Source organism: Paenibacillus antibioticophila (genome assembly GCF_000455265.1).
In the GTDB taxonomy this organism is placed as follows: domain Bacteria; phylum Bacillota; class Bacilli; order Paenibacillales; family Paenibacillaceae; genus Fontibacillus; species Fontibacillus antibioticophila.
Window position 1 is genome coordinate 130,446 of sequence record NZ_HG005139.1, and the last position, 57,671, is coordinate 188,116.

52 protein-coding genes (2 of these 52 cut by a window edge) are annotated in these 57,671 nt (G+C 46.3%); 39 read left to right on the forward strand and 13 right to left on the reverse strand.

Annotated features, from left to right (window positions below):
• Positions 1-726: the 5' portion of a LysR family transcriptional regulator gene (locus TX85_RS00580; RefSeq protein ID WP_044477214.1), read on the reverse strand. The gene continues 177 nt to the left of window position 1, outside the view; the window shows 726 of its 903 coding nt (coding positions 1-726); it begins with the start codon at positions 724-726; the stop codon falls past the left edge of the window.
• 188 nt (positions 727-914) lie between these two features.
• Between TX85_RS00580 and TX85_RS00585 the strand changes: the two genes are divergently transcribed.
• The 4 genes from TX85_RS00585 to TX85_RS00600 are packed head-to-tail and all read left to right on the forward strand — an operon-like array spanning position 915 to position 5,495.
• Positions 915-2,033, forward strand: coding sequence for an extracellular solute-binding protein (locus TX85_RS00585; RefSeq protein ID WP_044477215.1), 1,119 nt, complete (start codon positions 915-917; stop codon positions 2,031-2,033).
• Between the two features lie 11 nt (positions 2,034-2,044).
• Positions 2,045-3,766, forward strand: a complete 1,722-nt coding sequence (locus TX85_RS00590; protein WP_044477216.1) for an ABC transporter permease — start codon at positions 2,045-2,047, stop codon at positions 3,764-3,766.
• Between the two features lie 18 nt (positions 3,767-3,784).
• On the forward strand, positions 3,785-4,870 hold the full coding sequence (locus TX85_RS00595) for an ABC transporter ATP-binding protein (RefSeq protein WP_044479696.1): 1,086 nt from the start codon (positions 3,785-3,787) through the stop codon (positions 4,868-4,870).
• The gene (locus TX85_RS00600; RefSeq protein WP_044479697.1) at positions 4,863-5,495 is read left to right on the forward strand and encodes a metallophosphoesterase family protein; all 633 of its coding nucleotides are present in this window, start codon (positions 4,863-4,865) and stop codon (positions 5,493-5,495) included. The genes TX85_RS00595 and TX85_RS00600 overlap by 8 nt, the downstream gene beginning before the upstream one ends.
• Positions 5,496-5,679: 184 nt before the next feature.
• Here TX85_RS00600 and TX85_RS00605 read toward each other — a convergent pair whose 3' ends face one another.
• Complete coding sequence (locus TX85_RS00605) at positions 5,680-6,627, reverse strand: ketopantoate reductase family protein (RefSeq protein ID WP_044477217.1); 948 nt, start codon at positions 6,625-6,627, stop codon at positions 5,680-5,682.
• A gap of 149 nt (positions 6,628-6,776) precedes the next feature.
• Here TX85_RS00605 and TX85_RS00610 point away from each other — a divergent pair, with 149 nt between their 5' ends.
• Both TX85_RS00610 and TX85_RS00615 read left to right on the forward strand, forming a co-directional pair.
• The gene (locus TX85_RS00610; RefSeq protein WP_044477218.1) at positions 6,777-7,343 is read left to right on the forward strand and encodes a TetR/AcrR family transcriptional regulator; all 567 of its coding nucleotides are present in this window, start codon (positions 6,777-6,779) and stop codon (positions 7,341-7,343) included.
• Between the two features lie 230 nt (positions 7,344-7,573).
• Positions 7,574-8,200 carry a type 1 glutamine amidotransferase family protein gene (locus tag TX85_RS00615; protein WP_044477219.1) on the forward strand — a complete coding sequence of 209 codons (627 nt, stop codon included), beginning with the start codon at positions 7,574-7,576 and terminating at the stop codon, positions 8,198-8,200.
• 113 nt (positions 8,201-8,313) lie between these two features.
• Here TX85_RS00615 and TX85_RS00620 read toward each other — a convergent pair whose 3' ends face one another.
• Both TX85_RS00620 and TX85_RS00625 read right to left on the reverse strand, forming a co-directional pair.
• Positions 8,314-8,853 carry a hypothetical protein gene (locus TX85_RS00620; RefSeq protein ID WP_044477220.1) on the reverse strand — a complete coding sequence of 180 codons (540 nt, stop codon included), beginning with the start codon at positions 8,851-8,853 and terminating at the stop codon, positions 8,314-8,316.
• Positions 8,854-8,905: 52 nt separating this feature from the next.
• Positions 8,906-9,376, reverse strand: a complete 471-nt coding sequence (locus TX85_RS00625; protein WP_044477221.1) for a helix-turn-helix domain-containing protein — start codon at positions 9,374-9,376, stop codon at positions 8,906-8,908.
• Between the two features lie 323 nt (positions 9,377-9,699).
• On the opposite strand from TX85_RS00625, the gene TX85_RS00630 reads away from it, so the two are divergent.
• Genes TX85_RS00630 through TX85_RS00640 form a run of 3 tightly spaced genes read left to right on the forward strand, consistent with a single transcriptional unit; the run spans position 9,700 to position 12,219 of the window.
• Complete coding sequence (locus TX85_RS00630) at positions 9,700-10,716, forward strand: ABC transporter substrate-binding protein (protein WP_044477222.1); 1,017 nt, start codon at positions 9,700-9,702, stop codon at positions 10,714-10,716.
• Complete coding sequence (locus tag TX85_RS00635; protein WP_049894741.1) at positions 10,697-11,473, forward strand: ABC transporter ATP-binding protein; 777 nt, start codon at positions 10,697-10,699, stop codon at positions 11,471-11,473. The genes TX85_RS00630 and TX85_RS00635 overlap by 20 nt, the downstream gene beginning before the upstream one ends.
• Before the next feature lie 23 nt (positions 11,474-11,496).
• A complete protein-coding gene (locus TX85_RS00640; protein WP_233500571.1) occupies positions 11,497-12,219 on the forward strand; it encodes an ABC transporter permease in 723 nt (240 codons plus the stop codon).
• A gap of 110 nt (positions 12,220-12,329) precedes the next feature.
• Here TX85_RS00640 and TX85_RS00645 read toward each other — a convergent pair whose 3' ends face one another.
• Positions 12,330-12,686 carry a putative zinc-binding protein gene (locus tag TX85_RS00645; protein ID WP_044477224.1) on the reverse strand — a complete coding sequence of 119 codons (357 nt, stop codon included), beginning with the start codon at positions 12,684-12,686 and terminating at the stop codon, positions 12,330-12,332.
• A gap of 228 nt (positions 12,687-12,914) precedes the next feature.
• Between TX85_RS00645 and TX85_RS00650 the strand changes: the two genes are divergently transcribed.
• The 9 genes from TX85_RS00650 to TX85_RS00690 all read left to right on the forward strand — a co-directional run bounded on the left by TX85_RS00650 (position 12,915) and on the right by TX85_RS00690 (position 20,657).
• Positions 12,915-13,895 (forward strand): tRNA dihydrouridine synthase, encoded by a 981-nt coding sequence (locus TX85_RS00650; RefSeq protein ID WP_044477225.1) that lies wholly within the window; start codon positions 12,915-12,917, stop codon positions 13,893-13,895.
• Between the two features lie 9 nt (positions 13,896-13,904).
• Positions 13,905-14,474 (forward strand): SF0329 family protein, encoded by a 570-nt coding sequence (locus TX85_RS00655; RefSeq protein WP_044477226.1) that lies wholly within the window; start codon positions 13,905-13,907, stop codon positions 14,472-14,474.
• Positions 14,475-14,590: 116 nt separating this feature from the next.
• Positions 14,591-14,845 carry a bacterioferritin-associated ferredoxin gene (locus TX85_RS00660; protein ID WP_044477227.1) on the forward strand — a complete coding sequence of 85 codons (255 nt, stop codon included), beginning with the start codon at positions 14,591-14,593 and terminating at the stop codon, positions 14,843-14,845.
• On the forward strand, positions 14,811-15,071 hold the full coding sequence (locus TX85_RS00665) for a type II toxin-antitoxin system RelE family toxin (protein WP_044477228.1): 261 nt from the start codon (positions 14,811-14,813) through the stop codon (positions 15,069-15,071). Before TX85_RS00660 ends, TX85_RS00665 begins: the two co-directional genes overlap by 35 nt.
• Before the next feature lie 227 nt (positions 15,072-15,298).
• The gene (locus tag TX85_RS00670) at positions 15,299-16,390 is read left to right on the forward strand and encodes a nucleotidyltransferase domain-containing protein (protein ID WP_044477229.1); all 1,092 of its coding nucleotides are present in this window, start codon (positions 15,299-15,301) and stop codon (positions 16,388-16,390) included.
• 407 nt (positions 16,391-16,797) lie between these two features.
• A complete protein-coding gene (locus TX85_RS00675) occupies positions 16,798-17,808 on the forward strand; it encodes a siderophore ABC transporter substrate-binding protein (RefSeq protein ID WP_044479699.1) in 1,011 nt (336 codons plus the stop codon).
• Between the two features lie 19 nt (positions 17,809-17,827).
• Positions 17,828-18,847 (forward strand): ABC transporter permease, encoded by a 1,020-nt coding sequence (locus TX85_RS00680; RefSeq protein WP_044477230.1) that lies wholly within the window; start codon positions 17,828-17,830, stop codon positions 18,845-18,847.
• Complete coding sequence (locus tag TX85_RS00685) at positions 18,844-19,908, forward strand: iron chelate uptake ABC transporter family permease subunit (RefSeq protein WP_044477231.1); 1,065 nt, start codon at positions 18,844-18,846, stop codon at positions 19,906-19,908. Before TX85_RS00680 ends, TX85_RS00685 begins: the two co-directional genes overlap by 4 nt.
• Positions 19,905-20,657 carry an iron ABC transporter ATP-binding protein gene (locus tag TX85_RS00690; RefSeq protein ID WP_044477232.1) on the forward strand — a complete coding sequence of 251 codons (753 nt, stop codon included), beginning with the start codon at positions 19,905-19,907 and terminating at the stop codon, positions 20,655-20,657. The genes TX85_RS00685 and TX85_RS00690 overlap by 4 nt, the downstream gene beginning before the upstream one ends.
• Positions 20,658-20,675: 18 nt before the next feature.
• On the opposite strand, the gene TX85_RS00695 is transcribed toward TX85_RS00690, so the two are convergent.
• The 5 genes from TX85_RS00695 to TX85_RS00715 form a co-directional block, all read right to left on the reverse strand.
• Entirely contained in the window at positions 20,676-22,172 is a 1,497-nt protein-coding gene (locus TX85_RS00695; protein WP_044477233.1) for a response regulator, read from the reverse strand.
• Between the two features lie 14 nt (positions 22,173-22,186).
• Positions 22,187-23,899: a cache domain-containing sensor histidine kinase gene (locus tag TX85_RS00700; RefSeq protein WP_044479700.1), complete on the reverse strand. Its 1,713-nt coding sequence runs from the start codon at positions 23,897-23,899 to the stop codon at positions 22,187-22,189.
• Positions 23,900-23,970: 71 nt separating this feature from the next.
• Complete coding sequence (locus TX85_RS00705; RefSeq protein WP_044477234.1) at positions 23,971-24,801, reverse strand: carbohydrate ABC transporter permease; 831 nt, start codon at positions 24,799-24,801, stop codon at positions 23,971-23,973.
• On the reverse strand, positions 24,798-25,694 hold the full coding sequence (locus tag TX85_RS00710; protein WP_044479701.1) for a carbohydrate ABC transporter permease: 897 nt from the start codon (positions 25,692-25,694) through the stop codon (positions 24,798-24,800). The genes TX85_RS00705 and TX85_RS00710 overlap by 4 nt, the downstream gene beginning before the upstream one ends.
• A 102-nt stretch (positions 25,695-25,796) precedes the next feature.
• Positions 25,797-27,122 (reverse strand): ABC transporter substrate-binding protein, encoded by a 1,326-nt coding sequence (locus TX85_RS00715; protein WP_044477235.1) that lies wholly within the window; start codon positions 27,120-27,122, stop codon positions 25,797-25,799.
• A 550-nt stretch (positions 27,123-27,672) separates the two neighbouring features.
• Between TX85_RS00715 and TX85_RS00720 the strand changes: the two genes are divergently transcribed.
• Positions 27,673-28,683 (forward strand): carbohydrate-binding protein, encoded by a 1,011-nt coding sequence (locus TX85_RS00720; protein ID WP_044477236.1) that lies wholly within the window; start codon positions 27,673-27,675, stop codon positions 28,681-28,683.
• Between the two features lie 83 nt (positions 28,684-28,766).
• Here the strand turns inward: TX85_RS00720 and TX85_RS00725 are convergent, their stop codons facing one another.
• Both TX85_RS00725 and TX85_RS00730 read right to left on the reverse strand, forming a co-directional pair.
• Positions 28,767-29,738, reverse strand: coding sequence for an HD-GYP domain-containing protein (locus TX85_RS00725; protein WP_233500572.1), 972 nt, complete (start codon positions 29,736-29,738; stop codon positions 28,767-28,769).
• Positions 29,739-29,785: 47 nt separating this feature from the next.
• Positions 29,786-31,651, reverse strand: coding sequence for a DUF342 domain-containing protein (locus TX85_RS00730; RefSeq protein WP_044477238.1), 1,866 nt, complete (start codon positions 31,649-31,651; stop codon positions 29,786-29,788).
• Positions 31,652-31,866: 215 nt separating this feature from the next.
• On the opposite strand from TX85_RS00730, the gene TX85_RS00735 reads away from it, so the two are divergent.
• Positions 31,867-32,109 carry a helix-turn-helix domain-containing protein gene (locus TX85_RS00735; RefSeq protein ID WP_044477239.1) on the forward strand — a complete coding sequence of 81 codons (243 nt, stop codon included), beginning with the start codon at positions 31,867-31,869 and terminating at the stop codon, positions 32,107-32,109.
• A 120-nt stretch (positions 32,110-32,229) separates the two neighbouring features.
• On the opposite strand, the gene TX85_RS00740 is transcribed toward TX85_RS00735, so the two are convergent.
• The gene (locus TX85_RS00740; protein WP_044477240.1) at positions 32,230-32,502 is read right to left on the reverse strand and encodes a hypothetical protein; all 273 of its coding nucleotides are present in this window, start codon (positions 32,500-32,502) and stop codon (positions 32,230-32,232) included.
• A gap of 247 nt (positions 32,503-32,749) precedes the next feature.
• Between TX85_RS00740 and TX85_RS00745 the strand changes: the two genes are divergently transcribed.
• The 19 genes from TX85_RS00745 to TX85_RS00840 form a co-directional block, all read left to right on the forward strand.
• Complete coding sequence (locus TX85_RS00745) at positions 32,750-33,118, forward strand: BlaI/MecI/CopY family transcriptional regulator (RefSeq protein ID WP_044477241.1); 369 nt, start codon at positions 32,750-32,752, stop codon at positions 33,116-33,118.
• Entirely contained in the window at positions 33,115-34,455 is a 1,341-nt protein-coding gene (locus TX85_RS00750) for a M56 family metallopeptidase (RefSeq protein ID WP_081671605.1), read from the forward strand. The genes TX85_RS00745 and TX85_RS00750 overlap by 4 nt, the downstream gene beginning before the upstream one ends.
• 128 nt (positions 34,456-34,583) lie before the next feature.
• Positions 34,584-35,747, forward strand: coding sequence for a DUF4317 domain-containing protein (locus TX85_RS00755; RefSeq protein WP_044477242.1), 1,164 nt, complete (start codon positions 34,584-34,586; stop codon positions 35,745-35,747).
• Between the two features lie 211 nt (positions 35,748-35,958).
• Positions 35,959-39,603, forward strand: coding sequence for a beta-xylosidase family glycoside hydrolase (locus TX85_RS00760; protein ID WP_049894742.1), 3,645 nt, complete (start codon positions 35,959-35,961; stop codon positions 39,601-39,603).
• Positions 39,596-42,199 (forward strand): S-layer homology domain-containing protein, encoded by a 2,604-nt coding sequence (locus TX85_RS00765; RefSeq protein ID WP_044477243.1) that lies wholly within the window; start codon positions 39,596-39,598, stop codon positions 42,197-42,199. The genes TX85_RS00760 and TX85_RS00765 overlap by 8 nt, the downstream gene beginning before the upstream one ends.
• Before the next feature lie 143 nt (positions 42,200-42,342).
• Positions 42,343-42,993: a Vat family streptogramin A O-acetyltransferase gene (locus TX85_RS00770; protein WP_044477244.1), complete on the forward strand. Its 651-nt coding sequence runs from the start codon at positions 42,343-42,345 to the stop codon at positions 42,991-42,993.
• A 298-nt stretch (positions 42,994-43,291) separates the two neighbouring features.
• Positions 43,292-44,056: a sulfite exporter TauE/SafE family protein gene (locus tag TX85_RS00780; RefSeq protein ID WP_044479704.1), complete on the forward strand. Its 765-nt coding sequence runs from the start codon at positions 43,292-43,294 to the stop codon at positions 44,054-44,056.
• Positions 44,057-44,108: 52 nt separating this feature from the next.
• A complete protein-coding gene (locus tag TX85_RS00785; protein ID WP_044477247.1) occupies positions 44,109-45,071 on the forward strand; it encodes a helix-turn-helix transcriptional regulator in 963 nt (320 codons plus the stop codon).
• An 82-nt stretch (positions 45,072-45,153) separates the two neighbouring features.
• Positions 45,154-45,681, forward strand: coding sequence for a VOC family protein (locus tag TX85_RS00790; protein ID WP_044477248.1), 528 nt, complete (start codon positions 45,154-45,156; stop codon positions 45,679-45,681).
• A gap of 93 nt (positions 45,682-45,774) precedes the next feature.
• The gene (locus TX85_RS00795) at positions 45,775-46,770 is read left to right on the forward strand and encodes a LacI family DNA-binding transcriptional regulator (RefSeq protein ID WP_044477249.1); all 996 of its coding nucleotides are present in this window, start codon (positions 45,775-45,777) and stop codon (positions 46,768-46,770) included.
• A gap of 312 nt (positions 46,771-47,082) precedes the next feature.
• A complete protein-coding gene (locus TX85_RS00800; RefSeq protein ID WP_233500573.1) occupies positions 47,083-48,450 on the forward strand; it encodes a glycosyl hydrolase family 8 in 1,368 nt (455 codons plus the stop codon).
• Positions 48,451-48,891: 441 nt separating this feature from the next.
• A complete protein-coding gene (locus tag TX85_RS00805) occupies positions 48,892-49,902 on the forward strand; it encodes a LacI family DNA-binding transcriptional regulator (protein WP_044477250.1) in 1,011 nt (336 codons plus the stop codon).
• Between the two features lie 271 nt (positions 49,903-50,173).
• On the forward strand, positions 50,174-51,472 hold the full coding sequence (locus tag TX85_RS00810; protein WP_044477251.1) for an ABC transporter substrate-binding protein: 1,299 nt from the start codon (positions 50,174-50,176) through the stop codon (positions 51,470-51,472).
• Positions 51,473-51,504: 32 nt separating this feature from the next.
• Positions 51,505-52,446, forward strand: a complete 942-nt coding sequence (locus TX85_RS00815) for a carbohydrate ABC transporter permease (RefSeq protein ID WP_233500574.1) — start codon at positions 51,505-51,507, stop codon at positions 52,444-52,446.
• Positions 52,447-52,467: 21 nt separating this feature from the next.
• Positions 52,468-53,307, forward strand: a complete 840-nt coding sequence (locus TX85_RS00820) for a carbohydrate ABC transporter permease (protein WP_233500575.1) — start codon at positions 52,468-52,470, stop codon at positions 53,305-53,307.
• A gap of 21 nt (positions 53,308-53,328) precedes the next feature.
• Positions 53,329-54,408: a Gfo/Idh/MocA family protein gene (locus TX85_RS00825; protein ID WP_199558814.1), complete on the forward strand. Its 1,080-nt coding sequence runs from the start codon at positions 53,329-53,331 to the stop codon at positions 54,406-54,408.
• A gap of 20 nt (positions 54,409-54,428) precedes the next feature.
• Positions 54,429-55,388: a carbohydrate kinase family protein gene (locus tag TX85_RS00830; RefSeq protein WP_044477254.1), complete on the forward strand. Its 960-nt coding sequence runs from the start codon at positions 54,429-54,431 to the stop codon at positions 55,386-55,388.
• An 11-nt stretch (positions 55,389-55,399) separates the two neighbouring features.
• Complete coding sequence (gene gtfA, locus TX85_RS00835) at positions 55,400-56,869, forward strand: sucrose phosphorylase (protein ID WP_044477255.1); 1,470 nt, start codon at positions 55,400-55,402, stop codon at positions 56,867-56,869.
• A gap of 19 nt (positions 56,870-56,888) precedes the next feature.
• Positions 56,889-57,671, forward strand: partial view of an aldo/keto reductase gene (locus tag TX85_RS00840; protein ID WP_044477256.1) — the 5' portion only. Its footprint extends 195 nt past the window's final position; the window shows 783 of its 978 coding nt (coding positions 1-783); it begins with the start codon at positions 56,889-56,891; its stop codon lies beyond the right edge, outside the window.

Here is a 57,671-nt window from a genome sequence, read left to right on the forward strand (position 1 = left end):
AACCATGCCGACACCAATTCCATGCATAACGGCTGATTTAAGCGCTGCGGAACTGGATACCTCCATGGTTATATTTAGTGAAATACCCTGTTGATCCGCCCAGCTGTCAATGAGCCTGCGGCTGATTGAGCCTTCTTCATGGGAGATGAAAGGGTAAGAAGCTATATCCTCGGGCGACAGCTCCCTTATTTCAGCAAGCGGATGCCCAGGATAACAAATAAGGACCAGATCATCCCTCTTCAGTGGCAGCACAATGAGATCAGGATCTTCAATGGAGGTCTGCGAGATGATACCCAGATCAAGCTCGTATTTTTTAATTTTCTTCAGGATAAAAGGGGCTGGTCTGACGTCGAGAAGAACGGATAGACCAGGGTGGCTTTGTTTAAGCCGCTCCAGTAGTGGTGGGAGCATATATGTAGCAGGTGTATGCGTACTTCCTATCGCCAGCTTCCCCGCGTGAACTCCCTGATACACTGCCATTACTGACTCGGCTTCCGCAGATAACGCACTGATCTGAGCGGCATAATGATAGAAGGCTCTCCCTGCTTCCGTCAATTTAATCACGTGGTACGACTTTGTATGGAACAGGGATACCCCGACTTCTTCTTGTAGTTTATTCAAATGGAAGGTCACCGTTGGTTGTGTAATGTTTAGCTTTTGCGCCACCAAATACAGCTTTTGCAGCTCAACGGCCAGCACAAAGGCTTTCAACTGCTGTAAGTTCATAAGATCCCCCTATAGGTGAATGTTCGAAATAAAAGATAGATATTATCAATCTTAATTTATATTTTATAGATTTTATTTAACTTTATATTAACGTGGGGTTAATTTTTGGATGATACGAGCGGGATAGACTGGAGTAGTAATCAAAAGACCAAAAGGGATTAAATTTAATACACAAATTGGAGGGTGACATGAAAACAAACCGAAAGAACAAAAGTCTTCTAATGACGGTGCTCGTATCCGTCGTTCTTCTGCTCTCGGCTTGCGGGGGTAACTCCGGTGATTTGAATGGAAACGATAAGAACGCGGGTCAGTCAACAGCTAATCATTCTCCACAAGAGACAACTTCAACAGAGCCATCCACAGCGGCTTCTGAAGACACGGGCAAAACGATTTATTTATACGGCAACGATTTTGTTGACTTCATTGCTCCCAAATTTGCTGAAGAGACTGGCTACAAAATAGAAGCCGTTCACTACGGCGGTGGCGAAGCATTGGCTAAAATTGAGGCTGAGCAAGGCAACCCCCAATGGGATGTCTTGATGATGGACGGACACGGCTCCGTGCGGAACTTGGCCGACCGCGACTTCCTGCTAACAGGCTGGCAGCCGGATAATCTTGCCAATCTATCTGAGCTTGGCACTTCATACGTTCCAAGCGATCTCGCTTATTTTCCAATAGGTCTGCACGCCTCTGGTGTCATTGCCTACAACACAAAACTGGTCACTGCCGATCAAGCACCTCAAACCTGGGACGAATTCTTTGCCTTCCAGGGTCCGGTTGGGCATGCCGATCCGGCAGTCGCCGCACCTGCTTATCCGCTTGTATCTGCTTTGTTCGAGAAATGGGGAGTTGAGGAAGGGAAGGCCAAATACGCTCAGCGTTTTAAGGATGGCTTGCACATTTATCCCAAGAATGGTCCGGTTGGCAAGGCATTGCTCAGCGGAGAAATTCAGGTAGCCGCCCTGCAGGAGCATAATGCTTATGAATTAAAAATGACGGGCGAGCCGGTTGAAGTCATTTGGCCGGAGGAAGGCGCACCGGGAAGCTTGCGCGTTGCTGCCATCAGTAAGGACACCAAAAATCCGGCAGCAGCTAAGGCATTTGTCGAATATATGCTTAAACCGGAAACCCAGAAAATGCTGACCGAGCTCGAATCTACACAAAGCTTCTTCACTCCGCTGGTTAATGGTGTTGAAGGGCGAACCGGGCGTGAACCAAACGGTAAGTTCTTGTTGCCATCAGCCGAGTGGGCAGCAGAGCATGAAGTTGAAATCAAAACCTGGTTCGCCGATCAAAACGTAAAGTAGGAGCCCTTAAGATGAAATCCACGGAAGCACATTGGGGAGGCACGGTTACGTTCCTCCTCTTCCTTTTCATTTTCCTGCCACTGCTGGCTGTTCTCATTAATGTCGTCTTTCCTGGCTTTTTCTTTGGAAAGCTGGAATATGGCGGATTCGGCCTCATTACTGAAATTTTTCACCGCCCACTATGGCGGCAGTCGCTCTGGAACTCGGTATTGCTCGCCCTGGGCTCCGCTACCTTTGGAACAATGATAGGCGGGGCTCTCGCCACGGTTCGTGCCAGATGGAATTTCGCGGCTGGCCGGCTTCTGGACACAGCAGCCTGGCTGTTGCTGATTGCTCCATCGTTTATGATTGCTCAAGGTTGGGTGCTGTTCGCCAGTGCCGACGGTCTTGTCCATCAATGGCTTGGCTGGACCTGGGTCACATCGTTTATTTTTCAGCCATCCGGGCTTGTCTTTGTTATGGCGCTCAGCAAATTTCCACTGGCCTATTTGGCGATTGTCTCCGCCACAGAATGGAATGTCCGGCAATTTGGCCAAGCAGCCAGACTGAACGGCGCCAAGCCTTTTACCGTCTGGAGAACCGTCGACTTCCCCCTGGCTCTGCCTTCTTTTCTTGCTGGCTGGACGCTGGTATTTATGGATACCATCGGGGATTTCGGTCTTCCTGCAGCGCTCGCGACCGTCTATAAATTCCCGACGTTGACCTACTCCATTTATTCGGCTATTTATCAATCGCCTGTTCGTTTTGATATGGCGGGAGTGCTGGCCTTTTATCTTGTTATTCTGCTCGCTCTTGCCATGGCGTTGCTATTCTTCGCTTTACGCCGCTCGCGCTTTGACTTCCTGAACGCCAAAGCCGTCAGAACGGTGAGAGAGAAGCCCCGGCATGCCTGGGCCTACAATATCGTGATTGGCGGGTTCTTGCTTATCTGCTTGGGCATCCCGATTGGGACCAGCGCTGCGGTTTCCTTGCTTAAACAGATGGGAGAAGGACTTACCGCAGGAAATCTGACCCTGGATCATTACTCTGATCTGTTCACCGGCGCGGCTGGTGATCATCGGTTGCTTGAGTATGTGGAGGGACTCTATCATTCGTTAACGATTGCAGCTGCAGCAGCTGTATTCAGCATGTTAATCGGCTTCGTCACTGCATATGTATTGAGCTTCACGGAATCCCGCTTCAAGTCGGCACTACAATTGTTTTCAGTCATCTCACTGGCTGTTCCAGGGGTTGTGCTCGGGATAGGATATATCTTCATCTGGAATCAAAAGTGGCTGGAGCCACTAGGCCTTCACTTGTATGGTACACCGGCACTACTGGTCATTGCCGGCATCGCCGGAGCCATTCCCTACGCAGTGCGCGTGCAGATGGGCTCGTTCGGAGCACTGTCAGGTACCATGCTCAAGGCTGCGGCAATTCAGGGGGCGGGTGTGTTTGATCGAATGCGGCACATTGTGCTGCCGCTCGTACGTCAGTCGCTGCTCATGGCCACACTGGCCTCGTTCGGCACAAGTATCTTCGATCTGGCTCTGGCTTCCATGCTGAAACCCGCGAATTATTCGCTAATGCCGCTAGTCATTGATCGTGCCTTTGAATTTTCCAGATACGGGTATGCAACGGCTGCTACTGTAGTCAGCTGCCTGGTCGTCGTATTGCTGATTGTGGCGTTGCAAGCAACTGGAAGATGGGTATTTCGACGTTTGGACGGAAAACGCAACCAAGAGTTAGTGTAGGAGGGTTATCACTTGAGTATGATTTTAAAGCTGAAAGGCGTTTCAAAAGCATATGGTGCGCAGCAGGTGCTAAAGCCCATTTCATTCGAGGTCGAAGAAGGCGAACGCATCTGCATCCTGGGCCCATCCGGCTGCGGAAAATCGACGCTGCTCCAGCTTGTAGCTGGATTGACCCGGATTGATGATGGTGAGATTGAAATAAACGGGGTTACCGTAGAAAAGGGAAAGGGGCGCTATATCCCTCCCGAACATCGACCCATTAATATGGTATTCCAGGATTATGCCCTGTGGCCACATATGTCCGTGCGGCAAAATATTGAATACGGCATGAAACGGCGCAAAGTGAACAAAAACGAAATGCAGAGCCGTCTGGAGCATTTGCAATCGCTACTGAAGCTGGACGGACTGCTGGAACGGCTGCCGGCCCAGCTATCCGGCGGTCAACAGCAGCGTGTAGGTATCGCACGGGCGCTAGCGACGGGCCCCCGGCTACTGTTAATGGATGAGCCGTTATCTAATCTGGACGTCAAGCTGCGGACCGATATGCGCGGGGAACTGGCCAGTCTGCTCAGAGAATTGTCTATTGCTACTCTCTATGTAACCCATGACCGCATGGAGGCATTCACCATCGCCGATCGAATTCTGGTGCTCCGGGAAGGCGGCATTGATCAAATCGGAACGCCAGATGAGTTATTCGAACGTCCGGCTACCCCATGGGTAGCGCAACTGATGGGTTATCACAACCGCTTAAGGGTTCAATTTTCATCTCAAGGGAATCTGGCTACACTGGTAGCAGACACCCCGATTCAGGGAGTGCAGATAACTCCCGGTGCTTATTCAGGAGAAGGAGTCATGATGCTTCATCCAGAGAACATTTCTGTTTGTCAGGAGCCCTCGGCGACTAACGATAATTTATTTGAAACAGAGGTGTTGCAGGCCATCTATGAAGGAACAAGATGGAGATTCATTGTGAAGACCGATGATGGACAATCCCTCCATTTATTTCATGACAGGAGGGTAGAGCCGGGCGCCCAGTTGACCATTCAGGTTCCTGCGCAGAATGTCATGCTGTATGCAGCCCGCGCTGTCGCAGGCGATGAGTAAATTGTTTGCTGTCTCCGATATTCACGGCTATGGTCATTTGCTGGAATATCTGCTGAACCTTGCAGGATATAATCCACAGACAGATCGGCTATTCCTGCTCGGTGATTATGTAAATAAAGGGCCGGATTCTGTAGGCACTTTGGATCTGGTGCATAAGCTATGTATAGATGGAGCAGTCGCCCTTCAGGGAAATAACGAGCGCAAGTGGCTGAATCAAGTGCCAAGCAAGACCGATGAACATAAATCGGTGTCAACCTATTACCAGGAGCTGATCGCCGGGATGCCGCTATGGGCAGATTATGAGCGTTTTCTGTTTGTCCATGCGGGCTTGCGTCCAGACATTTCGCTAGAGGAGCAAACTCCCGAGGATTTGACAGAGATACGCGACCCCTTCTTCAAGGCTCCCGGCCTTCCGGGCAAAACCGTCGTATTTGGTCATACATCTACTTACCGCTTTGGCCTGCAGCCAGACCATTTGTGGTTTGGGGATGGTAAGCTCGGCATAGACACGGGGGCTGGCCACGGCTATTTTTTGAGTCTGGTCGAGTTGACGGAAGGATGGCAGTGGTCGGTATCCGTCTTGCCGCCATACAACGTAGGATTGACCAGATTTGTCCTGGAATAATCACAAATATTAGAGCCGCACTATACTTATTGCGACGGAATAATCTTGAAAACCGAAGGCTATAGCACAATGGCGGCAACAGTCGGGATTAAAATTGCCGTCCCAGCTACTTCCAAATGATTTGTATGAAAGGAGCTGCGCTTCGGTACACGAAGCACGGCTCCTATTCGCATTGTAGGTAAAGTTAAGGCAATAAGGGATTTTCAATAGCGTTGCGATATTCACTATTTTCAAATGCCGCTGTAAGACGCGGCAAAGGAATGCCTGCCTTTTTGGCTTCCCTTACAACTTCAAGTACCGCAAAACCCGCTTTGCTGTTGTTGTGTTCCATGAAAAGCCGCGCCAAGCTGCCCTTTGCAAAAATGACCTTGTTAAATAGGATGCCCAGAAGTCCCGGAGGAACTTTAGTCAGCATGAGAGAAGTGGCATCAGGCTTTCCACCTCTTGCTTTCAGTACAGGGATCATTTCCCTCATATTCAACCCAACATTGGAAAAGGAGTCGCGATGGTTCAAAACCGCTGGAAAACTCCCCTGTCTTATCACCTCCGTCTCCATAGCCGCATTCATGGCAAAGTGGTTCCATAGCCAGTTTTGCATATCCTTGATCCAGCTAATTTTAAAATGGGCACTTTCAAATAGTTCTTTGACTTTGTTGTTAATCTGTTCAGTGCCTACCCGTGGTTTTTCAAGAAATACCATTTTCAAAAAGCCGCCTCTAAGCCGATTGTCCGCTATGCCGCCTCCTGCTCCGGGGAAGCCAAAGACAACATTGTTCATAGACAAGGGTGCGATAGATGACTTCAAATCTTGCCAAACATTATTGAATATGAGGATAGGAGTATGGCCTGCAGCAGTTGCTAGGAATTGTGCCGCTCCCGGAAGCTGTTCCGTGTTGACGCTCACAATAATGAGGTCATACTTGGGAAGGATCTCCTCATGAAGTTTGATGTTCCAGCTTTCTTTGATGAGCTTTTTCCCTTTTCGTCCATCCCACATTTCAAGCTCTATACTACTTCCGAAGGTTTCTTTTCTCCCTTTTCTAACGTAAAACTCCACTGTATGCCCTACCTGTTCAAAAGCCCACGCATATTGGGTCGATATTAAACCTCTACCGAAGAATAAAATTCTCATGTTAGCCCCCTTAAAATAGTTGATAATCCCTGTTGATAATCCGACAACGTGTTGTATAATAATATTGTATGCATTTACTATACGGTCATCAACCATCAGATTTTTAATATCTGTCGGATCATCGCTTGAACTGGAAATGGAGGTAAATCATGAAGAAGCAACCTGAAATGACGGACAAAACAAGGCAAACATTTATAAATGTGTTCTGTGATTTATATAGCCAAAAACCCATTGAAAAAATATCGATTCAAGAGATTGCTAACAAGTCAGGCTATAACCGCAGTACATTTTATCAATACTTTACAGATATTTATGAGTTGCTGAACTACGTGGAAGAGGATGTTTTGAAATCCATTAACGAGGAAATGGTAAACAGGGAGCTTTCTACGCATACGTTCCAAGATGCGCTTCAATGTTTGGAAAATGCAGAAGAAATTTCAGTCCTAAAAGCCCTTTTGGGTGACTATGGTTCTGTTCATTTTGTTGAACGCCTAAAAAGAGAAATTCCCTTTGAAAGATTGATTGTGGACCTTCCAACAAATGATATCTTAGCGCCATACCTGATTGAGTTTTACATATCAACATTAATATCTTTGTTTCGCCTTTGGATACGCAACGACAAAGATTTATCGTCGGAAGAATTGGTCAAGCTGATCGATAGCCTATTCGCTAATGGGATAAAACCGTATCATATCTTAATCAAAGGTGAGGGTTAGTTACGCCAAAAAATATTAAAAGCCGGACTCATTTCTTTCATAATTGGCGGCAGGGCAGAGGCGTTGGATATTTATGCATACATTGCAGGAGACTGTATAAACTGGCGGCGCTTTCTTCCGATTTAAGGGAATATTATCAAGCTTAATAACTTCACTGACAGCAGTTGTCAGTGAAGTTGTTTTATGATAAGGATTGTTACCTACCAAATTTGTTGAGGAGCAATTAGAAAATGAATCGTACCGTATATCTTTATGTGTTTGATACCATGTCCGACTGGGAAATCGGTTATTTAGCCGCCGAACTGAACTCTGGAAGATACTTCAGACAGGGGCTGGATTCAGCCAAAATAGTCACCGTTGGGATAGAAAAGACTCCAATCACGACAATGGGCGGATTGAAAATAATGCCTGACATGAAAGTGGAGGAGTGCAGCATTAACAGCGTAGATGCACTGATTTTACCAGGTGGAAATACATGGACAGAAGCGATCCACGTGCCCATACTAAAAATGGCCGAGAAGTGTTTAAAGGAAGGGATCGTAGTTGGAGCAATTTGCGGCGCTACCATAGGACTTGCTCAAGCAGGATTGTTGGAGTCCCGTTGGCACACAAGCAATGATTTGGCCTACCTCAAAATGATTTGCCCTTCCTACACGGGTGAAGACTATTACAAAGTGGAATCTGCTGTCACCGATGGGAAATTGATCACCGCATCCGGAATAGCTCCATTAGAATTTTCTGTTCATGTTTTAAAAGCGCTAGATGTATTTTCTCCAAAAACATTAGACGCTTGGTATCGTCTTAATAAAACTCATGAACCTGAATATTTCTACGAGTTAATGAATTCAATCCAATGATCGTATAGAGATATAAGTCTTGTGGAGTGCCTAATGTTGTTAGTGCGGAAATGAGTTGTGACAATATTGCTCAGGTCCAAGTTAAGGAGGCTCTTGCCGTTCGCAAGGTCTCCTTACCTACTTAGGGAGCTGTATGGGCTTCGTTGACTATCCGTTTTTTGAACATCAGCTTTATATGCAAAGTAGATATACTTGACAAACACAAACACGTTGATTGCCCCAATCACACCAAAAGCCGACCGAGCAACCACCTCCGGTATGCCGAACAAGATAATCCCGTTCATATCACCACCGCCAAAAAATCCGCATAAGACAGACAAGTAGATGGGGTCAATGAGAAGCATCCCTAAAGTCATATAATAAAAGGTGGCTTTGATAACCTTGTTATTGGATTTCAATATTCGTTTTGTCATCAAAACAAGTGCATATCCGAGTAACAGCGTAGCAAGCGGCCCGGCGATACAAAATACAGCAAGTTGTAAATCGGACATAGCCTCTTTATTAACAACGATTTGCATTCCGGGAAACATGAATTTTATCCTCTGATAAGCCCCCATAAAAAGCGCGGCAATCGCATGTGTTCCCTCATGAACAATGTAATAACAAAGGATAGCTATAATTAAACCTAACCATTTTCGTGCGTTACTCTTCATGGTTTAGATCTCCCTTTTCCCAGTTAGGTGATGAAATAATTGAAATTGTACGTTATTTACGTTCTTGGTTAGGTTCAAAATTTAAGTGTTTATTTACTACCTCAAAAATTTCATCAATAAATTGGTTATATTCATTATCAGACATTAAAAGAGTATTACTGGATAGAAAAAGCCTGTCTTTAATTGGATTCCCCCTGTCTTTAAAGTAACGGTCAAAATCGGATAGTAATTTCATTAGAAAAAACTTCACATTTTTTTCAATCGATTCCTCCTCAGCAGTTTCTTGTAATGCTTCAAGATTAAGTATATATTCTCGCTCGTATGCTCCTCGTATTCTTGTTTCTTTGCTTACTAATAAGTAACCGTGTTCAAACAACATATTGATGTGTCTGTATAATGTAGTCCTTGGAATATCGCTCATAAGCTCCGAAAGACTCCCGACGGTTCTCCCTTTTTTGTCGGCCATATGCTGAATAATACGCATTCTAATAGGGTTGAGCAAAATATCGCCATGATTATCCATAATTGCACCTCCATTATTGATTCCAACTTCGATTATGATACCAAAAATGGAATTGATCAAGGGTGTTTTTCTCACATGCGTCGCTTTTTCTGTTCATTTCCTTACTATTCAAGCTCTTTCCAGACATTATTTAAAAATCAAAATATACAAAATGCAATAATGGGTGTAATATGAAGTTATTTGAGGCTGCCTGGAGGAACATGACTACTTGTCCTATGCATTGTGAATAAAGTTGCAATCCAAGACAGTAGCACAGACTTAAGCCAGTTCGGCACAGGGCTATGCCTACTACTATAGATGAACATACAGGGAGATGGACAACAATGAAGCTTGAAACTACTAAAAGAACTATCATGCTGCTGGCACTGGTGCTGATCGTCAGTATCGTGGGTGCGGCTTGCGGCAGCAAGGCGGCTAATACTACGAATACGGGTGAGGGAAGCGGAACATCGGCAGCAGCGGGTTCGGCGAATGATCAGGCAGAGGAATTAGCTGAACTGACGTTGGGCCTGTTGCCGTCCATAGATGCCATTCCATTTGTCATTGCTCATGAGCAGGGCTTTGATCAGAAGCACGGGGTTCTTCTGGACATTGAGACGTTCAAGAGTGCCAAGGATCGGGATGTTGCTTTTCAAGCAGGCAAGGTGGACGGGATTAGCGCCGACCTGGTTGCAATTTCCATCTATAATGAAGCGGGGCTGGATGTAAAAATCACCAGCACGACCTTTGGAGAATTTGACCTGCTTACCGGCAATAGCGAGATTCAGGATGTGAAGGATCTGAAGGGGAAGACGGTGATCCTGTCCAAGAATACTTCAACGCAATATACCGTTGCGATGATGCTGAAGCAGGCTGGTCTGACGGAGCAGGATATCCGGATCACAGAGGTGCCGCAAATTCCAACCCGGCTGGAGCTGTTGAAAAATAATAAAGCGGACGCGGCCATTCTGCCAGAGCCATTCGTCACGATGGGCCAAGCCGCAGGCTTGCGCATACTTAGCTCGACGCACCAAGCGAACATCAATCCGTTCGTGCTGGCTTTCCCGCAGAGCGCGATCGACGCCAAGGCCGAGGCGATTCGCGCCATGTATGCTGCTTACGATGAAGCAGTAGCGTATATGCAATCCCATGACAAAGCGGACTACATTGATCTGGTGATTGAAGAAGTGGGTTATCCCGAAACCTTGAAGGAGCAAATTGAGGTGCCTGCTTACATTCCGGCAAACCAGGTGGATGTGAAGGAAGTGGAAGCGGCCTTTGCCTGGGCCCGTGAACAAGGGCTGTTGACCAAAGATATTACCCCAGAAGAAGTGATCTCTGATGTCCAATTCAAGAAATAACGGATTGTGTGTCAAGGAGCTTGAGGTGGAATACAGAAGCGGGGAATTGGCTTTGGGGAAGGTCAGTTTCACTCTGCCGGAGCATGGAATATATACGATTCTCGGCCCCTCCGGGAGCGGAAAATCTACATTGCTCCGCGCCATCACCGGTCTAATGCCGGAATATCGGGGCGAACTGCTTTTCAATGGAAGCTCTTTGCGTGAACAGAAGGTGCTGATGGGCCTGGTGCCCCAGAATTACGGTCTTCTGCCTTGGAAGACTGTTAAGGGCAATATTCGCGTAGCGATGAGCATCGCGCATCCCAGGGAACAGAGCAAGCAGGCCCGGGAAGCGCAAATAGACCAATGGCTCACAGCCATGGGCATTGCGGAGCTGGCGGAGCGGTATCCGCTGTCACTTAGCGGGGGGCAGCAGCAGCGGGTCGCCATTGCGCGGGCCTTTGCTATTGCCCCGTCCCTGCTATTGCTGGACGAGCCGTTCTCGGCGCTGGATGCCATCACAAGGGAGACGCTGCAACAGCTGTTCCTGGAGCATTGGCAGGCCAATCCGGCTACGGCGCTGTTCGTGACGCATGATGTGGATGAGGCCATTTTGCTAGGACAGAAAATGATCGTGCTTCCTTCAAGCAAGAACGATCCTGCCGAGATTATCGACAACGAGGAAGTGTTTGCGCTGAAGCTGGAGGAGAAGCGGGCCAGCGATGCTTTTTTTGCCCAAATCAAGAAGGTTAGAAAGGTTATGCAGGAGAAATGGTGAATTCGCGGAGGCTTAACTATATCTTGAGATTGTTGCTTGTATTCCTGGGGATGAATCTCATCTGGTACGCGGCGTATGTACTGGTGAATCACCCTATGCTGCCAAGCCCGCTCGGGGTCTATCTGGCGATGGGCCAGCTTGGGGGAAGGGAGCTTGTACTGAATGTTGGCTACAGCTTGATGCGCGTGTTTGCCGGAGTGCTGCTGGCGTTGATTCTTGGCTTGCTTGTCGGGCTGCTGATGGGACGTTCCCCGCTGTGGAACAAGCTCCTGGACCCAGTAGTATATTTAACGTATCCGGTGCCCAAGATCGCCTTGCTTCCCGTTGTGATGCTGTTCTTCGGACTTGGCGAGACATCCAAGATTCTCATGATCATGTTGATTCTGTTATTCCAGATTATCATTTCCGTGCGGGATGGCATCAAGGCAATTCCGGCTAACACCTATGATGTGCTAACCAGTATCGGGGCAGGCAAGGGCGAGAAGTTCTGGCATGTTACTTTACCGGGTGCGTTATCCGTCATTCTAAGCACGATTCGTATCTCGCTGGGGACGGCGATTTCGGTCCTGTTCTTTACTGAAATATATGGGACCGAGCACGGCATGGGCTTCTTCATCATGGATGCCTGGCTCCGGCTGGATTATCCGCAAATGTATGCCGGTATTCTGCTGTTCAGCTTGGTCGGGTTCCTGTTGTTCCTGTTGGTAGATCTGCTGGACTACCGGTTTATGAAGTGGCGGAGGTAAATGTCGCCCGATAAAGTGATTTTAAGAGTCCGAGATATCCTGTTATGACAGGAGCCCTCGGGCTCTTTTTAATGTACTGAGTCGATCAGTCACCCTGGCGGTATCCGTTGTTACTTGATAACTTCAAGAATCTGATTATAGGCGTTCTGGACAAGCTGGGGGTTAGGATCTTCTCCAAGACGTTTGGGCACATCGAACTTCGATAAATCAAAATGATGCTTAGGTTGGACGTCATGCCTGGCTAAACAGCTCTTGCAGCAGGCCAACGGGCAACCGTCGATAGCAATGATGTCACGTCCCGACTTCGCTGTTCGGACAAGCGGTTTTACGTCACCGCCGACACCTGCGATGCAGGACATTTCGGCGATCTTTTCACGATCCATTTTAATCGCTACCTGGTTAGCGGTCTGTGCAGCTGAGGAACATCCGGAACATGAGTAGACAAGAGGCAGTTCATTTTTTTTCATGGGCTATCCCTCCCAATTTAACAAATTAATTGTCAGTATAATCCGAGACGACGGGCTGGTTAGTGAGTCGGGTCACTATTAGCTATTATTACGAGGGTTACAACGTATATAAGACGGAAAACCTACATTACATATTATCCTTTGTGAATATATTGGCTAAATATGCTTTCGCCGGGTTATGATATACTCTTTAATGTCTATCCAGATATTTATAGAGAGGTTATTGATATGACAGATAATTTTTGGCGTGATTTGCCGCGGCCTTTTTTTATACTGGCGCCTATGGAAGATGTGACGGATGTTGTTTTTCGCCATGTCGTAAGTGAGGCGGCGAGACCGGATGTGTTTTTTACGGAGTTTGCAAATACAGAGAGCTATTGCCACCCGGAGGGGAACCAGAGTGTGCGCGGGCGGCTGACGTTTACAGAGGATGAACAGCCGATTGTAGCACATATTTGGGGAGACAAGCCGGAATACTTCCGTCAAATGAGTATCGGTATGGCGCAAGAAGGCTTCAAAGGCATTGATATTAATATGGGGTGCCCTGTGGCGAATGTAGCAGAGCATGGGAAGGGGAGCGGTCTGATCTGCCGTCCTGACCTCGCAGCGGAACTCATACAGGCTGCTAAAGCCGGGGGACTGCCCGTCAGTGTAAAAACAAGGCTCGGTTTCAGCGACGTAGATGAATGGCGCGGCTGGTTAACCCATATTTTGAAGCAAGACATTGTTAATCTGTCCATTCATCTGCGCACAAGAGAGGAAATGAGCAAAGTGGATGCCCACTGGGAGCTGATTCCGGAGATTAAGAAGCTTCGTGATGAAGTGGCGCCGGATACCCTGCTGACCATTAACGGGGATATCCCTGACCGTCAGACGGGTCTCAGGCTCGCCGAGCAATACGGTGTGGATGGGATTATGATCGGGCGCGGAATTTTTCATAATCCGTTTGCTTTTGAGAAGGAGCCCAAGGAGCACAGCAGTGAGGAGCTGCTTGATCTGCTGCGGCTGCATCTGGATCTCTATGATCAATATTCAGGACTGGAGCCGCGTTCGTTCCGGCCTCTTGCCCGGTTCTTCAAAATATATGTCCGCGGTTTTCGCGGGGCAAGTGAATTAAGAAATAGCTTAATGAACGCAAAGTCCACAAATGAAGTGCGCGCACTGCTCCATGAGTTTGGAAGTAAGGAGCAGGATGGGACGGAGGAATGAGGGGATACCATGTCCTGGAGTAAATTGAAGCAGCAACTGGAGGTCTTTCTCAGCCCTGCATTAAACGGAAGGGTAGAATACCGGGCGCCGGGGTATCGTTATCTGCCTGATAAATCAGGGATTTGTTATATCCAGGTGGATAAGAAGAACATACTCCATATGAGTGATAAAACGAACCCGATCCGTTGGTATCAAACCGAGCTGGAAATTAAGAATGATCCGGATATCCAGATTCCTGTCAGCAGCGACGAAATTGAAGCGGTTAGAAAAGGTACCCCGGGGACGGTGCCGGAGGACCGCTTAATAGTAATCGCCAGAGGCAGAAAAAGTACCGAACATGCAAAAGAGCTTTTGTCCGCACAGGCTACGTTAAGTAAATCAAATTTTATTGTGGTGGCTAATAAGTTTTTAACAACTCCAATAGAGGAAAGCCTGGAAAGCAACGATATTCTATTGAATGTTCTAGCCCTAGTGGACAAAAGAGTCGGTAAAAAACGCATTGTAAACATGTCCGAGAAGATCAGGTTAAAGCATCCTATTGTGCAGTATTTTTATGAATTGCGGCGTAGTGTATTGTGAAGTGATTTTATCAAAAGGTGCAGCTCTTCGTTACGGCTCAAACATGTTTTAGAATAATTTTGGCAATGTGTTATAATGGGGTAACCAAAAATACTCCATATTCGGAGGTGCTTTATATGGCGGTTGATAAACACAAAGTACTGCAAATATTTGAGCAATTGACCGAATCGGCACAACAGTCAGCATTTGATTATATACAATACCTTTCCGTCAGGCAGAGTCAGCTTGATTGGGATGATATTGTGAATTTGGCGCCGGATACAGAACCATTAAGCGAAGAAGAAGTGCGTCAATTAAATAGTGAGAGCGGATTTATGTCTTGGGAGGAAGCGATGAATGAGCTTAACTTACCAACTGACACTAAATCGTGATGCTGTAAAGTTTATTGCCAAACAAGAAAGGGCTGTTCAAGAACGCATTCGAAAATCATTGATGGGGTTGACCGTTCGCCCACCGTTTGGTGACATTAGGCCACTGAAAGGATACGATAAGCGTTTTCGACTGCGTGTCGGAAATTTTCGGATATTGTTTGAAATCAATCATAAAGAACAAGTTATTTACATTTTGGCGATCGATAATCGCGGCGACGTTTATTAATAAAAATCGATTTTATCAAAAGGTGTAGTTTCTTCTTTGGAAAAAGAGGAGGCTGCACCTTTTCCTGTATACGTGAAAGTGACAGTTAGCAATGAGAGCTATCTAATTAGAGGTATTTCTTTCCTTTAATGGAACTGGGAATATTCCTTGATACGGTACGCCTATATAATGGAATCTGACTGGGGTTTATAGGCAAACGGTCAGGCCGTCGAGGGGGTTGAAATGTTATGGATGATCTTACTAAGCAAATGCTGATCGAGAAAAACGAGAATATAATTGGTATGGTGATTGAACGCGCCAAGCGGGACTTTCCGGAGGACATTGCGATTATTGGGTTGACGGGGTCGTTCAGCACAGGGGATTTTCATGAAAAAAGTGACCTTGATCTGATTATCATTAATAATACGGACCGCGGTTGGGGGATGTCGCGATGCTTTATTCTGGGCGATGTCGGATACGATTTATATTGTACCCCGTGGGAGACAAGGATAGAGGACGAAGCTAATCTGGAGAATACAATGGTTGCGCATCTGGTTGATCTGCAGATTTTATATTGCGCAAAGCCGGAATACATGGAGAAATTCAATTCCTATAAGCAAAGAGCGCTTGATGCTTTGGCCAAACCCATTGGAAGTGAATGTATCGGAAGGGCGAAAAAATACATCGACTTGGCGAAGCAGGAATATGCCAACGCCTTACTGTCGGATGATCTAGGAACGGTCCGGTATGCTTCCGGCGAAGTTCTATACAACTTGATAAACGCTCTAACGCACTTAAACAATACTTATTTGAAGCGCGGCATAAAGAGATACCTGGAGGAAACAAAGGAATACCGCTATCTCCCTGAAAACTACGAAAGTAATTACATGGGCGTGATTCATGCGAAGACGGCGGATGAAATTAGAAGCGCTTCCTATCGATTGCTGAAAGGTGTGGTTGACCTCTATCAAAGAATGGAGAAGGAGTTTAGCGTGCAGCCCATCCCGACATATGATAATCTTCGCGGAACATATGAAGAATTATGGTGCAATTGCCGCAACAAAATGATCGAAAGTGCTGAATTAAATGATAAATCCTATGCATTTCATGCAGCAATAGGGGCACAAAATTTCCTTGATGAAATGACAAAAGCGATTGGAACAAGAAGGTTTGAGCTTATGCCGTATTTTGACGCCGATCATCTTTATTTGTTTAAGGACAAATTTCTGCAGGCGATGGATGAATACTTGGATGAATACAACAAGGTCGGTAGAAAAGTGGAACGATACGATTCATTTGAGCAGCTCTATGACGAATATATGAAAATTCAGAATGTTTGATTTTAAGTTGATACTTTGTACCAAATACAAAAACCCGCCCAATCGGCGGGTTTTTGTGCCTGTTTCAATTCCTAAAGCACCCTTGTGTAGGACGTCCTCCCAAATGGTTGACACTTTCTTTAAAATTGATATACTTGTATAGAGTTATTGAAAATGATAATCATTATCAACAAAATGTACGGCGAAATGTACAAGGTGAATTAATGATTACACGTGCTTAGATAACGCATGGAGTATGCTCGGAAGTATATCCCGAACTTATTCCTTTTCTACATAACTTCATTCATTCAACTTTATATCGATATTGATTTATCAATTCAATAATCTGATGATCAACGAAGCTTATAAAAGGGGAGAGATGGAAATTGAAGAATTTGAAATTAACTGTTATTATAGCGATTTTTGCTATGGCATTGGTAGCTTGCTCAGCTTCTAATAATTCAACTTCTAGTAATTCGGCTTCAAGTAATGGTAACGGAGCTAACCAGACTGAAAATAATGGGCAGGCCAATGCTGCGAATGAAGCTCCAACAACGGTTGAAATTACGGATACTCATGGAACTGTTACTGTGCCTGTAAATCCTAAAAATGTTGTTGCTTTGGATAGCAGAACATTTGAAACCTTGTCTGATTGGGATATTAAATTAGTGGCTGCTCCCAAGGATGTTATGCCTGCGGATTCACCCTATGTAAGTGATGATTCCGTTCAGAATATTGGAAATCACCGTGAGCCGAATCTTGAAATTATAGCCGCGGCAGACCCTGAACTTGTAATCGTCGGTCAAAGATTTGGCGGCTTTTACGATGAGATCAAAAAATTAGTGCCTAATGCAGCCGTAATCGATCTTAACTTCGATGTTTCCGAGGAAGCCGCTGCACCGGGAGAAAACTTTGTAAATGGATTTAAGGATACGACAAGTACTTTAGGAAAAATCTTTGACAAAAATCAAGAGGCTGAACAATTAATAGCTGATTTTGAAAAAGCGATTGAGGATGCTAAATCTGTATATAACGGCACAGATACGGTTATGAGTGTTATCGTTTCTGGCGGGAATATTGGTTTTTCAGCGCCTCATTCCGGACGTGTCTGGGGACCTATGTATGATATTTTCGGATGGGCATCCGCATTAGAAGTTAACAATTCTTCTTCAGATCATCAAGGGGATGAGGTTTCGGTTGAAGCTATTGCGCAAAGTAATCCGGATTGGATTTTTGTACTGGATCGCGATGCTTCCATCTCTTCAACAACGGATGCCGTTCCTGCTCAGGACGTAATTAATAATTCACCGGCTCTTCAAAATGTCACTGCCGTTACTAAAGAACAGATTGTTTATGCACCAAATGACACATATACAAATGAATCCATCCAAACCTATATCGAGTTATTCGGAAGCCTTGCAAATACTTTAGCCAAGTAGTGTGAAGGAGTATAACATAGTGACGAAGAATGTCATTTCCGGGGTTGAGAATAAAGATTCTCAACCCCGGCTTTATAATCACAATAAGATATGGACTAAACCTTTTATAGTGGCGATTGTAGCTGTTGCTGTGTTGAGCATTATATCGCTGTTTACCGGAGTATATGATCTGCGCGGACAAGAGGATGGGATACAAATGTTTTTCATCACTCGCGTTCCACGAACAGCGGCCCTAATGCTTACCGGAGCTGCCATGTCCATGGCAGGACTCGTAATGCAACTGATTACACAGAATCGTCTAGTTGAACCTACCACAACAGGAACTATTGAGTGGGCCGGCCTGGGACTTCTTGCGGTTTATTTATTATTTCCTGCACCAACGTTAGTTCTGAGAATGACGGGAGCAATCATTTTTTCGTTTATAGGGACTATGATTTTCTTTTTGTTTTTAAGGAGAGTTAAACTTCGTTCGTCTTTAATTGTTCCTATTATTGGGTTGATGCTTGGTGCGGTCATTTCAGCCGTTTCTACTTTTATTGGACTCCTATTTCAAATGACACAAAATATTGAAACCTGGTTCGTAGGCTCCTTTGCGCCGATTCAAGTTGGAAGATATGAATATTTGTGGATAATTATCCTGATTACCGTTCTTATCTTTATTTATGCCAACAGATTGACTTTGGCCGGACTAGGGGAAGATGTGGCAACAAGTCTTGGAGTAAATTATAACAGGATCGTTCTTATTGGTACGGGTCTTATTTCTGTTGCCGTTGGAATTGTTGCAGCTGTTATTGGAAATTTACCCTTTTTGGGATTAATCGTTCCTAATATTGTCTCCATGATCAGGGGAGATGATCTTAGAAGCAATCTGCCTTGGGTATGTGTATTAGGAATGGGCACGATAATGGTCTGCGACATTATTTCCCGAACAATTATAATGCCTTTTGAAGTTCCTGTCTCTTTAATCCTGGGAACCGTGGGGGCGGCCGTATTTATTGTTCTTTTATTGAGACAAAGAAAGCCGAGGAGGCTAAGATGAACGCATTGGAATATAGAAATAAAGAAAATGTCGGCATCGATTCCAGTCTCCCTAGTAAAAATAGATCAGCTGGTGCGTTTCGCTCTAAGAAAGAAGAACGGCGGTATTGGATTCTGTTGATCACATTTATCGCTTTGGGTGTTCTTTCTGCTTATGGACTTTTAGTGTATAACAATCCCGTCCCAATTGATTCTCCTTCTTTTATCCCCGTGGTTAGAAGAAGAATGGTAGCTATTGTTGCTATGATTATTGCTGCATTATGTCAGAGTCTATCGACCGTTACCTTTCAATCGATTACGAATAATCGGATTATAACCCCTTCGCTTTTAGGCTTTGAATCTCTTTACTCGGTAATTCATACGAGTACCATATTTTTCTTTGGTGCGGGTGCATTGATAAATTTTACGGGTACGGGACCTTTTTTATTTCAAGTTGCTGTTATGGTGTTGATGAGCTTGATCCTGTATGGATGGTTGCTTTCCGGCAAGTATGGCAATCTGCAGCTTATGCTCTTGATTGGAATTATTATTGGAGCCGGGCTGAATTCGGTGTCTACTTTTATGAGAAGACTTCTTGCGCCGTCTGAGTTTGATATTTTACAGGCAAGGTTGTTTGGTTCTGTCAATCATTCGGATCCTGATTATTTCCCTATTGTAATTCCAATGGTCATCATTGTCGCCTTATTGCTTCTTGCTAATTCAAGGAAATTAAATGTGGTATCACTCGGCAAGGATGTCTCTACGTCTTTTGGGGTTAATCACCAAGCTAGCGTCATCTATACGCTTGTATTAGTGTCTATTCTGATGTCAATTTCAACGGCGTTGATTGGACCGCTTACTTTCTATGGGTTTTTAGTTGCAACTTTGAGTTATCAAGCGGCGCCCACCTATGATCACAGATATATTTTTCCGATGGCTCTTGCTATAGGTTTTTTGATAATCACGAGTGCCTACTTTTTTATGAATCATATATTCAATGCTCAAGGTGTGGTTTCAGTTATTATTGAGTTGTTTGGCGGAATAATATTCCTAATTGTCATTTTAAGGAAGAGGGCGCTATGATAAAGATTGAGAATGCCAGAAAGTTATATAATGACGAAGTAAACATCGGACCGTTGAATATCGAAATACCAAAGGCTGGTTTTACTTCTTTAATTGGGCCAAATGGTGCTGGAAAGTCTACGACACTTCTAATGATTGGAAGACTTCTGAATTTGGATGAAGGCCAAATCAGGGTAGCCAATATGGATGTTTCTACAACTAAATCAAAGGACTTGGCTAAAATCATCACGATTTTGAGGCAGGAAAATCATTTTGTAACGAGACTTACGGTTAGACAATTAGCTGGCTTTGGACGGTTTCCTTATTCAAACGGAAGGTTAACGAAAGAGGATGAGGCTATTATTTCTAAATATATTGATTTTTTAGACTTGACTGATCTAGAGAATCGATATTTAGATGAGCTTTCAGGCGGTCAAAGACAAAGGGCCTATGTAGCAATGGTGTTGTGCCAAGAAACGGAATATGTGCTCTTGGACGAGCCTCTGAACAATCTCGATGTTGCGCGTTCTGTTCAAATGATGGAGCATTTGAGGCTTGCTGCTAATAAATTTGGAAGGACAATTCTGACCGTTTTGCATGATATAAATTTTGCAGCCAAATATTCCGATCGAATCTGTGCTATGAAGGATGGTCGAATAGCCGCTTATGGAACGGTAGAAGAGATTATGAAGCCCGAGATATTGACAGATATTTTTGAGACGAAAATAGAAATTATTAACGGCCCTTATGGGCCGATAGCGATTTATTAGTCTGGCGGAAGCCTGTCTCTAATGAACCCTCCGTCTGTATTCATTGGGAGTGATCCCGACCATCCGTTTGAACAATTTGTTGAAATAAGCCGGATCGGGATATCCGACCTCGCTGCCGATCTCATGAATTTTCATATCGGAAGAGTGCTTCAGCAGCAGCTTGGCCTTCTTGATCCGAACCTCGATTAGATAGTCGGTAATCGTCATGCCGGTTTCATGCTTGAACAGCTTGCTGAGATAGCTGGGTGTCAGATAGACCATACGGGCAAGGCTTCCAAGCTCTGCCGGCTGATCGTAATGCGCTTTGATCCAGCGCTTTACGGTCTCGACGGACTTCCCCGCCTGCGCCATGCGTACGGACCGGATGTGTTCCAGGGTCCTGGTGAACTCTCCGACGAACAGCCGCTTCATTTCATCGAAGGACATGCAAGCCAGAAGCTGCTCCTCCAGCGCCTTGGCGGCGCCTTCGCTATATAATTCTCCCCATTCCTGCAGCTCTACGAAAGCCGTCTCATCAATCAGCCTGCATAGGTGGAGTATGGACGCCATATCCGCCTTTCTCTCACGCAATTGTTCGAACAGCGCCTCCAGACCATGGACGATTTGGGGGATATTTATTAGCTGCAAGTCCTGCACAAGCGTTTCCCGGCAACCCGCAAACAATAGAGCGGCGTCCTGATAAGGATCGGCAGCTTCGCTGAAATGAATGAGGTTCCAGCATGAGTGACAGTATATCCCGTGATCGCAGGCTCTTTTCGCTTCCGAAAAGGCCTTGCCAAGCAGGACAGGGTTATCGTATCCCGGGCTGGCTCCGATATTGACGATTCCGCCGGAGTGGGGGAACTGACGCAGCCGCTCTGCAAACTGTACGATATCCTCGGGTCCGGGTTCATGGGAGTAGTAGCAGACCATGGCCAACATTTGATCGTCCGCGTCGACCGGGTCGAAGCAACATTGCTCCTGCCGCTGCAACCTTCGGACACCGGAGCGAAGCGTATCCATATCGTTTGCTTTCAAGGCAAGAACGGAAAAATACGGCTGCGGAAGAACGAGCTCCGGAAGCCGGGAACAATGAGAGAGAGTCGTCTTTAGGTAAGGGAGGAGCAGCCCGGAACGGTACTGCTGTTCCTTTTTCAGGCTGGCGGTTTTCTCCTCATCCAGCGCATAGAGCCGTTCGAATAACTGTTTTTTGTTGATCGGCTTGAGCATATAGTCCACGGCGGCATAAAGGAGGGCCTGTCTGGCATACTCAAAATCAGTGAACCCGCTCATAATAATGCAATTGGTCTCAGGGCGGATCATTTTTACTTCTTTGATCAGTTCCAGTCCGTCGACCAGCGGCATGCGGATGTCGGTAATCACTAGATCAATCTCTTCTGCCGAGATGAAGCCGAGAGCCTCTTGGCCGTTGGAGAAGGAGCCCGCAATCAAGAAGCGGCTGCTCTCCTTGCCGATCATTTTTGCCAGTCCTTCGCGTATCGAAGCTTCATCGTCCACGATTATGATCCGAAGCATTGCGTTTCCCCCCTTCAAATTCGCAGGATGATCGTCGTTCCTTCCCCCAGTTTGCTGTACACGGAAAGTCTGGAATTGTCGCCGTAATGAAGCCGCAAACGTTCGTTCACGTTACGAAGCCCGATGCCGAATTTATCCGTTTTCCCGTCCGTCAGACTAAGAATCAAATCGGCCAGCCGCTCTTCGCTCATTCCGACACCGTCGTCCTGAATGGAAAAGATGATCTCGTCCTGTTCGCGCCAGGCCGAAATGGTAATCATCCCGGGTCCCGCCTGCTTCTCCAGCCCATGAAAGACGGCGTTCTCTACAATGGGTTGAAATACGAGCTTGATGATCGGCAGGGAGTAGAAGCTTTCCGGTACAAGAATCAGGCAGCTGATTTTGCCCGGAAACCGGATTTGCAGCAGCTGCAAATAATTCTCGACATGCATCAGCTCCTGTTGAACCGTTACGATTTCATCACTGCGGGTAATGCTGTAACGAAGCAGCATCCCGAGCAGGTAGGTCAGTTCGGCAACACGATCGTCATCGTTCAGCTCGGCCAGCATGCGGATGGATTCCAGCGTATTGTATATAAAATGCGGGTTGATCTGATTTTGCAGCGCCAGCAAATCCGCTTTCTGCTTGCTTTTTTCCGTCTCGGCCACCTCATCGAGCAGCTCCCTGACGCGGGAAACCATCCGGTTGAAGTGGCTGCCCAGCATACCGATTTCGTCGTTATATTTGACATGGACCCAGACGTCCAGCTTTCCGCGTTGCACCTGCTTCATCAGCTGCACCGTCTGTTTCAACGGTTTCGTCAGCGCATAGGAGATCAACATGGCTGCCGCCAGGGCAACGCCGAGGATGGACAAGGTCATCACCAACATGGAATTGCGGCTTTGCTTGATGGGGGCGAGCAATTCCTTCAGCGGAATCGTCACCATTGTCTTCCAGCCCGTCTGCGAGGACACGGAATAAACGGCAATATAGGATTCCCCGCCGATTTTCAGGCGGAAGCTGCCGCTGGAACCGGTCGCTCCGGCCAGCAGGGCGCTTCCGGTTAAGTCCTGACCAAGCCGGGCAGGATCGCTGTCGTAGACGATCCTGCCGGTCTCGTCAACGATGACGGCATTGCCGTGGGTCACATGGTTCAAGGGCTGAACGATTCCCTCGAATAATCGGGCATCGACGTCGATGACGATCATCCCGATGTACTCCAGCGTACTGATGGACTGGATGGAGCGCATGATGCTGAACACCTGCAGCTCGTCGGAGCCGTTGACCCGAATCGGATGCGTGCCGACCAGAACCGGGGCGACCCCGGCCTCGGCGGTCTGCTCCTTCCAGTCGGCCAGCCGCTCATAAGGATAGGGTTCATTTAAGCCCGACTTATGGTTGTAAAAAATCATTCCATACCTGTCAACCATATATACTGCAGCGATTTCTTCCTTCATGTGCGTCAAGTACGAAAGGAACATCGTGACCGTGGAATTTTTGTCCCAGTCGGTTCCTTCCTGATCGAGAAGTCTTTGCACATCCTTGTTGTATAATGGCAAAATCGTATACCGCTTGAGGTCTGCGATGTAACGGTCCACTTTATCCATAGCGTTGTCCGCCAGCTGGCCGGCTGATTCGGTCGTGCTCGCCAGCTTCGCATTCGAGTTGGTCCGGTAGGACGAATAGCTGACATAGATGATCGGCAGCGTGATCAGAAACACGAAGACGACGACCAGCTTTTTTTGCATCGAAAAATTGGCGAAAAATGTCCAAAGCCTTTTCAAAGTAAATCCCCTGACTCTCTCAAATCAACTTCCTCCTATTTTACAGCACCGCTTGCCACGCCTTCAAAGATATATTTTTGCAGGAAAAAGTACAGGATGAGGGTTGGCAGTAAAATGAGCAGGATCGCCGCGCTGATCAGATTCCAGTTGGCCAGATTCAGGCTCTGGAACCGCATGAGCACCGTAGTAACGACGCCAAGGGCCTGCTTCGGCATATACAGGTAGGGGGTATACATGTCGTTATAAATGCTGATCGACTTCAAAATAATCAAGGTCGATGTCGCCGGCGTGAGCAGTGGAAAAATGATCGACCGGTAAATTCGAAGCAGGGAGGCCCCCTCGACCATGGCGTTCTCATCGAGATCAACCGGAATGTTGCGAATAAATTGTAAATACAGAATGATTTGTATTACATCCGCACCGATGTATAAAACGATAGGCGCCCCCATCGTATTGTACAGGCCCAGCGATTTGATAATTCCGAACGTGGCGACCTGGGTGGTGATCCCCGGAATAACAGTAGCGAAAAGGTAGAGGGCGAACACCGCTTTTTTCATCCGAAAATCAAATCGGCCCAGCACATAGGCGACCATGGTGCCGAACAGGATATTGAAGACCAGGGTGACGCAAATGATGATCAGCGTATTGGCAAAGCCGTTTATCAGTCCGCCGCGCTCAAAAACAGCCTTAAAGTTGTCGAAATTGAAAAAGCTCTCCGGTAAAGCCATCGTGCTGCCTGTATTGAATTCCTCATCCGCTTTGAAGGAGTTGACGATGACGACATAAGGCGGGAACAGGACAACAAAAACCCCGACCAGCAGTGTAATGTATTTCAATGTATTGGCAATCGTCTTGGTTTGGATCATTTGCTGCTGCCCCCTCTGCTTAGCACAAACTGCTGCATTCCGACGACAAGGATGACGAAGAACAATAAAATGATGCTCATCGCGGAGGCGAGACCGTAGTTGTTGTAGGCAAATGCGGTTTCAACGACGCGCTGCACGTAGGTCTGGCTCGCTCCGGCCGGACCGCCCTTGGTCAGGACGAACGGCAGGTCGAAGACTTCGAGCGCGCCGGTGACCGTCAGGAACAGGTTCAATTGGATGACCGGCTTCATATTCGGCAAAGTAATGCGCCAGAAAGTCTGCCAGGCGTTGGCGCCGTCGATTTTGGCGGCCTCGTAAATATCCGACGGGATCGCTTGCAGGGATGCGATGTAGATCACCATGTTGTAGCCCATGAACCGCCATAGACCGGTGGAGGCCAGAGCGTAGTTGACGAGTCCCTTCGTGCCGAGCCAGCTGGTTTCACTAAGTTGGGTCAATCCGATACTATTCAGGAACAGGTTTAACGAGCCTTGTGTCGTATCGAAGACATAGCCGAACATAAAGGCCACCGCTACGCCGTTCATGATGTATGGGAGAAATAGAAGCAGCCGGAATACGTTTTTGCCGCGCAGCCGGGTATTCAGTATGACGGCGAAGTAAATAGCAATCACGTTCTGAACAAGCCCCATGATAAAATAAGCAAAGTTATGGGCAAACACCCCGAAAATATCAGGATTTGAAAATACCTCCCGGTAATTGTCCAGTCCGACCCAGGGCTTCTCCGGGCTGTAGCCATCCCACGAAGTAAAACTGAAGTAGACGAGCTTGGACGCAGGATAGTAGGTGAACAATAAAAGCAAGGTCACCGGAACGAGCAGGAAGGTGAAAATGATGATCCTTTTTTGCTTCAAATACGACATGGATCCGAACATGGCGAGAATCCCTTCTTTCCGCTGTAATGTGTGGAGGTTCTGCTTGCTGTTGAAAGCAAAATGGATTATCGAAGGCCGATAATCCATTTCATCCGGTGCGGATTAGTAACCGAGATCCTTCTTTGCTTTGGCCCAGGCCTTATTCCACTTGTCAAACACCGTCTGCGGATCCTTGGCGAGCACGAATTCCTGTGCGATCGCCGGCAGATCGATTTGCGCCTTGTTCGAAATTTGGATGACCTCCGGATCATCCGCTACACCTTCCTGAAGCTCTACGGCCAGCGCCTGGAACTCGGCAAGCTGCGGAAGCTTGGACTCGCGGCCCTCCAGCGGGGACATAAAGCCTGCGAAGTCCTCGTAGCCGGAGTCCTCGATCAGCCAGGCCAGGAACGCCTTGGTTGCCTCGAGGTTCTTGCTGTCCTTGTTCACGGCATAGAAGAAGTCAGGGCTCAAGCCGGCTCTGGTCTGACCTGAATTGTCATAAGGAAGCGGGAAGAAACCGATATTGTCGGCCTCGGCCCCGACGCCGATGACCTGATTGATCACCCAATTGCCCAGGTAGTACATCGCCATTTTGCCGTTGGCGATATCCTTTTTCGACTGTTCCCAGTTGGTGGAATTGATGTCTTTTTCCAGGTAGCCTTTATCGGCAAGCTCTTTCAACAGACTAAACGATTTGCCGTAACCGTTGTCCATGGTGAATGGAGTATCGGTGTTCAGCTTTTCATTGGGAAAGTTAGGGTTATTTTCGATCAGACGCGGCAAATCATATGCCCAGCTGCCCAGCGGCCATTTGTCCTTGAAGTTGGAAGACAGGGGAATGACACCGTTTTGCTTCAGCTTTTCGCAAGCGGCCAGAAATTCTTCCCAGGTTTTCGGGGTCTCTGTGATACCGGCATCGGCGAAGGCCTGCTTGTTATATACGATCCCCGAGCTGGCGTTCCCGGTCGTAATGCCGTATAGCTTGCCCTCGTAAGACTTGAAGTCCTTGAATGTCAGCTCGCTGCTAAACGGCATATCGTCAAGCTCGGCAAAATATTTCGGCAAATCCGAGTTCGGGATGTCGGGAACAAACATCAGGTCAGGAAGCTCCCCGCTCGCCATCCGGACTTTTAATTGCTGGTTGTAATCGGTCTGGCCGCCTTCGAATTCGATTTTGATGTCAGGATACTTCTCGTTGAACCGTTTGAGATACTCGTCGTACTCCTTGCCGATCATGTCCGTGCGGTTGGTCAGGAAAGTAACCTTGCCGCTAAGCGTTGTCTCGCCGGATCCTTCGCTTCCGGAATTTGCGGTCGCCGTGTTCGTGCCTTCGGAGTTCCCGGTATCGGCGGTTGTTCCGTTTCCGCTGTTTCCGCCGCAACCCGCCAATACGGCGGATATTGCGAGGATCATCATGAATGCCAACAGAATGCTTTTCTTCCTCATTCTTTCATCGCCCCTCAACATTTTTGTTAGCGCTTACAGTTAGATTGTATCTTGATTGTTAGGGACAAATAAATGCATTCAGTTATTATTTATTGTCCTGAATTATGTTGTTGTATCAGAATAGTTTATTACATTTAAAGGTCGGGAAATAGATCATTTATTCTACCATTCAGCTAACAAACAACTAACAAAGTATGCGATTCAGAAGCTTTGCTGACCAGGGTAGGCTGTAGCTAATGGTATTTAATCAAAAAAACTATATAAGTTGTGAGTGGATGTCTACCTTATAATATCTTAGTTCAATCAGAGAAATCCGCGAACAACAGCGATCATAAGCACACTTCACACGTTGTCCTCAAAACGTAAATTTCAATAGTTCAACTTATATAGGTCCTGTGACCTATTGGAATTTTTTGTATATCAATGTATTATTTGAATTGTAATATTTTTATAGAAAACGTCAATTGTGGAATTAACTCTAGTACGGTTTTACCTGTGGTTTGTCTTATAGATGAGCCGCAGATAAACAAAAATAAGGAGGTTTGAGAACATGTCGAGTAAAAACTTTCCTTCTAGAGCTTTATCACTTTTGGTAGTTTTGGCCGTATTTCTATCCGCTTATTTCACAGCATTACCGTCAGCAAGCGCAGCTGCTAGAGGAGCGTGGGCTCCGAATACTGCTTATGCAGTGAATGACACCGTAACTTATAGTGGAAGCACGTATACCTGTCTTCAGGCACATACCTCTCTTGTAGGTTGGGAGCCGTCCAATGCCCCTGCCTTATGGCAGAAGGGAAGCGGCGGTACTACACCACCCACCACACCCCCGGCAACAAACGGAGTAACCTTTTATGCAGATATAAATTATGGCGGTAAAGCAGTAACACTTGGAGTAGGAAACTATACACTGTCTCAGTTGAATGCAAAAGGAATTCCGAATGACTGGATGTCCTCGCTGAAGGTTCCTAGCGGCTGGACGGTAGAAGTTTATCAGCATGATAATTTTGGAGGCACCAAGTGGACCTTCACTTCAAGTTCTTCATGGGTCGGCAATACAATCAATGACAAAATGTCATCGGTCAAGATTTATACGGGTTCGTCTTCTACAGTAACGAAGCCTGCCGAGGTTCCTAGTCATATCTGGAACTATGCCATGAATGTGGACAAAAAGTTTGGTAAGGGCGGAGATTTTGCTCTATTGCTAAGTGCTGTGATCAAAAAGGAAAGTAGCTTTGGAGCAGGCTTGCCAGGCAGTCCATCTGCCGGGGACGGGTTAATGCAGGTAGAGCCAAACACCCGTAATGCTTACTTATCTCAATTTAGCTCAAGATTCGGCCGTGCCTATAATCATAGCAGTGAACAAGACCAGGTATGCATGGGGGCATTGATCCTGGAGGAGAAGATTAATAGATTCGGCGGCATATATAACGGCTTACTGCGCTATAACGGCGGAGACAACTGGTATCCGGGAGCTACAGATTCTTATGGCCGTCCTATTCTGGCAGATCAATATGCGAATCAGGTCTACGCTACTTATAAGGGCTATGGCGGTAAGAATTGAAATAGAATGAATTAAAAGAACTATTTATCGAATTCGAAAGAGCTCACGCTGAGAAAGCGTGAGCTCTTTGATTGTTAATTAAGCTAGTGTTTACTGGCAAAGCCCAGGATTTTATTTTTAGACTGCCGAAGATCATAATATTGACCTTGGTACTCGACCAGTGGATTAATCAAGTCATCTGGATGGAGCTTAATGATGCGAGCTACGCGACCATCTGACAGGAGAACCGAGCCACCAATCATTCTGGTCATGATGTTGGTAATAAAGCATTGAACAATTAACGGGTCAAATAATCCGAAAGCGCGTTGATAAATTTCTTGAAACACTTGGTATAAGGAAACGGGCTTCTTATACACCCGTTCCGAAATCATCGTATGAAACACATCGGCAACCGCTACGATTTTGCTAAAATACGTGATCTTATCACCGTAGATACCGAAAGGATAGCCGCTGCCATCTTCCCGTTCATGATGCTGAAGTGCGACCAAAGCTTGTTGTTCCGTTAAACCGGGGAGATTTTTAACCATTTCATATCCCCATTGAGTATGACGTTTCATTTCAGCGAATTCTTCCGCACTAAGCTTGCCTGCTTTTTTCAAGATCGAATCAGGGATCCTTGTCTTTCCAAGGTCATGAAGTAAACCCGCAATGGAGAGATCATTCAGTTCCTCTTCATTCAGTCCCAGCCATTTACCTATTAAGAAGGAAATGACTGCAACACCGATACAATGTCGAAAGGTATAATGATCCTTCTTGCTTAATTCTATGATTACATTCGAAAGATTGTTGTTGTTGAAACATAATTCTTGAATTTTCGGTATTACGATATGATGGATAATCTGATTTGAAAGTTTGGTGGAATTATTGTGTATCTTTTCATAAATCGACTGAGCTTCTGATATCGCTTCATCAACGATGACTTCGGTGACCAACTCGGTATCTTCTGCCCAAAGCTCAATGCCGTGTCGACGTAGAATATCAAGATGGCGAGTGTTTAAAATACTGTTTTTTGGTAGAAGACAATTGCCTTGTACTGAATAGATGTTGGTGTTCAATCTTCTGCCAATAAACCATATGTTATCGATAGGAAACACCCGCTTTCTTATGACATTTGTCTGATGTTATTGCGATCAAATGTCTTTTCTTCAACTGGTTCAAAGATATCCACACTATACCGATCCACAATGACCTTTCCTTCGAACATTTTCTTCACAATGACTTTCTTTGCGGCTTTAAGACTTGTCCCTACTCCAGATGTCCCGCCAACATACATTGCTGAGATGGTATCTCCCGCCTCAAGTTTGGAACCACGACATACGGAGTCCTCCGAGAAGAAGATGATGTTCCCGGCTGAGTAGAGATCACACTGGATTAACCCTTCTTTACGAATAAGAATATCTCCGTTCGATTTAAGAATGGATGTTTGTCCCTGATCGATGGCAATTTGTACGCTTGTTTCCTGGCTTAATGCAACCCTCATATAAGCTTCTTTCAGAATACGCAAGAAATCTTCCATCCTCGGCGCAGTCATGACCTCAATCATTTTTGCTGGTTGCAAAAATAACTCCAGATCATTTTTCAATTGATCTAAATCATTTTTATTATAAGATTGAATACTAGTTATGACGCCGAGTAATTCCTTCACAACATCCATAACTTGCTGGTATTTATTTTCCGTAATCAAGACTAAGACTTGTCCATATCTTACTTGTATGTTTTTCTTGGCCAACTCATGTAGCAATAACTGCGCACTTTCTATCATTTTTTCAAGTAATTCAATCAATTGTTTAGAACTGTTATAGAGTCGGTTGTATAACATTCCGAAATATCCCGAATATAGACGGCTTCCGATCACGTTTCCCTTGACTGCTATACTCCCGGTTGCTGTTAATGTTGAATTAAAAACACTGCCAGACACATAGATGTTTCCAAGAGACTCAATGATCATGTTGTCCATGACATCGCCATACACGATAACATCCCCGGAAAACACGATATTTCCTGTCTCCAAATTTACATTTCCAGGTACGATATATGCTGTGTTGATATCAAAGTACTTGACCTTATTTCCTGTAACTCTAGGTCGTCCTTCTTTAAGTGCAATGACTTTGGAATCAGGTGTTATCTCAACAGTATCCTTCCCTAAAATATGAATGTCCTGGACGGGTTCAGGTAACAATACGTTTCCGAATACGTCATACCCCGCTTGCCCTTGAACAGGCGATACCTTCTTGGCTATAACATCGCCTTTCTTGACGGAAGGAATGTTCATATGATTTTTGAAGTCGATAGAGCCCTTTACCTCAGTAAAGAAGTTCTCAATATTTTCTGAGAAAAATAGATCAAGCTGCGCATCTTGACCTGGAACAGGCGATTGGCCTCTTGCAATAGTTACAGAACGAAAAGAAGGTCTGTGAATTTCGGTGTGAATCGCCACAACATCAACATTCATTTTGATCTTCATATTTTCAACAGCCGTAATAATATCCTGTAAACTCAACGTTTCCAAGACAAACGTTAAATCTTCCTTAGCGGTCAACATCACATTCAAGGAAGGAGACTTGTCTGTTAACATCCAAGCATGTCTTTTTGTCCGGTTAATCGTTAAATATGCTTCTACTTTGTCATCCGATATCGTTATCTCGAATAAAGGCTCTTCATCAATCTCCCAGCTAATTTCGCTTTCAGAAGTAACCTTCGTCACTTTATCGATCTGTTTACTGTTTACAAACAGCTTGATCGGATGAATGGCTTGAATGGTTGGAAATCTCCCCCCATCGCTAGGATTTCCAACTGATATCTTGCCTTGTTCAACCTTAATAAACCCATCAGCAGCCCCAACATTTGCACCTGCCCTTTGAGTAGGAAATGAAAATGACTCAGTTCCTTCACGTATCCGAGAACTAGGAGATTCGTCAAGCATCTTCAATATATTAATAATATCTTGCTCACTGGTATGATCTGGCATTGGAAACACCTCACTTCTAACCCAAATTTTCAGATATCCATTTCATAGTCTTGTGCGAAAATATACTGTCCATTGGTGTCGGAATGTGTCGTTAGAACTATTTGTAGTTCAATACTACTATAAATTATTCCGAAAATAAACCTTTTTTGTAGAGTATACTACGTGGAATTATTCATCATACTAAGTCATGATATTTCTTTTGAGGAGGCGTATTTATGACTTTAGAATTCTCATTCTCCAAAGTTCTTAAGTCCTTAAGGAGTGCCAAAAGGATGTCCCAAGAGGAACTTTCCTTTAGGAGTGACCTTGACCGGACATACATTTCAATGCTGGAAAGGGGTATTTATCAACCGACGCTGACGACGATATTTGCTTTGTCGAAGTCTCTTGACATTACGCCTTCAGAGCTGATCAAACTTGTTGAGAATGAATATGATGAAGTTCATGATAAAGAATAACAATCCACAGAGGAGAATTGGGTAGTCCGCCCTTAATGAAACTCACTACGAGATAAAGATCGCATTGATAAGAAATATCCAATATCAAAACGATCTTTATTCAAATTGCCTATTGACGGATTATAATAATTCTCTCAACAACTGAACCCCATCCTTTACTCCAGCGGAGTATAACCGTTGCTTAATGAGCGTACTTCGATAGTTAACGATCTCTTCCAACTCAAGATATAGTTCATACTGGGCTTGCGATAACTCGCTTTTTAGCAAATTCTCAAGTTCCCGATGTCTGCTTTGCAATTGATCAATCTCTGGCTGCATCCCTGCTTGTTTTGCTAAGTCATTAAACCTTTGATTAAAAGCTGGCTTCAACCATTCTGGTCCGAATTTTTGCATGAATACGTCTCCTCCATAGAAATATTTAGTAGATGTTAGATAGTACATCTGGTTGGGGAGGTTGACAAGGCTCCATCTAAGGATTCTCTAGTGTCAAGACATTAAGTAGTTAAGCCGCCTTCACTTTTTGAAAGGCGGCTTTTATGTATACCCAAGTGACTATTCCGTGCTAGATATTGACATTTTGGTCTATAAGGTGTAGACCTATAATATGAGGTCGATAACTTATAGACCAGGGAGGATTATTATGAATGAGTCCAGACTCACGGAAAGCGAGGAACAGTTTGCCGAGATTATTTGGCAGAACGAGCCGATCGGCTCCGGTGAACTCGTCAAGCTCTGTGAAAAAAAGATGGCATGGAAGAAGTCCACAACATATACGGTGCTAAAAAAATTGTGTGAGAAGGGCATTTTTCAAAATGAAGATGCGGTAGTTTCCTCTCGAATGACAAAGGATGAGTATTACGCCAAGCAAAGTGTACGTTTCGTTGAGGATACGTTTGGAGGCTCCTTGCCTAAATTTCTAACTGCTTTTATTGGTAATAAGAGATTAAGCAAACGCCAGGCTGAAGAACTGAAAAAGTTGATCGATGAGCACGAGGAGGGAGAGTCATGAGCGGATTGTTCCTTTCCGTGCTGAACATGAGCTTTACGGCAAGCTATGTTATCCTTTTTGTGATACTCGTCAGGCTATTGCTCAAAAGGGCTCCGAAAGTCATCTCCTATGCCTTATGGAGCGTGGCCGCTATTCGTCTTGTGCTGCCCTTCTCCTTTGAGAGTGTGTTTAGCTTCTTGCCATGGAGTACGAGCAATGTACCGATCCCAGTTGATATCGCCGGTCAGCAAAGTCCTCAGCTCCAAAATGGAATCGAAGCGGTGGATGCCTTTGTTCGCAGCTCCCTTTCCGCACCGGCCTCGGGGGCAAGTGTGAATCCATGGCAGCTATATCTGGATATAGGTGCTTACATCTGGATTGCTGGTGTTATTGCATGGCTTGGATATAGCTTTCTATCTATTCTAAGCTTAAAAAGACAGCTTAAAGACGCCCAGCTCATGGAGCGGAATATCTATAAGTCCAGGAATTTGAAAACACCCTTTGTATTAGGCTTGATTCGTCCGCGGATCTACTTGCCGACAGGCCTAAACGATGAGGACAGAGCCTATATTTTGCTGCACGAACAGACCCATATTCGTCGAAAAGATCCGATCATTAAGCTAGCAGCCTTTTTAATAATGACCATCCATTGGTTCAATCCGCTGGTGTGGATTGCGTTTATGCTGATGAGTACGGACATGGAGCTGTCTTGTGACGAAAGAGTGCTCAAGGAAATGGGCAAAGATGTAAAAAAACCTTATGCAAACTCGTTACTATCGCTTGCAGCCGGCCGGCATATCCTGAATGGAAGTCCGATTGCTTTTGGTGAGGGGAATGTTAAAGGGAGAATAAAAAACGTACTGAACTATAAAAAGCCGCGATTATGGGTGATTGCAGTCTCCGCCATTCTTGCAGCAGCCGTCGGCATCGGACTGTTGGCAAACCCTGATAGCTCTGTGCCAAAATTAATAACAGGCTATATGGTCATCGAAGATAACCTTGTCCATCTTGATGAGGTTGAAATCATTACAACGGAAGATGCAGCGCGAATCGAAGCGCTTGGATTGGATCCAAACGCCGATCTGCCGAGCGGATACTATGTTTATAATGCAGGCACAGAGAAACGAACCTTTGAACTCACTAATCATACAGCCTACACTTTTGTCGACTTTAATCTTCAGTTCGTTACAGATGAAGACGGTGACAGATTATACACTACGTCAAATAAAGAAGAGTTCATTCGGCATTTAAGCGATGCCTACTCTGACTCGCCGCCGGCTCAACGGGTGCCCTTTTTTGTGGAAGTCAAGGGTGGCAAGGTAATCAGCATTACAGAAAAATTCGAATTTACGATGTAGCGGGATTGTAAGATTTAATAGAGGACGAGCGAAAATCAGGCATACACGCCTGATTTTTCTTCGTTTTTTTATATCGAAAATGATGTAAAATGAATTTTATTACTACTGGGGAGTTGTTGAACTGGGTTATGCAGAAAAAAGAAATCGCGTATATACGCAAGCAGTTTAAGCTGGATCACGAGAGACTTCATATTTACGACATTCTGAATGCCTATATTATGAAAGAAACCAATGAAATCTATCATTTTGAACGGCATCCCTTCGAGCTGCTGGACCGGGAGAAGCAGGAGCTTTATATGAGCAATTTCAAGAAGCTGTTATCCGGGGAGATCGATCAGAAGCTGTTCGAGCTGAAGCTCTATGAGGAAGCGGAGATGCCGACGAAAACGATGCTTCACCAAGGTCTGGTGACTGGGGATGCGGACGAATGGACTGAGCTGATGCTGGGTCTCGTGGACAAAATGATGGCGGACACCAAGTTTGAGCGGGATACCGTGGTGACATTTATTCGTGGGCAATATTATCAGCCGACAAAGGCCAGAAGCGAAGAATCGGAAGTGAGTGAAAGCGATGAGATGTTCGCCAATCCCTTCATTCTGTGCAGCATCAATTCCACGGAGCAGCAGAAGAAGACACTGATGTTCGATTACGTTGAACGGGAATACAAGTATAATGTGATCGTCGATCCGATTATTAAGCTCAGTGCTCCGCAGCAGGGCTTCTTCTATCCTAGCGTGACGGAAGGGTACTCTGACGTGAATCGGATTCTGTACTGTTCAGGCAAAGTCCATTTCCCGGACCAGCACTTCATTGAGGAAGTGTTGAACGCGGAGAAGACGGTGACGGCTTTGGAGGAACGGGCTATTTTCGAGGAGATCGTGAAGGAAGTGGCAGGGGAGCAGCTGGACGCAGCCGTCATTGCCCAAGTATACGAGGAGATTCATCAGGTGGTTGAGACCCAGGAGGAGGATGAACCTGCAAGGTTGGACTACAGAGATGTGGAGCGCGTGTTGACTTCAAGCGGAGTAGATAACGTGACAGTTGAGAAGGTGGAGCGCGCCTTTGAGACGATTGTCGATAACAAGAACTATGAGATTAAGGCGAGCAGTGTTGTCCCGAAGTTCACTTCCAAATCCATCAAGATCGATACGAAGGTAGCGACCATTTCCGTAAGCCCACAAGATTTAAAGTATGTGAGACAGGTTAATTACCAAGGGAGACGATGCATCCTGATTGAGGTAGACGAAGATGCGGTGATCGAAGGCTTTACCCTGAATACCGAAACATTGTAGGGAGTCCTATGAGGTTGTCTGTTCGGCCGTAACAACATGCTGCGAATGCAGCGATGTTGTTGCGGTTTTTTTATACATACTAAACTCCATGCCCCCGAACTCTCCATCATGAATATCATATATTTACAAATTTTAGCTGTATTTTGTAAATACGCAAGATTTTATTCCAAGTAGAATGGCACTAAAGATGAGAAGGGAGGATATTTATCTTATGGGAATAGGTAAAATCTTGAGGAAGCCTTTACTTGTCGTTATGATCATTCTACTGTTCTTGCCTTACAGCTTCACGTCAGCCTTGGCCAAGGAGGAAGCCCCTCCGGCCGTTCATGGGTTGAAAGCCGAATATTATACTAATTCCGGAGGGCCCAACTGGAACTTCGGCGCTCTAAAAGCAACTGTAATTGATCCGCAAATTTATTTTCCCAACTTTGAAAGGATCCTTGAAAATTTAACCGGGCAAAACGATAATGCCAGCGTAAGATGGACAGGGCGAATCACACCGGAATTTACGGAGGATTATACGTTCTGGATGGTTGGAGATAACGGGTTCAGATTATGGATTGATCATCAATTGGTCATCGATTTCTGGGTGAACGAATGGGATAAGGAGAAGGCAAGCAAGCCCATCCAACTGGAGGCCGGGAAATCATACGATTTCAAAGTGGAATATTTCGAGGACGTAGGCGGGTCGAACCTGTATTTGCGCTGGAGTAGTCCAAGCGTGCCGAAGCAAATCATTCCGCAGGAAGCATTCACTTTACCGACGGATTTTGTTTATAACGGCCCTATTAATGGAAGCGTTTTCCCTGACGGTATTACTGCAGAGCTTGGCTTTGCCGAGGAGGTTTCTCTTGAGGAGCATGCGAAGGATCAACTTTCCGTCAACGTGCAGGGGGTGAGTTGGCCGATTCAAGCTGTTGCATCAAAATCCGGCGATCCAACGACCATCGTAATGACCTTTGAGTACCCCGTATATTCCAAGGATGCTCCGGTGGTCAATGTGTCTTACGACGGGGGAGGTGCCCTGAAGTCCGTTAAAGACGGAAAAGCCTTTGAAGAGTTTTATTTCAGCATGAAAAATCAGTCGGAGTTCAAGATCCAAACGCCATGGGCAGACGATGTAGATCCTGAGCTTCCGCTTCCGGAGTACCCCCGACCGCAAATGGAGCGTGAGCAATGGTTGAATTTGAACGGGAGCTGGGAATTCCAGGTTGCCAAAGAGGGAGATTCGGTTCCGACCGGGCAGACCTTGGAAGAACAAATCCTGGTCCCATTCGCCGTTGAATCCCAGCTCTCCGGAATCGAACGAAATGAAAAATTAATGTGGTATAAGCGAACCTTTGAAATTCCGAAAGATTGGGATGGGCAGCAGGTGTTGCTGCACTTCGGCGCTGTCGATTATCTGGCGACGGTTTATGTGAACGGCGAAAAGGCAGGCAGCCATAAAGGCGGCTTCACCTCGTTCAGCTTTGATATAACGAATTATTTGGCGGCAGGAGAAAATGAAATCATTGTCCACGTGTTCGATCAGACCGACGATGGAGGCGAACAAATTGTCGGAAAGCAAACTATCGTAAATCCGGGAGGAATATGGTATACGCCTACTTCAGGGATTTGGCAGACCGTCTGGCTAGAGCCAGTTTCGCAGTCCTACATTGAGCGGATGGATATGGTTCCGGACATTTGGAAGGATCAACTGGAGCTAAAGGTGGATGTCCATAACAGTGAAGGGAAAACAGTTGAAGCAATCGCCTACAGTGAAGGAGTTGAGGTTGGCAGGGTCAGCGGAGCAGCAGGCGAGACTTTGTTAGTACCGGTTCCTGATTCCAGATGGTGGTCGCCCGATGATCCGTTCCTGTACGATTTGAAAGTTATCCTCAAAGACGGGGGAACGATTATCGATGAAATTGACAGCTATTTCGGGATGAGAGAAATAAAGCTGGGTGTCGTTGATGGAATCCAGCGTCCGCTGTTAAACGGCGAATTCGTGTTCCAAATGGGACCGCTTGATCAAGGCTTCTGGCCGGACGGAATCTATACGGCGCCGACGGATGAGGCGTTGAAATATGATATTGAAACCGTGAAGCGTCTGGATATGAATATGATTCGCAAACACATCAAAGTCGAGCCTGCCCGCTGGTATTATTGGGCGGATAAGTTAGGCGTAGTGGTTTGGCAGGATATGCCGAACGGAAGAAGCAACAGCGAAGGTGCAAAGGCTCAATTCTATAAAGAATTTGATGAAATGGTAAGCCAGCTGCAGAATTCCCCTTCGATCGTGACGTACGTTGTGTTTAACGAGGGATGGGGGCAGTTCGACCAGGGAGGTCCCGAAACAAGGAAAGCGATCGCCCATGCTTTGGCAGCGGACCCGACCCGGTTAATCATGGGGGCGACGGGATGGCATGATGCGGGAGGCAAGAATAATGAATTCGACGATGCGGCCGGACACTTCATCGATGTGCACAGCTACCCGGCACCGAACTCTCCGACCCCGACGAAGAACAGAACGGCGACGCTTGGAGAGTACGGCGGGCTGGGTCTCCATGTTCCCGGCCATGAGTACAGCCCGCTAGTCTTCTCCTATCAATTAATGAAAGATAAGGAGCAGCTTACGAACCAATATATCCAGTATATCAATACGCTTAAAAATCTGAAGAAGAGTCCGGGGCTGAGCGCGGCGGTCTATACTCAGATTTCCGACGTGGAGTATGAAATTAACGGCTTGCTATCGTATGACCGCAAAGTCGAGAAGCTGGATTTTGAACGCGTGGCGGCCGCGCATCGGGAATTGATTGGAAGTGTAAGCAAGACCGATTTGTTTAAGGCGATTCAACAGGCAAAGCATGTGCTTGATCATGCAGTGGCAGGAAATGAGCCCAGCCAATACCCGCAGGCAGCCATAGACGAGTTCGCAGGCGAAATTGCGGCTGCTCAGCAGGTCTATGACAACACAGCAGCAACCTCCGGTGAGATCAAACAGCAGATTGCGAGCCTGGAGCAATCGCTGGAACGGTTCTTATCCAGAGTTATCGATCCGATTCCGGCCAAGGCAATCACGGATCAATTCGATAGCGATCAATTGGATGCAAGCTGGACGATTATCAGGGAGAACCGCCAGCAATGGTCGCTTACGGAAAATCCCGGCGCCTTGACGCTGAATGCCGCATTCGGCGAATTGCATGAGCGCACGAATGATCTTCAGAATGTATTCCTGAGGAATACAGGCTCGGAAGACTTTGAGATCATCACTAAAGTGCATGCTGAAGTAGCCAGTAACTATCAACAAGCCGGGCTGCTTGTCTATGAAAACGATGATAATTATGTGAAGCTCGGGCATGTCTGGGATACAACCGGCAGCACCGGAAAATCGCTAGAGACCGCCTATGAGGTGAACGGCTCTTATTTTAAGCCGGCACATATGGCCAGCCATCCGGGAAGCGATACTATTCAATTGAAAATTAAAAAGCAAGGCGATGTATATTCGACATTTTATTGGGATGGCGCCAACTGGAAGGCAGCAGCAGATCCTGTTACGGTAAAGCTGAATAATCTGAAAGTCGGTCTCTACGCCATACCTTCCGGGGGGAATGGGACTCCGACGAAGGCCGCCTTCTACTACTTTGCTATCTTGGAAGATACCGGCGGTACCGATACGAATTATGATGTTAACGGAGACGGCCGTTCCAGCGTAGCAGACTTGGCAATCATTTCTCTGCATTATGGAGCCGCAAGCGATGATCCTGACTGGGAATCGATCAAGGGAGCAGACCTAAATCAAGATCAGGTAATAGATTCCAGGGATATCGAACTCATGATGAATCATTTGTTTGAAAGGATGAATGCGCATGAATAAGCTGTTGAAAACGTTGATGGCGCTTGTTATTTTAATCGGAACAATCAGTGTGCAGTCTCATGCTCGTGCCGTGGAACCAATAATAGAAGGACCTGAACGGGGTACGCTGAGCATGGAGCAAACTGAGATTGAGCCCGGACAGCCGATTGCCGTTCATTACACGGGAGCTCAAAGCGCTAAAGATTGGATCGGTCTCTACCGCACAGGTGAAAGTCCGGGAAGCAGTACGCCTTCCCAGAAATGGGCCTATGTTCAAGAGACTCCCGATGGCATCATCACCATTTCAGACGCTAGCGAGGGCGAGGCCGGAGCTCTGATGGACTTGGCGCCAGGCGATTATTACTTCGCACTTTTGCTTAACGATGGGTACGAAGAACACGCCGATCGTCTGGAATTCCAGATCGTGAATAAAGCAGTAACACAATTGAAGGTCATTCCGGAAACGGTGAAGCTGCGATTGAATGAGGAGGAGAATCATGTACAGCTGCAAGTTGAAGCGGCTTATCCTGCGAGTGAAACGTTAAATGTAACGGCAGCCGATGGGATCCAATATGTCAGCAATGATGAACTGGTGGCGACGGTTACTTCAACGGGCTTGGTGGAGGGGATGTCAGAGGGTACAGCGGTTGTAAGCATTACTTATGAAGGCAAATCTGCAGAGGTTGCGGTTGCGGTAGAATCGACGCCTGACTCTAATCCGGAACCAGAACCAGAACCAGAACCGGAGCAGGAGCCGGGGGCGGGGGCGGCCAGCTTAACAGGCAGCGAGAGCGTGAAGAACGGTTCAACGGCCGAATTGGTCTATGCTTTGCAGGATGCGGCGGACAATCAATTTGAGCAGATTTATGCTCAGGGTCTATCCCTGAATTTCGATCCCGTCTACCTGGAGTTTAAAGGTGTTGAATCACTAAGAGGCGATGACCTGATGGTCTCCGCTAAAGAGAATGCTCCTGGAAAGGTTCATGTGCTTGCTGCAAGTAAAGGCATCGCGATGGATAGTCAGGGCGAGTGGCTGAAATTCAGTTTGGCGGCGAAGGCAAATACTTCGGGCGATACACAGGTAACGCTGAGTGATATCGTTATTGCGAACAGAACAGGCAGCGAATACGGGGTACCCGATGCTTCGCATCAAATAACGGTCAAAGAAGGGGACATGACCGACATTGCGGTTGAAAGTATTACGATTAGCGGAGCTTCGGCCATTCCCGCAAAAGGCGGCACAGCCCAAATGACAGCCGTCGTATTGCCGGAAAATGCCACGAATAAAGCGGTCGCCTGGTCTGTAACGAACGGCACCGGCAAGGCAATCATCAGCCCGTCGGGTCTGCTGACGGCAGTAAGCAACGGTACGGTTACGGTGGAGGCAACAGCCCAGGATGGTTCCGGCGTTGCGGGAACAAAGGCTGTGACCATCAGCGGCCAGACATCAACCGGTCCGGGTCCTAGCGATCCAGGATCAAGCTCTCCGGGTTCGAATAGCTCCGGCTCCGGCTCACAGGTTCCAAGCACTCCGACCCCGCCGAAATCGAATCTTGAGATCGTGGGGAATAAAGCGATTGTTGCTTTGGATCAGAAGAATCCATCGGCGTCGGTTCCTGTTGAAGAGCTTAAGGACTTCGCCCTGGAGTTAAAGGCGGACGGCGCGTCACTGACGATTTCTGCCGCAACGATCAAGTACTTGCTAAGCCAAGCGCAAAATCTCGCCGGGGCCGTGCTCGAAGCCAGCATTACCCCAGTCGCAGATGCGGCTATGGATGCACCGGTTTCAGGCGGAACAGCCCGCGTCAAGACCGCAGGTCAGGCTTATCAATATAACCTGCTGCTGCGCACGGCGGACGGCAAGCAAATCAAGCTGGACGCGGACAAGGAAGGATTAGATCTGGTCCTGGCTTACGAGGAGGGTGTTGACGACAGCCTTCTGGGAATCTATGCATACAACGAAGCAGCCCGTCAATGGGAATACGTTGGAGGCGTGATTGACCCGGCTTCTAAGCAAATTAAAGCTTCATTGGACCGTTTAGGCTCAATAGCTGTGTTCGAATACTCGAAGTTGTTCGAGGATGTGCCTGCCAGTCATTGGGTATCCAGAACGCTGCAGGTTCTGGCTGCCAAGCACATTGTCAAAGGGATTGGCGATACGCAATTCTCACCGAACGACCGGACAAATCGAGCCGAATTTACTGCATTGCTAGTCAGAGCCTTAGGATTAACGGCAACGAATCAAGCGGCGCCGTTCCAAGATGTATCCTCGAATAAATGGTACGCATTGGAAATTGCCGCAGCTTACCAAGCCGGTTTGATTACCGGTATTTCGCAAACTCATTTCGCGCCGGAGGAGGAGATTACTCGCGAACAAATGGCGGCAATGCTCGTTCGGGCTTACGAGTATAAGCTTGGTGACATTGTGGCGAAAGGCGATGAACTGGGGGCATTTTCAGATCGCGCACAAGTATCCGACTGGGCGCAAGGGGAGCTGAGCAAAGCTATAGCGGCAGGCATCATGCAAGGCAAGGGAAACGGGCTCTTCCATCCAGGCTCCGAAGCTACCCGTGCAGAGACCGCACAAGCGATCTATAACTTGCTTCGGCTTGATTGATGAAACAGACCTTGAGCTTTTGATGGAAATTATGAATCTTTAGCTGTAAATTAAAGATCCACCCAAACATTTAACTGTGGTGGGTCTTTTTGCGTTAAGATGAGCTTGGAGAATATCAGAGAGACCGTAAGGAGGACGATGATATGCAATTCGGACCCAACCCTAATGCCGTTTATCCTAATGAAAATATTAAGAGCGTATGCTACATCAAAAATGTTATCACCCGACCGAATATTATCATAGGCGATTACACCTATTACGACGATATCGGCGGGGCGGAACGGTTTGAGGAGCATGTTACGCATCATTATGATTTTTTGGGCGACAAGCTTATAATAGGGAAGTTCTGTGCTATCGCCAAAGGCATCGAGTTTGTCATGAATGGCGCGAATCACAGAATACGCAGTGTCACTACTTACCCGTTCAATATTATGGGCCATGGCTGGGAAAAGGCGATGCCGACAATGGAAGATCTGCCTTTCAAGGGAGATACTGTGGTCGGCAACGATGTATGGATCGGCCAGAATGTCACGGTCATGCCGGGGGTACAGATCGGGGACGGAGCGATCGTCGCCGCCAATTCCGTTGTGACCAAGAATGTGCCGGCGTATCATGTCGCAGGCGGCAATCCTGTCAGAATCATTAAGAAAAGATTCGATGATGACCTCATCCAATATCTGCTGGAACTTAAATGGTGGGATTGGCCAGCCCGGAAAATTTTCGATAACCTTGAAGCCTTGTGCAGCGGAGACCTGACAGAAATCAGGAGGATTCAAGGCGGCAAGGATGCTTGAAAAAGGAGCTTTGAGATATTTACATTGATGATTGGGGTGTTGGCTAATAGCATAGGGAGGCTCTTTTTATACGAAATTTCGTACAAAAATCATTCATCTGACGATATACTGGGGGCTTTATACGATTATTCGTATAAAATAGGCTTATCTGAAGGATTAACGAGGGCGATTGTATGTTTTTTCGTACAAATCATCGCATTCTCCAAGTTTTGGAAGCTATTTGTACGATTAATCCTACAAAGCCCAATATTATACGAAGAAGGCAGGGAGGATTAGCAGCAAAGTAATGGATCTTCTTATGAATAATTTTAATTTTCTGGCGCTATTAGACTTGACTCAGGTTCAATTGATAGTAGTGATTATAGCCGCGTTCTTAGTAGGTTTCTCCAAGACAGGGATTGGCGGCGTAACCATGCTCGTGATCCCGGTTCTTGCGAGCTTCTTTGGCGGAAAGGACTCTACGGGAATTTTGCTCCCGATGCTGTTGGTCGGAGACGTAATCGCTGTCTGGTCCTACCGCAAGAGCGTGAATTGGAAGAACGTATTTGCGCCTCTGCCTTGGGCTTTAATCGGTATGTTAGCCGGTGCCGTTGTCGGGAATATGATCAGTGATCAGGTATTTATCATCTTGATCGGAACCATCGTTTTATTCTGTCTGGGCATTTTAGTGTACGCGGAAAAGAAGGGGAAGAACTTTAAAGTGCCCACCGGCACATGGTTCTATATCACAGCGGGAATTTTAAGCGGATTCGCCACCATGATCGGAAATGCTGCCGGCCCGATTTTCAGCGTCTACTTGCTGGCCCTCGGGTTACAGAAAAATCATTTCATGGGAACCAATGCGTGGTTCTTCTTCATTATCAATTTTATCAAGCTTCCTGTTCAGATTTTTGCATGGCATAATATCGGGCTGCATTCCTTCACGTTAACAGCGGTGATGTTGCCGGTCATCGCGGCAGGAGCGGTTTTGGGACTCTTTGTCATCAAAAAAATTAATGAGAAATTTTTCAGGCTTCTGATCATTTCCATGACGGCTCTATCGGCACTAAGACTATTTATATGAACATCGGTTTCTGTCGCGAATCTCGTAATGAAATGATGTGGGAGGGTGACTATTGGCAAAGAACGACAATATGCTGGCGATTTTGTGGATGCTTCATTCTGGAGCAAAAATAACGGCAAAGCAAATAGCCGAAAAACTAGAGATTAATATTCGCACTGTGTATCGCTATATGGATTCGCTCTGCGCCAGCGGAGTTCCGATTGTATCCGATGCGGGACAGAACGGGGGATACAGCTTGCTGAACAAGTTTATCCATGCCCCCTTGTTGTTCGGCTTGGAGGAACAGAAGGCACTGCTTCATGCTGCCGTATTTGCCAACGAAGCGGGGTATCCATACAGCGAGTCGCTTAACCGGGCAACTCAAAAATTGAAGACATATGCAAACCAGGAGCAGGAAAGCACTCTCAATCGCCACTTGGCTGGTTTTGAAGTGATCCATCGGGATATCGCTCCGTCAGTGAAGCTGACCTTGGAGGAACTGGAGCAGGCTATAGCCAATGAAGTTGCGTTAGAAATTGAATACCATACCAGTCATGAGGCACAGGCCAAGACAAGAGTCATTGATCCGTATGGCATGTTATATTGGAACAATAAATGGTATGTGGTTGGATTTTGCCGTCTTCGGGGCGAAATCAGGAGTTTTCGAGCGGAGCGGATTGTTCGGATCGAGCGGACGCAAATGAGGTTTGCGCGACCGGCGGATTTCTCTGCGAAAGAATTTTTTATGCAAAATCTTCTGCCGGGTGTGGAAGGAAAGGAAGGATTAGTATCGCTGGTTATTGAAGGCAGATCAGAAGCTTTGGACGATTTATGCATTCATTGGTTTTTAGGCCATCATCTGACGGAGCGGACACCGCAGCAAGCCGTCTTTATAATTGATGAAGGAGCGCTTCAAGCCTATGTGCCTTACTTCCTGCTCTCTTATGGAAAGGCTGTTCAGGTGGTTCAACCGCAAAGCGTAAGGAATAAGCTCGCTGCAATTGCTTCGGATTTAATGGAGCATTACCGATCATAACTACAGCTTCACTGACAGGCTCTGTCAGTGAAGCTGTTTTATGATTAAGGACAAATATCACTATAATCAAGGAGGAATTTTAATGACGGATCACAAGCAGTATAAGGGAGTGTCAGGTAACTATACGAAGAATGGAACGCCGAACGGATTCACATCCATCACGCCATTTATCGTCGTGGATAATCCTTCGAAAGCCATCGAATTCTATCAAGCCGTGTTCAATGCGAGAGTGAAGGATATTACCGAATTTAAGGATGAGAACGGCAGCACGTTCATTGCTCATGCGGAATTGGACTTTGGCAACGGGTTGCTGCAGTTGGGAGCCGCGAATCCGGACTATAAATTGGCTTTGCCGCCGGATGAGGACCATGCATGCTATTCTCTAGGCATTTACGTTGCCGATGTGGATCAGGTATTTGAACATGCAGTGGCACAGGGCGCAAAGGTCAGGGAGCCGATTGCCAACTTTGTGTCAGGCGACCGATACGGGAGCATTTTAGACCCTTGCGGCGTAAGATGGTCCGTTATGACCCGGGTGGAGGATTTATCGGAGGAAGAGAGCGTCCGCAGAGTCAGAGAGTGGGCGGAGTCGGGTGATAGACAGGGATAAAGGATATGCTGGAGCATATCTTGCTGTCAAAATTGAATAATCAGCTAAAATATGGTATTCCTAGATAAATAGATGATTTCGGGGGACCAGATGATGAAGGTCAGTATCTTTGATGTAGCCCAAAAATCGGGCCTATCGGTAGTTACCGTTTCAAGAGTGCTGAATAATTCCTCTTCTGTTCGGCAAAAGAACAAGGAGAAGGTGCTGCAGGCGATGAAGGAGCTCGATTATCATCCGAATGCTGCAGCCAGGAGTTTGGCGAGAGGCAAGACGGGGATTATTGGACTGACCCTCACGACGCTGGATGATTCCTTCTTTGATGCTGTCGTGAACGAGATGAATGAAAGACTGATGGAGTGCGGCTATTATTTGGCCCTTTCGGTTTCTAGAAGTTATGCGGATCGAGTCCATCGTCCATTGTTTGCAGAGGATCGGGTGGATGGGGTTATCCTGTTGTCTCTATCTCCGGCGGATGAGGAAGCGTATATTCATGATTTGATGAAAAAGAGTATTCCGTTCGTCATGATCGACAATTCGAATCATAATCACGCTGTGAATTCTATCATCGTCGATAACTTCAAGGGAGGATACGAGGCAACCAAGCATCTGATCGGGCTTGGACATACGGAGATCGCTCATATTGCCGGTCCTGAGCATTTTTTAAGCAGCCGTGAGCGGGAACGAGGCTATCTGGCGGCGCTTGCCGATTCGGGATTGGTGCCGCAACGGGTGGAGCGGGGAGCCTTTGAGATTCCCTCGGGATATCAGATCGCGATGAAGTGGATCAAGGAGGGCAGGCTGCCTTCGGCCATCTTCGCGGCGGATGATTATATCGCTATCGGAGTGATGAATGCTTGCTTGAACGAAGGGATTTCCATCCCTGGCTGTGTATCCATCATCGGGTTCGACGATCAGGTGCTGGCGTCAGAGTTCCGCCCGATGCTGACAACCATTCGGCAGCCGGCAGATAAAATCGGGAAGCTGGGAGTTGATTTGTTGCTTGCGGCAATTAAAGAGCCGGGCAAGGAGCAAGTGACGATACAGATCGATCCGGAGCTGGTTATTCGGGAGACAACCGCACCCAGATAATCCTGGACGGTAACAGGGTTTGCTGTTTGTCAGCAGACTCTTTTTTTCGTACATCCGGCCTTAATAAAGAGAAATGATACGTCAAACCTAATTATATTAAAGCGCTTTAATTTTCGTTGACAGAACCTCAAGTGAGCTACTACAATTATAGTGATTAAAGGAAATTATTGGTTGGTGACATCTAGAGTTTTTTTCATATATCAGGCAGTAATTCTACTTAGGAAGGAGGAGGGGAAGCTGTTTTTTTGCTTGAAAGTTAAAGCGCTTAAACATTTTAGGAGAAGGAACAATAATCCAATATGAGAGGCAGTGATGATCATTATGGGATTTCGTCATGGGAAGAGACGTCATTTTGGAGTAACAGTGGTCGTGCTTGTGGCGTTGTTGGCTGGATTGTTTCCGGGATCTGCAGGCATCGGTTTCGCGGCCGCAATCACAAGCACAGAGTTACGCCCCTTTCCGCAGCATGTGACGTATACGGCAGGTACGATTAAGCCGAATCATGTCACGCAGACGCAAATGGACGCTGAGGTCAAGCTACTCTATAACGAATATAAGATGAAGTATATCAAACAAAATCCGTATAACAGCAACCAATACTATGTGTGGTACAACGATGGGGGCTGGAACGGAGATGCGATCACCGTCTCCGAAGCCCATGGCTATGGCATGATGATTACCGCCTTGATGGGCGGACATGATTCACAAGCGAAGACTTTGTTTGACGGGATGTATCGTTATTTCCGGGCTCATCCGAGCTCACAGAACCCAGACCTGATGGCTTGGCAGCAGGCCAACCGCAACGGCAGTATCGTAGATATTAATGGAACGAACTCAGCCATTGACGGTGATATGGATATCGCCTACTCGCTGCTGCTAGCCGACAAGCAATGGGGAAGCGATGGAACTATTAACTACCGTGCGGAAGCCATTAAAGTGATCAATGCAATTATGAATAGCGAGGTTCACCCGGTTCATTATCATTTGCAGTTGGGCGACTGGGTGCAAATCTCGGGGACCAATCCGGATTACCGCAACGCGACACGTCCTTCGGACTTCATGCTGCAGCATATGAAGGAATTCTATCAGGCAACGGGCGATGCACGCTGGCTGCTCGTGATAGATACGACTTACAATATCATTGAAGACGTATATGCCAGCTACAGCCCTTCGACCGGACTGCTTCCGGATTTCGTATATCGCGACTCGAACGGGAAATACAAGCCTGTCTCGCAATTTACCTGGAACACCCCGAACGGGTATTTTCTGGAGTCAGAATTTGATGGAGATTATAATTATAATTCCTGCCGAACACCGTGGCGAATCGGGACGGATTACTTGGTAACCGGCAACAACAGAGCGAAGCAGCAGTTAACGGCACTGAATCAATTCATCACTGCCAAGCATGATGAACCGTGGGAGGTCTGGTCAGGATATTCGCTGGATGGACAGACAAAGCTTAGTCCGTGGGACGGCGGCATGGACTTTACCGCTCCATTGATGGTTAGTGCAATGATCTCCAGCAACAATCAGCAATGGCTTAACGACCTGTGGGATTATCATACGAATGCCTCCAACCCAACGGCCTTGGAATGGAATTATTATTACGGCAACTCGATCCGTCTGCTCAGCATGATCGTCGCTTCCGGCAACTGGTGGACGCCGACAGGGGCTCTGTAGAGGAAAGAAAAATAATCAATGCCGAACCCTGACAAGAGGTTCGCTTCGCCCAAGCAGAATTGCTTGGGCGAAGCTTTTGATTAGAGTATACGGAAAAGGTTAAAGCCCGCCGGCGCCTGTTCTTATAACCGTGGGAATTATAAAGGGGATGTGCTACCATAATTAGAGGATGAAGTATGAATTGTAATTTGTAATTATGCCAATGAACATACATAGGAGAACACTATGCCAAAAAGAAAAAAGAAAATCACATCCAGCTTCGTTCAACAATAACAAAAGCCTTGCTTTTCACAATGATCTCCCTCGTTCTGTTTTACCCGTTCGTCTGTGGTTCAGTAGAATATATGTTGATTTCAGGTTCATATTTTGTCAGAATGAGGATTAGCATGTATTTGGACCATCTATTTGAGAATCGATAAGAGAGTTTCTAGGAGTGGTGTCATGTCTGTTACGATTGAAGATATTGCAAAAGAAGCCCGGGTCTCGGTTGCAACTGTTTCAAGAGTGATTAATAATTCAAAGGCGGTAAGCCCGGAGCTGAAAAAGAGAGTAAATGATGTAATTGAAAAAAGAAACTTCAAGCCAAATTCCTTGGCTAGAGGTTTGATCATGAAGAGAACTAACATTATTGGAATCATTGTTCCGGACATCTCTAACCCGGTATTTGGGGCTTTAACTCGAGGGATAAACAGCTTTTGCCAGCAGAAGGGTTACACGCTAATGGTGTGTGAATCGGGGGGCCATCAGGAGAAGGAAGTCGAGTTGCTGGGGGTATTGGCGGATAAAAAAGTAGATGGAGTTTTATTTGCCGGTGTTGATGTTAATTCTGCCTTGGTAGGAGAAATGAAAAGTATGAGGTATCCTATCGTTCTTGTTACGCAGGAGGCTTCGAATGGGGAAGAGGTTATTCATACCGTCATCCACGATAATGTGAAAGCGATGTATGATGCTGTCTCTTTCTTGATTGAGAACGGACATCAAAGAATCGCTCTAATCGGGGGACCCGAGAATGACTATTCTTCCGGACAAAAACGGTTACAGGGATATAAGCAGGCTCTGGAGGAGCAAAAGATTGAAATCCTGGATTCATACATTGAACACGGGGATTTCTCTTTCGAATCCGGCTATGAATGCATGCGAAAAATTTACGAAGAAAATAGCGTATTGCCTACGGCCGTTATGGTGTGTAATGATGCTATGGCGATCGGTGCCATTCGGTTTCTGAAAACCTCGAAGGTTTCGGTTCCCGCGGATATTTCCATTATGGGTTTCGATGATCTGGAGTTCGGGAGGTATTTCAGTCCTGAATTGACAACCGTCCGTATTTCTTATTTTGATGAGGGGCTTAGAGCAATCAAGACGCTGTTCAAGCTGATACAAGAGCAAAGCGTGCCAATGACTCAATTTATCCCCCACAAAATCATCAGAAGAATTAGTGTAAAAAAAATTTAAAAGGTATATTGCATTTATTTTATTCCGGCGTTATACTCACTTTAGGAAAAGGTTTTCCTAAAGTGAGATTCTCAAAAAAGAAGCATATAAAGGAGGTAAAACAAGGAATTAGGATTTAGATAATTTTTTTGGGAATTTAGGAAAAGGTTTTCCTGTATAATTTAATGATAAACATCTAAGACTTTAACTCTAATGGCAATTTAGAAAGCGTTTCCTATTTGTTTTTTGCACGTTGAGGTTTAGCCAATAACTTAGATGGGGGTTTCTTTGTATGAAACTGTTTAAAGCTAAAAAAATTTGGATGCCATTGATTGCAGCTTCTCTGGTGTTATCGCTAACTGCTTGCGGAGGGAATTCGACCCAATCGGGCGCAGAAGCACCAGACACAGATGAACCTGTGACCATTACTTTTTCCTTTGACCAAGGAATCGGGCAACCGGCTCAGACACTGATTGATGAATATAATGCAAGCCAAGAAAAATATATTGTTGAATCAAAAATCCTGCCGCAGGATGCGAATGTAGTTCACGATGACTTTGTGAATAAATTGGCCTCGGGCGATACAAGCGTAGATGTTATGGCTCTGGATGTTGTATATGTAGCAGAGTTTGCCTCAGCCGGCTGGTTGACGGATCTGACCCAGTATTTTGATCAAGCTACGCAGGACCTGTACTTACCTGGAACGATTGAAACTGCAACCTATAATGAGAAGCTTGTTGCATTTCCTTGGTTTACAAATGCAAGCGCTCTCTTCTACCGGAAGGATGTCCTTGAGCAATTGGGCGTAGAGCCTCCAACAACTTATCAAGGATGGATGGATCTTCAGAGCCAAGTGCAAGGCGTAAACGATGTTCAATACACAAGCGTGTTCCAAGCTGCACTTTCTGAAGCGCTAGTTTGTAACTGGGTTGAGTATGTAGCCAACAACGGTGGAGAAATTTTGGATGCGAACGGAAATCCAGTGGTAAACACCGAAAATAACATCGAGGCGACTCAGATTATGCTGGACCTGGTTAAGAATTATGCTCCTGAAGGTGTAACAACTTATAACGAGCCGGAAAGCGAGCAAGTATTTTTGGACGGAAAAGCCTTGTTCATTCGTGATTGGTCTGGATTCTGGAGTCAAGCTAACAAGGAAGGCTCCAAAGTCAAGGACAAAGTGGGTGTTACCTCGTTGCCTGTCGGTCCTAAAGGAACAGAGTCTCATTCCACGCTTGGCGGTCTGAATTTGGTAATCAACAATGCTATTGATGATGCCCATAAAGAGGCGGCGATCGATTTCATCAAGTATCTGTCCAGTGAAAGCGTTCAGAAGAAAATGAATTTGATTGCAGCTCAGCCACCTGTTCTGAAATCAGTCTATCAAGATGCTGAGGTACTGGAAGCGAACCCATTCTATGCGGACTTCTATGACATTATCATGAACGGGAAGGCCAGACCAATGTCTCCTCAATATGCAAGAGTATCAGATTCGATTCAACGGAATATCCATGCCGCATTAGCTGAAAATATCGATATCAAGACAGCTCTGGATACCATTCAAAGTGATATCGAAGCACTGAACAAATAAAGAAATTGGAGAGGACATGGACTGCAATGTAATTGAGCGGAGATCAATTCATATTGCAGTCCATGTTATCAGAATGGAGTGGTCAAGGGATGAAGAGCTTGCAGAGAAGGGAAACCAGAGATGCCTGGCTGATGATGCTCCCTGCATTAGTCGTTTTATTGGTCATTGCGGTATATCCGATTCTAAGGACATTTTGGTTGAGTCTTCATGAAATGGTGTTAACTGACCCTGGCTCTGGATATCCGTTTGTGGGGTTGAAAAATTATACAGATATCTTTAGGGATGCTCGGGCAGGAGCTTCGATTTTATTTACCTTCAAATTCACGATTGCGACCGTGGTATTAGAACTGATCGTTGGTTTTGCAGCGGCGTTGATTATGAATAAAACGTTTAAAGGCAGAGGTTTAGTGAGAGCGGCGATTCTGATCCCATGGGCCATTCCTACTACGGTTTCGGCCCTGATGTGGAAATTTATATATAACGACCAATACGGATTATTTAATGATGTGCTTTATCGTCTTGGATTAATCGACGGATATAAAGCTTGGTTAGCTACGGAAGGCGGTACATTCATGGCACTGGTGATTGCAGACGTCTGGAAGACGGCTCCTTTTATGGCGCTATTAATCTTGGCAGGTCTGCAGATGATTCCAGGTGATTTGTATGAATCAGCAAAAATTGATGGAGCGAATTCATTCCAGGCATTTGTAAAAATTACACTGCCGATGGTGAGAAGCACCGTGCTGGTTGCCCTGTTGTTCAGAACCATTGATGCATTCCGGGTATTCGACTTGGTATCTGTCATGACTGGCGGTGCGAACGGATCAGAAAGTGTATCTTTGTATGCCTACGCTCATTTAATGAAATTCCTGAATTTCGGCTATGGCTCGGCGGTATCGGTTCTTATCTTCTTATTCGTCTTCGGCATCAGCCTAATTTACATGAAATCAATCGGAAAAGACCTAGCTTCATAGGTTCGGAGAGGAGGGACATCCATGGATATGAAAGTCACAAGAACCCTAAAGGCGAGTTTACTATATGTGCTTGTATTACTGTTTTTAGCTTTTATTTTATTGCCTTATATATGGCAATTTCTAACCTCGATCAAGCCTCTCGCAGAAATCTCAGCGATACCTGCGAAATGGATACCTAGCAAGATTAACGTTGAGTATTACTTCAATGTATTCCAGAAGCATCCGTTCGCGAGATATTTATTGAATAGTGCGATTGTTGCTTCAGTTACGACGGTCGTGAGCATCCTGATCGGAGCCTCTGCCTCCTATGCGCTGGCCAGGCTGCACTTTAAAGGAAAGAAAGTCGTCCTGCTGTCCATTTTGGCGATTTCCATGTTTCCGACGATTTCTACGGTAAGCCCCTTGTTTTTAATCTTGAAAAACATGAATTTGTTGAATACGTACGCGGGTTTGGTCATCCCTTATACGACATTCGCATTGCCCTTCTCAATTTGGCTGCTGACGAACTTCTTTGGTCAATTGCCGAAGGGCTTCGAGGAAGCGGCAACGATCGACGGATGCTCCAGACTGCAGACCTTCTTCAAGATTATGCTGCCGCTCATTAAACCGGCTACCTTCTCTGTCGGTCTGTTGGTCTTCATCAATTCCTGGAATGAATATATTTATAGTTTGACTTTTATGACGGATGACAGCATGAGAACCGTGCCGGTCGGAATTGCATTGTTCCCAAGTAATTATGAGCTTCCATGGGGCGACATGGCCGCTGCGTCAATTGTTGTAACAGTCCCGCTTATCATCTTGGTTCTGATGTTCCAGCAGAAGATCATTGCCGGATTAACTACCGGCGGGATTAAAGGGTAAATCATACAGAGGAGAATGAGGATGAGTAAAATCAGATTTGGACTCATAGGATCAGGATGGAGAGCCGAGTTTTACATCCGTATCGCGAAAGCCCTGCCGGAAAAGTTCGAATTAACCGGGGTGGTTATTCGGGATCGGGAAAAGGGAGAAGCCTTTGCTGCAAAATTCGGGGTGAACGTTGTTCAGTCCCTTGAAGAATTGCTGAATAACCAGCTTGATTATGTGGTATTGTCCATCAAAAGAGGAATAGTCTCGGACTATTTAATCGAGCTGTTTAAGAGGGGGGTCCCGGTATTGTGCGAGACTCCTCCAGGAGAAACGATCGAGGCGTTGGAAGAGCTTTGGGAACAAGCGGTTAAATATAATGCCAAGGTGCAAATTGCGGAGCAATATTTTGTTCAACCCCTGTATTCTGCTTGGCTAAAGGTGATCCAGGACGGCAAGCTGGGTGAGGTCAGCAATATCAATCTTTCGTCTCTGCATGGATATCATGGTGTAAGCATCATCAGAAAGGCTTTGAACGCAGGTTACGGAAATTGCACCATCATCGGAAAAAGGTACTCTTTTGAGGTGACCGAAACTTACGGCCGGGAAGGCATGGCCTTTGACGGGGAGATTTTTTCCTGTACAAGAGATCGTTTGACTTTGGAATTTGAAAATGGGAAGGTTGCCTTCTTTGATTTCTCTGATCCGGCTCAATATCACTCCTTTATCCGCACACGCCAGTTGACTGTGCAAGGGGTAAGAGGTGAAATCGATGATTTGAGCATCAGATATCTGACTTCAGCCAATGTGCCGGTGACGCAAGAACTCAACCGGATTGACTTGGGAAGATACAGTAATCAGGAATGGGCTCACTACGGAATCATGCTGGGTGAAGAGTTCGTTTACAGAAATCCTTATACGAACGTTCGATTGAACGATGACGAAATAGCAGTCGCTACTTGTATGGACCTGATGGGTGAATATTTGACTACGGACAAGGAGTTTTATTCTTTAAAAGAAGCCCTGCAAGACACTTACATTGCTTTGAAGATGGAAGAGGCGCTGAAGCATCCGAATCAAGAAGTATCGACTTCAACAAGAATATGGGCTCAATAATCGGATGCAGGAGGTTTGACATGCTTAAATTCGATCAGAATATTGAGCTTAAAAAAAGCGGCAATGATTTGTTCATGGCAGGAGAAATTCTTATCGACATGATCTCAGAGGATTACAATGACGACTTTACTTGCCGCACATACCGACAATTTTTTGGAGGTTCTCCATCCAATATCGCGATGAATGCGCACAAACTAGGAGTTCACGCAGTAGTTGCTTCCGTAGTAGGTGAAGACGGCTTGGGAAATTTCCTGATCCATGAATTGAAATCGGCTGGAATAGATACCGGGTACATTCAGAGGACGGCGGAAGGCCCCACAAGTATGGTTGTCGTTACCAAAAGTCAATCCACTCCAACTCCCGTTTTTTATCGTGGGGCGGATTATCGCTTGTCTTACACCGAGAAGCTTGAGGAGAAGCTGATGAACTCCAAGATCGTCCACTTTTCCTGCTGGCCGCTTTCCAGAAATCCGGCGAGAGAGACAATCGAGAAGATCATTTCCAAGGCCAAAATGAATGGTTTGCTAGTCTGCTTCGATCCTAACTATCATCCGATGCTCTGGAAAGCCGGAGAGGATGGAATCGAGTACGTGAAGTCTGTGATCGGAAAGGTGGACATCGTGAAGCCGTCCGAGGATGATGCGGAAAGACTGTTCGGAGCGCATACGCATGAGCAATATATAGAAATGTTTTTGAAGCTTGGAGCAAAGCTTGTCATTCTAACCTTGGGCAAGGACGGCGCACTTGTGTCCAACGGTGTAGAGACTTTCCGCTTTAGCTCCCTGGCCACAGAGGTAGCGGATACGACGGGGGCGGGAGATGCCTTTTGGTCGGGATTTTACGCAGCAACAGTAAAAGGCTATACAATCAGAGAAGCCTTGTCGTGTGGGTTCGCGGTGAGTGCCTATAAGCTGAAATATACCGGAGCTATTGTAGATTTACCGAAATTGGAAGCCATAAAAGAGATATATGGCTTATAGGAGGAGTGTATGTGGCAGTTAAAAATCAAGTCCAGCTGATCACGTATCCGGATTCGTTGGGAGGTGACCTAAAGACGCTTCATAGCATTCTTTCCACGCAGCTTGTTGATGTCTTCAAAGGCGGAGTTCATATCCTTCCGCCGTTCCCATCTTCGGGAGACCGCGGTTTCGCTCCGCTGACGTATCTGGAGATCGACCCTTCCTTTGGCACTTGGGAGGATATGAAGGCGATCGGCGAGGATTTTGATGTATTGGTCGATATCATGGTGAATCATATTTCGCAGAAGTCACAATATTTTCAGGATTTTCTGAACAAAGGACGCGAATCCGAGCATGCGGATTTGTTTATCACGCTGGATAAGATTTGGGAAGACGGAAAGCCGGTGCAAGAGCATATTGAAAAAATGTTCCTGCGCAGACCAAAGCCATATTCGACGTTTACGATCCAAGAGACCGGAGCAGAAGAAGCGGTGTGGACCACCTTCGGAAAGACCGATCCTTCCGAGCAGATCGATTTGGATGTGAACTCTCCCAAGGTCAAACAACTGTTTACCGATTTTTTCATGCATTTCAAACAGCATGGCGTGAAGATCGTGCGTCTTGATGCTGTAGGTTATGTCATTAAAAAGATGGGGACGAGCTGTTTTTTCGTAGAGCCGGAAATCTATGCATTTCTCGATTGGATCAAAGAGCTTGCAGATTCCATGGATATCGAGTTACTGCCTGAGGTGCATTCACATTACGAGATTCAATATAAACTGGCGGAGCACGGTTTTTGGATTTATGACTTTATTTTACCTTATCGCATATTGGAGACGCTTCTTACAAAATCCGGCGAGTCTTTGAAGCACTATCTGAAGAACCGTCCGCATAAACAATTCACGATGCTGGACTGCCACGATGGCATTCCGCTCAAGCCGGATCTGGACGATTTGATCGATACCAAAGAAGCAAGACAAATCGTGGACACTTGCCTGGAAAGAGGAGCAAATCTCAGCCTGATATTATCGGATGAGCATAAAGCTGAGGATGGATTTGACGTTCATCAAATCAGATGCTCTTATTACTCGGTGCTTAATTCCGATGATGATGCCTATTTAGCGGCCCGGGCCTTGCAGTTCTTTACGCCGGGTGTACCGCAGGTTTACTATGTCGGACTGTTGGCAGGAGAGAACGATCTTGAGGGGGTTGCGAAGACCGGTGAGGGGCGCGAAATTAACCGCCATAACTTTACCCTTGAGGAAATCGAACGATCTATGGATCAGGCAGTGGTTCAAAGACTGCTGAAGCTGATCAAGTTCCGCAATGAGTATGAAGCGTTTAACGGAGAGTTTCGAGTGCTGAACACTGCTGCAGATGAAGTTCGGCTCACTTGGGAGAAGGGCACTTCACAGTGCACCTTATTCGTAGACCTCAAGAATAATCGGTCGGTCATCGACTTTATAGACGAGAATGGCGCGATTCAACAATATATTATATAACAGAGGATGTGCTTGAGAGATGACAGTATTGCCAATTCATAATCACGGTTTGGACGCAAGCCGGCTTATTTTGGGATGTATGGGGCTAGGCGGAGGATGGACCCGGGATCCGATTGAATCCGCTCATGTGAAGCAGGCGCAGGAAGCGGTGGAGACCGCCTTGGATCGTGGAATCCATATGTTTGACCATGCTGATATTTACGCATTCGGAAAAGCAGAGACCGTCTTTGGTCAAGTGCTGCAGCAGAATCCGGCCCTGAGAGAAAGAATGATCATTCAATCGAAATTGGGGATTCGCTTTCCGGATGAAGCAAAGGGTGTTCCGGCGCGTTATGATTTTTCAAAGGAGTATATCCTGGAGAGCGTGGACGGCATTCTGTCCAGACTCGGCATTGACTACCTGGATGTTCTGCTCTTGCATCGCCCGGATGCGCTCATGGATGCACGTGAAGTGGCAGAAGCCTTTCATCAACTGAAAGCATCAGGTAAAGCCCGTTATTTCGGGGTATCTAATATGAGCGCAGGTCAGATTCGATTATTGCAAAGTCAATTGAGCGAGAAGTTGGTCGTGAACCAATTGGAGCTGAGTCTGAATAAAATCGGTTGGCTGGAAACGGGTATTCATGTGAACCAGGATGCCGCGAGAAACAACATTTTCCCGGAAGGGACACTGGAATACTGCCAGATGGAGAACATTCAGCTGCAGGCATGGGGTTCACTGGCAAAGGGCTTGTACTCCGGGGCTAGTCTGCAGGATGCAAGTGATAATGTGAAAAGCACCGCTTCGCTCGTAAAACGGCTT

Bases quoted from the DNA above. Each gene is read 5' to 3' on its own strand.
- TX85_RS00820 (WP_233500575.1), top strand. From the start codon at position 52,468: ATGGATATGAAAGTCACAAGAACCCTAAAGGCGAGTTTACTATATGTG.
- TX85_RS00685 (WP_044477231.1), top strand. From the start codon at position 18,844: ATGAACGCATTGGAATATAGAAATAAAGAAAATGTCGGCATCGATTCC.
- TX85_RS00625 (WP_044477221.1), bottom strand. From the start codon at position 9,376: ATGGATAATCATGGCGATATTTTGCTCAACCCTATTAGAATGCGTATT.
- TX85_RS00695 (WP_044477233.1), bottom strand. From the start codon at position 22,172: ATGCTTCGGATCATAATCGTGGACGATGAAGCTTCGATACGCGAAGGA.
- TX85_RS00595 (WP_044479696.1), top strand. From the start codon at position 3,785: ATGATTTTAAAGCTGAAAGGCGTTTCAAAAGCATATGGTGCGCAGCAG.
- TX85_RS00665 (WP_044477228.1), top strand. From the start codon at position 14,811: ATGAGCTTAACTTACCAACTGACACTAAATCGTGATGCTGTAAAGTTT.
- TX85_RS00710 (WP_044479701.1), bottom strand. From the start codon at position 25,694: ATGTTCGGATCCATGTCGTATTTGAAGCAAAAAAGGATCATCATTTTC.
- TX85_RS00745 (WP_044477241.1), top strand. From the start codon at position 32,750: ATGAATGAGTCCAGACTCACGGAAAGCGAGGAACAGTTTGCCGAGATT.
- TX85_RS00825 (WP_199558814.1), top strand. From the start codon at position 53,329: ATGAGTAAAATCAGATTTGGACTCATAGGATCAGGATGGAGAGCCGAG.
- TX85_RS00660 (WP_044477227.1), top strand. From the start codon at position 14,591: ATGGCGGTTGATAAACACAAAGTACTGCAAATATTTGAGCAATTGACC.
- TX85_RS00655 (WP_044477226.1), top strand. From the start codon at position 13,905: ATGTCCTGGAGTAAATTGAAGCAGCAACTGGAGGTCTTTCTCAGCCCT.
- TX85_RS00600 (WP_044479697.1), top strand. From the start codon at position 4,863: ATGAGTAAATTGTTTGCTGTCTCCGATATTCACGGCTATGGTCATTTG.
- TX85_RS00800 (WP_233500573.1), top strand. From the start codon at position 47,083: ATGATCATTATGGGATTTCGTCATGGGAAGAGACGTCATTTTGGAGTA.
- TX85_RS00585 (WP_044477215.1), top strand. From the start codon at position 915: ATGAAAACAAACCGAAAGAACAAAAGTCTTCTAATGACGGTGCTCGTA.
- TX85_RS00615 (WP_044477219.1), top strand. From the start codon at position 7,574: ATGAATCGTACCGTATATCTTTATGTGTTTGATACCATGTCCGACTGG.
- TX85_RS00750 (WP_081671605.1), top strand. From the start codon at position 33,115: ATGAGCGGATTGTTCCTTTCCGTGCTGAACATGAGCTTTACGGCAAGC.
- TX85_RS00705 (WP_044477234.1), bottom strand. From the start codon at position 24,801: ATGATCCAAACCAAGACGATTGCCAATACATTGAAATACATTACACTG.
- TX85_RS00605 (WP_044477217.1), bottom strand. From the start codon at position 6,627: ATGAGAATTTTATTCTTCGGTAGAGGTTTAATATCGACCCAATATGCG.
- TX85_RS00715 (WP_044477235.1), bottom strand. From the start codon at position 27,122: ATGAGGAAGAAAAGCATTCTGTTGGCATTCATGATGATCCTCGCAATA.
- TX85_RS00830 (WP_044477254.1), top strand. From the start codon at position 54,429: ATGCTTAAATTCGATCAGAATATTGAGCTTAAAAAAAGCGGCAATGAT.
- TX85_RS00690 (WP_044477232.1), top strand. From the start codon at position 19,905: ATGATAAAGATTGAGAATGCCAGAAAGTTATATAATGACGAAGTAAAC.
- TX85_RS00700 (WP_044479700.1), bottom strand. From the start codon at position 23,899: ATGCAAAAAAAGCTGGTCGTCGTCTTCGTGTTTCTGATCACGCTGCCG.
- TX85_RS00735 (WP_044477239.1), top strand. From the start codon at position 31,867: ATGACTTTAGAATTCTCATTCTCCAAAGTTCTTAAGTCCTTAAGGAGT.
- TX85_RS00670 (WP_044477229.1), top strand. From the start codon at position 15,299: ATGGATGATCTTACTAAGCAAATGCTGATCGAGAAAAACGAGAATATA.
- TX85_RS00810 (WP_044477251.1), top strand. From the start codon at position 50,174: ATGAAACTGTTTAAAGCTAAAAAAATTTGGATGCCATTGATTGCAGCT.
- TX85_RS00610 (WP_044477218.1), top strand. From the start codon at position 6,777: ATGAAGAAGCAACCTGAAATGACGGACAAAACAAGGCAAACATTTATA.
- TX85_RS00730 (WP_044477238.1), bottom strand. From the start codon at position 31,651: ATGCCAGATCATACCAGTGAGCAAGATATTATTAATATATTGAAGATG.
- TX85_RS00590 (WP_044477216.1), top strand. From the start codon at position 2,045: ATGAAATCCACGGAAGCACATTGGGGAGGCACGGTTACGTTCCTCCTC.
- TX85_RS00650 (WP_044477225.1), top strand. From the start codon at position 12,915: ATGACAGATAATTTTTGGCGTGATTTGCCGCGGCCTTTTTTTATACTG.
- TX85_RS00790 (WP_044477248.1), top strand. From the start codon at position 45,154: ATGACGGATCACAAGCAGTATAAGGGAGTGTCAGGTAACTATACGAAG.
- TX85_RS00620 (WP_044477220.1), bottom strand. From the start codon at position 8,853: ATGAAGAGTAACGCACGAAAATGGTTAGGTTTAATTATAGCTATCCTT.
- TX85_RS00760 (WP_049894742.1), top strand. From the start codon at position 35,959: ATGGGAATAGGTAAAATCTTGAGGAAGCCTTTACTTGTCGTTATGATC.
- TX85_RS00645 (WP_044477224.1), bottom strand. From the start codon at position 12,686: ATGAAAAAAAATGAACTGCCTCTTGTCTACTCATGTTCCGGATGTTCC.
- TX85_RS00765 (WP_044477243.1), top strand. From the start codon at position 39,596: ATGAATAAGCTGTTGAAAACGTTGATGGCGCTTGTTATTTTAATCGGA.
- TX85_RS00755 (WP_044477242.1), top strand. From the start codon at position 34,584: ATGCAGAAAAAAGAAATCGCGTATATACGCAAGCAGTTTAAGCTGGAT.
- TX85_RS00635 (WP_049894741.1), top strand. From the start codon at position 10,697: ATGTCCAATTCAAGAAATAACGGATTGTGTGTCAAGGAGCTTGAGGTG.
- TX85_RS00780 (WP_044479704.1), top strand. From the start codon at position 43,292: ATGAATAATTTTAATTTTCTGGCGCTATTAGACTTGACTCAGGTTCAA.
- TX85_RS00740 (WP_044477240.1), bottom strand. From the start codon at position 32,502: ATGCAAAAATTCGGACCAGAATGGTTGAAGCCAGCTTTTAATCAAAGG.
- TX85_RS00770 (WP_044477244.1), top strand. From the start codon at position 42,343: ATGCAATTCGGACCCAACCCTAATGCCGTTTATCCTAATGAAAATATT.
- TX85_RS00795 (WP_044477249.1), top strand. From the start codon at position 45,775: ATGAAGGTCAGTATCTTTGATGTAGCCCAAAAATCGGGCCTATCGGTA.
- TX85_RS00720 (WP_044477236.1), top strand. From the start codon at position 27,673: ATGTCGAGTAAAAACTTTCCTTCTAGAGCTTTATCACTTTTGGTAGTT.
- TX85_RS00630 (WP_044477222.1), top strand. From the start codon at position 9,700: ATGAAGCTTGAAACTACTAAAAGAACTATCATGCTGCTGGCACTGGTG.
- TX85_RS00805 (WP_044477250.1), top strand. From the start codon at position 48,892: ATGTCTGTTACGATTGAAGATATTGCAAAAGAAGCCCGGGTCTCGGTT.
- TX85_RS00675 (WP_044479699.1), top strand. From the start codon at position 16,798: ATGGCATTGGTAGCTTGCTCAGCTTCTAATAATTCAACTTCTAGTAAT.